This window comes from Methanolobus vulcani (assembly GCF_006546655.1).
GTDB lineage: Archaea > Halobacteriota > Methanosarcinia > Methanosarcinales > Methanosarcinaceae > Methanolobus > Methanolobus vulcani_A.
Map to the genome: position 1 here is coordinate 461,372 of NZ_VIAQ01000015.1, position 57,671 is coordinate 519,042.

At 41.8% G+C, this 57,671-nt stretch carries 53 protein-coding genes and 2 tRNA genes (2 of these 55 running past the window's edge); 17 read left to right on the forward strand and 38 right to left on the reverse strand.

Features of this window, described 5'->3' with window-relative positions:
- Positions 1–1,012 carry the 3' portion of a glycerate kinase type-2 family protein gene (locus FKV42_RS09645; RefSeq protein WP_154810000.1) on the forward strand. Its footprint begins 314 nt before the window's first position, so the window shows 1,012 of its 1,326 coding nt (coding positions 315–1,326); its start codon lies off the left edge, out of view; its stop codon occupies positions 1,010–1,012.
- Between the two features lie 335 nt (positions 1,013–1,347).
- Here the strand turns inward: FKV42_RS09645 and FKV42_RS09650 are convergent, their stop codons facing one another.
- Together FKV42_RS09650 and FKV42_RS09655 are read right to left on the reverse strand one after the other, a co-directional pair.
- On the reverse strand, positions 1,348–1,788 hold the full coding sequence (locus FKV42_RS09650) for an immunoglobulin-like domain-containing protein (RefSeq protein WP_154810001.1): 441 nt from the start codon (positions 1,786–1,788) through the stop codon (positions 1,348–1,350).
- A 365-nt stretch (positions 1,789–2,153) separates the two neighbouring features.
- Positions 2,154–2,996 carry a TatD family hydrolase gene (locus FKV42_RS09655; RefSeq protein WP_154810002.1) on the reverse strand — a complete coding sequence of 281 codons (843 nt, stop codon included), beginning with the start codon at positions 2,994–2,996 and terminating at the stop codon, positions 2,154–2,156.
- A gap of 75 nt (positions 2,997–3,071) precedes the next feature.
- Here FKV42_RS09655 and FKV42_RS09660 point away from each other — a divergent pair, with 75 nt between their 5' ends.
- Positions 3,072–3,296, forward strand: coding sequence for a hypothetical protein (locus FKV42_RS09660; protein WP_154810003.1), 225 nt, complete (start codon positions 3,072–3,074; stop codon positions 3,294–3,296).
- Between the two features lie 212 nt (positions 3,297–3,508).
- On the opposite strand, the gene FKV42_RS09665 is transcribed toward FKV42_RS09660, so the two are convergent.
- On the reverse strand, positions 3,509–4,078 hold the full coding sequence (locus tag FKV42_RS09665; protein ID WP_154810004.1) for a hypothetical protein: 570 nt from the start codon (positions 4,076–4,078) through the stop codon (positions 3,509–3,511).
- Positions 4,079–4,186: 108 nt separating this feature from the next.
- Positions 4,187–4,759: a hypothetical protein gene (locus FKV42_RS09670; protein WP_154810005.1), complete on the reverse strand. Its 573-nt coding sequence runs from the start codon at positions 4,757–4,759 to the stop codon at positions 4,187–4,189.
- Positions 4,760–5,081: 322 nt separating this feature from the next.
- On the opposite strand from FKV42_RS09670, the gene FKV42_RS09675 reads away from it, so the two are divergent.
- Both FKV42_RS09675 and FKV42_RS09680 read left to right on the forward strand, forming a co-directional pair.
- Complete coding sequence (locus tag FKV42_RS09675) at positions 5,082–7,307, forward strand: NADP-dependent isocitrate dehydrogenase (RefSeq protein WP_154810006.1); 2,226 nt, start codon at positions 5,082–5,084, stop codon at positions 7,305–7,307.
- Positions 7,308–7,508: 201 nt separating this feature from the next.
- Positions 7,509–8,297, forward strand: coding sequence for a hypothetical protein (locus tag FKV42_RS09680; protein ID WP_154810007.1), 789 nt, complete (start codon positions 7,509–7,511; stop codon positions 8,295–8,297).
- A 373-nt stretch (positions 8,298–8,670) separates the two neighbouring features.
- On the opposite strand, the gene FKV42_RS09685 is transcribed toward FKV42_RS09680, so the two are convergent.
- The 4 genes from FKV42_RS09685 to FKV42_RS09700 form a co-directional block, all read right to left on the reverse strand.
- Positions 8,671–9,426, reverse strand: a complete 756-nt coding sequence (locus tag FKV42_RS09685; protein WP_154810008.1) for a sulfite exporter TauE/SafE family protein — start codon at positions 9,424–9,426, stop codon at positions 8,671–8,673.
- Positions 9,427–9,511: 85 nt separating this feature from the next.
- Positions 9,512–10,114 carry an FmdE family protein gene (locus tag FKV42_RS09690; RefSeq protein WP_154810009.1) on the reverse strand — a complete coding sequence of 201 codons (603 nt, stop codon included), beginning with the start codon at positions 10,112–10,114 and terminating at the stop codon, positions 9,512–9,514.
- A gap of 303 nt (positions 10,115–10,417) precedes the next feature.
- Complete coding sequence (locus tag FKV42_RS09695; protein ID WP_154810010.1) at positions 10,418–13,867, reverse strand: PKD domain-containing protein; 3,450 nt, start codon at positions 13,865–13,867, stop codon at positions 10,418–10,420.
- A 373-nt stretch (positions 13,868–14,240) separates the two neighbouring features.
- A complete protein-coding gene (locus FKV42_RS09700; RefSeq protein ID WP_154810011.1) occupies positions 14,241–15,587 on the reverse strand; it encodes a homocitrate synthase/isopropylmalate synthase family protein in 1,347 nt (448 codons plus the stop codon).
- A gap of 245 nt (positions 15,588–15,832) precedes the next feature.
- Between FKV42_RS09700 and FKV42_RS09705 the strand changes: the two genes are divergently transcribed.
- Positions 15,833–16,336 carry an ACT domain-containing protein gene (locus FKV42_RS09705; RefSeq protein WP_154810186.1) on the forward strand — a complete coding sequence of 168 codons (504 nt, stop codon included), beginning with the start codon at positions 15,833–15,835 and terminating at the stop codon, positions 16,334–16,336.
- 62 nt (positions 16,337–16,398) lie between these two features.
- On the opposite strand, the gene FKV42_RS09710 is transcribed toward FKV42_RS09705, so the two are convergent.
- Both FKV42_RS09710 and FKV42_RS09715 read right to left on the reverse strand, forming a co-directional pair.
- Positions 16,399–17,616, reverse strand: coding sequence for a geranylgeranyl reductase family protein (locus FKV42_RS09710; RefSeq protein ID WP_394348061.1), 1,218 nt, complete (start codon positions 17,614–17,616; stop codon positions 16,399–16,401).
- On the reverse strand, positions 17,588–18,283 hold the full coding sequence (locus FKV42_RS09715) for an HAD family hydrolase (protein WP_230375585.1): 696 nt from the start codon (positions 18,281–18,283) through the stop codon (positions 17,588–17,590). The genes FKV42_RS09710 and FKV42_RS09715 overlap by 29 nt, the downstream gene beginning before the upstream one ends.
- Positions 18,284–18,442: 159 nt before the next feature.
- Between FKV42_RS09715 and FKV42_RS09720 the strand changes: the two genes are divergently transcribed.
- Entirely contained in the window at positions 18,443–18,598 is a 156-nt protein-coding gene (locus tag FKV42_RS09720) for a hypothetical protein (RefSeq protein WP_154810012.1), read from the forward strand.
- Between the two features lie 56 nt (positions 18,599–18,654).
- Here the strand turns inward: FKV42_RS09720 and FKV42_RS09725 are convergent, their stop codons facing one another.
- The 3 genes from FKV42_RS09725 to FKV42_RS09735 form a co-directional block, all read right to left on the reverse strand.
- Positions 18,655–19,605: an alpha/beta hydrolase gene (locus FKV42_RS09725; protein ID WP_230375586.1), complete on the reverse strand. Its 951-nt coding sequence runs from the start codon at positions 19,603–19,605 to the stop codon at positions 18,655–18,657.
- A 50-nt stretch (positions 19,606–19,655) separates the two neighbouring features.
- Positions 19,656–19,727, reverse strand: a tRNA-Arg gene (locus FKV42_RS09730).
- 141 nt (positions 19,728–19,868) lie between these two features.
- Positions 19,869–20,525: a hypothetical protein gene (locus FKV42_RS09735; RefSeq protein WP_154810013.1), complete on the reverse strand. Its 657-nt coding sequence runs from the start codon at positions 20,523–20,525 to the stop codon at positions 19,869–19,871.
- A gap of 530 nt (positions 20,526–21,055) precedes the next feature.
- On the opposite strand from FKV42_RS09735, the gene thiS reads away from it, so the two are divergent.
- Positions 21,056–21,250, forward strand: a complete 195-nt coding sequence (gene thiS, locus FKV42_RS09740) for a sulfur carrier protein ThiS (protein ID WP_154810014.1) — start codon at positions 21,056–21,058, stop codon at positions 21,248–21,250.
- Positions 21,251–21,285: 35 nt separating this feature from the next.
- Here the strand turns inward: thiS and FKV42_RS09745 are convergent, their stop codons facing one another.
- Positions 21,286–21,600, reverse strand: coding sequence for a transcriptional regulator (locus FKV42_RS09745; RefSeq protein WP_154810015.1), 315 nt, complete (start codon positions 21,598–21,600; stop codon positions 21,286–21,288).
- A gap of 103 nt (positions 21,601–21,703) precedes the next feature.
- On the opposite strand from FKV42_RS09745, the gene FKV42_RS09750 reads away from it, so the two are divergent.
- Positions 21,704–21,844 carry a hypothetical protein gene (locus FKV42_RS09750; RefSeq protein WP_196214105.1) on the forward strand — a complete coding sequence of 47 codons (141 nt, stop codon included), beginning with the start codon at positions 21,704–21,706 and terminating at the stop codon, positions 21,842–21,844.
- 167 nt (positions 21,845–22,011) lie between these two features.
- Positions 22,012–23,475 (forward strand): MASE3 domain-containing protein, encoded by a 1,464-nt coding sequence (locus FKV42_RS09755; protein WP_196214106.1) that lies wholly within the window; start codon positions 22,012–22,014, stop codon positions 23,473–23,475.
- Between the two features lie 40 nt (positions 23,476–23,515).
- Here the strand turns inward: FKV42_RS09755 and FKV42_RS09760 are convergent, their stop codons facing one another.
- The 22 genes from FKV42_RS09760 to coaBC all read right to left on the reverse strand — a co-directional run bounded on the left by FKV42_RS09760 (position 23,516) and on the right by coaBC (position 46,460).
- Positions 23,516–23,881 carry a helical membrane plugin domain-containing protein gene (locus tag FKV42_RS09760; RefSeq protein ID WP_230375587.1) on the reverse strand — a complete coding sequence of 122 codons (366 nt, stop codon included), beginning with the start codon at positions 23,879–23,881 and terminating at the stop codon, positions 23,516–23,518.
- 12 nt (positions 23,882–23,893) lie between these two features.
- Positions 23,894–25,084 (reverse strand): NAD(P)/FAD-dependent oxidoreductase, encoded by a 1,191-nt coding sequence (locus FKV42_RS09765; protein ID WP_154810017.1) that lies wholly within the window; start codon positions 25,082–25,084, stop codon positions 23,894–23,896.
- Positions 25,085–25,327: 243 nt separating this feature from the next.
- Positions 25,328–25,639, reverse strand: a complete 312-nt coding sequence (rpsJ, locus tag FKV42_RS09770) for a 30S ribosomal protein S10 (protein ID WP_015052947.1) — start codon at positions 25,637–25,639, stop codon at positions 25,328–25,330.
- Positions 25,640–25,675: 36 nt separating this feature from the next.
- Complete coding sequence (gene tuf, locus FKV42_RS09775; RefSeq protein WP_154810018.1) at positions 25,676–26,944, reverse strand: translation elongation factor EF-1 subunit alpha; 1,269 nt, start codon at positions 26,942–26,944, stop codon at positions 25,676–25,678.
- A 125-nt stretch (positions 26,945–27,069) separates the two neighbouring features.
- On the reverse strand, positions 27,070–29,268 hold the full coding sequence (locus FKV42_RS09780; RefSeq protein ID WP_154810019.1) for an elongation factor EF-2: 2,199 nt from the start codon (positions 29,266–29,268) through the stop codon (positions 27,070–27,072).
- A gap of 32 nt (positions 29,269–29,300) precedes the next feature.
- The gene (locus tag FKV42_RS09785) at positions 29,301–29,870 is read right to left on the reverse strand and encodes a 30S ribosomal protein S7 (protein ID WP_154810020.1); all 570 of its coding nucleotides are present in this window, start codon (positions 29,868–29,870) and stop codon (positions 29,301–29,303) included.
- Positions 29,867–30,295 carry a 30S ribosomal protein S12 gene (locus tag FKV42_RS09790; RefSeq protein ID WP_154810021.1) on the reverse strand — a complete coding sequence of 143 codons (429 nt, stop codon included), beginning with the start codon at positions 30,293–30,295 and terminating at the stop codon, positions 29,867–29,869. Before FKV42_RS09790 ends, FKV42_RS09785 begins: the two co-directional genes overlap by 4 nt.
- A gap of 51 nt (positions 30,296–30,346) precedes the next feature.
- Positions 30,347–30,772: a NusA-like transcription termination signal-binding factor gene (locus FKV42_RS09795; RefSeq protein ID WP_154810022.1), complete on the reverse strand. Its 426-nt coding sequence runs from the start codon at positions 30,770–30,772 to the stop codon at positions 30,347–30,349.
- Positions 30,773–30,786: 14 nt separating this feature from the next.
- Positions 30,787–31,074 (reverse strand): 50S ribosomal protein L30e, encoded by a 288-nt coding sequence (locus FKV42_RS09800; RefSeq protein WP_154810023.1) that lies wholly within the window; start codon positions 31,072–31,074, stop codon positions 30,787–30,789.
- Positions 31,075–31,178: 104 nt separating this feature from the next.
- Positions 31,179–32,321: a DNA-directed RNA polymerase subunit A'' gene (gene rpoA2, locus FKV42_RS09805; RefSeq protein WP_154810024.1), complete on the reverse strand. Its 1,143-nt coding sequence runs from the start codon at positions 32,319–32,321 to the stop codon at positions 31,179–31,181.
- Between the two features lies 1 nt (position 32,322).
- Positions 32,323–34,968, reverse strand: coding sequence for a DNA-directed RNA polymerase subunit A' (locus tag FKV42_RS09810; protein WP_154810025.1), 2,646 nt, complete (start codon positions 34,966–34,968; stop codon positions 32,323–32,325).
- Positions 34,969–34,981: 13 nt separating this feature from the next.
- On the reverse strand, positions 34,982–36,796 hold the full coding sequence (rpoB, locus tag FKV42_RS09815) for a DNA-directed RNA polymerase subunit B (RefSeq protein WP_154810026.1): 1,815 nt from the start codon (positions 36,794–36,796) through the stop codon (positions 34,982–34,984).
- Positions 36,789–38,411 carry a DNA-directed RNA polymerase subunit B'' gene (locus FKV42_RS09820; protein WP_154810027.1) on the reverse strand — a complete coding sequence of 541 codons (1,623 nt, stop codon included), beginning with the start codon at positions 38,409–38,411 and terminating at the stop codon, positions 36,789–36,791. The genes rpoB and FKV42_RS09820 overlap by 8 nt, the downstream gene beginning before the upstream one ends.
- Positions 38,412–38,504: 93 nt before the next feature.
- Positions 38,505–38,741, reverse strand: a complete 237-nt coding sequence (locus FKV42_RS09825; protein WP_154810028.1) for a DNA-directed RNA polymerase subunit H — start codon at positions 38,739–38,741, stop codon at positions 38,505–38,507.
- A gap of 50 nt (positions 38,742–38,791) precedes the next feature.
- A tRNA-Lys gene (locus tag FKV42_RS09830) sits at positions 38,792–38,868 on the reverse strand.
- Positions 38,869–39,253: 385 nt separating this feature from the next.
- The gene (locus FKV42_RS09835) at positions 39,254–40,489 is read right to left on the reverse strand and encodes an adenosylhomocysteinase (protein ID WP_154810029.1); all 1,236 of its coding nucleotides are present in this window, start codon (positions 40,487–40,489) and stop codon (positions 39,254–39,256) included.
- A gap of 87 nt (positions 40,490–40,576) precedes the next feature.
- On the reverse strand, positions 40,577–41,875 hold the full coding sequence (locus FKV42_RS09840; protein ID WP_154810030.1) for an amidohydrolase family protein: 1,299 nt from the start codon (positions 41,873–41,875) through the stop codon (positions 40,577–40,579).
- On the reverse strand, positions 41,875–42,516 hold the full coding sequence (locus tag FKV42_RS09845; protein WP_154810031.1) for an HD domain-containing protein: 642 nt from the start codon (positions 42,514–42,516) through the stop codon (positions 41,875–41,877). Before FKV42_RS09845 ends, FKV42_RS09840 begins: the two co-directional genes overlap by 1 nt.
- On the reverse strand, positions 42,507–43,277 hold the full coding sequence (locus FKV42_RS09850) for a 4-phosphopantoate--beta-alanine ligase (protein WP_154810032.1): 771 nt from the start codon (positions 43,275–43,277) through the stop codon (positions 42,507–42,509). The genes FKV42_RS09845 and FKV42_RS09850 overlap by 10 nt, the downstream gene beginning before the upstream one ends.
- 32 nt (positions 43,278–43,309) lie before the next feature.
- Positions 43,310–44,254, reverse strand: coding sequence for a prohibitin family protein (locus FKV42_RS09855; protein WP_154810033.1), 945 nt, complete (start codon positions 44,252–44,254; stop codon positions 43,310–43,312).
- Positions 44,255–44,319: 65 nt separating this feature from the next.
- Entirely contained in the window at positions 44,320–45,213 is an 894-nt protein-coding gene (locus tag FKV42_RS09860; RefSeq protein ID WP_154810034.1) for a pantoate kinase, read from the reverse strand.
- Positions 45,213–46,460 carry a bifunctional phosphopantothenoylcysteine decarboxylase/phosphopantothenate--cysteine ligase CoaBC gene (gene coaBC, locus FKV42_RS09865; protein WP_154810035.1) on the reverse strand — a complete coding sequence of 416 codons (1,248 nt, stop codon included), beginning with the start codon at positions 46,458–46,460 and terminating at the stop codon, positions 45,213–45,215. Before coaBC ends, FKV42_RS09860 begins: the two co-directional genes overlap by 1 nt.
- 240 nt (positions 46,461–46,700) lie before the next feature.
- Between coaBC and FKV42_RS09870 the strand changes: the two genes are divergently transcribed.
- From FKV42_RS09870 to FKV42_RS09885, 4 genes are all read left to right on the forward strand, one after another.
- Positions 46,701–47,726 carry a Vms1/Ankzf1 family peptidyl-tRNA hydrolase gene (locus FKV42_RS09870; protein ID WP_154810036.1) on the forward strand — a complete coding sequence of 342 codons (1,026 nt, stop codon included), beginning with the start codon at positions 46,701–46,703 and terminating at the stop codon, positions 47,724–47,726.
- 15 nt (positions 47,727–47,741) lie between these two features.
- Positions 47,742–48,350: a DUF7109 family protein gene (locus FKV42_RS09875; RefSeq protein WP_154810037.1), complete on the forward strand. Its 609-nt coding sequence runs from the start codon at positions 47,742–47,744 to the stop codon at positions 48,348–48,350.
- A gap of 26 nt (positions 48,351–48,376) precedes the next feature.
- Entirely contained in the window at positions 48,377–49,141 is a 765-nt protein-coding gene (locus tag FKV42_RS09880) for a 23S rRNA (uridine(2552)-2'-O)-methyltransferase (protein ID WP_154810038.1), read from the forward strand.
- 228 nt (positions 49,142–49,369) lie between these two features.
- Positions 49,370–50,386, forward strand: coding sequence for a tetratricopeptide repeat protein (locus tag FKV42_RS09885; protein WP_154810039.1), 1,017 nt, complete (start codon positions 49,370–49,372; stop codon positions 50,384–50,386).
- Positions 50,387–50,431: 45 nt separating this feature from the next.
- On the opposite strand, the gene FKV42_RS09890 is transcribed toward FKV42_RS09885, so the two are convergent.
- Positions 50,432–50,722: a DUF211 domain-containing protein gene (locus FKV42_RS09890; RefSeq protein ID WP_023845923.1), complete on the reverse strand. Its 291-nt coding sequence runs from the start codon at positions 50,720–50,722 to the stop codon at positions 50,432–50,434.
- Positions 50,723–50,916: 194 nt separating this feature from the next.
- Between FKV42_RS09890 and FKV42_RS09895 the strand changes: the two genes are divergently transcribed.
- The 3 genes from FKV42_RS09895 to FKV42_RS09905 all read left to right on the forward strand — a co-directional run bounded on the left by FKV42_RS09895 (position 50,917) and on the right by FKV42_RS09905 (position 53,327).
- Complete coding sequence (locus FKV42_RS09895; RefSeq protein ID WP_154810040.1) at positions 50,917–51,552, forward strand: histidinol phosphate phosphatase domain-containing protein; 636 nt, start codon at positions 50,917–50,919, stop codon at positions 51,550–51,552.
- Between the two features lie 22 nt (positions 51,553–51,574).
- On the forward strand, positions 51,575–52,231 hold the full coding sequence (locus tag FKV42_RS09900; protein ID WP_154810041.1) for a cyclase family protein: 657 nt from the start codon (positions 51,575–51,577) through the stop codon (positions 52,229–52,231).
- 220 nt (positions 52,232–52,451) lie between these two features.
- Complete coding sequence (locus FKV42_RS09905) at positions 52,452–53,327, forward strand: archaellin/type IV pilin N-terminal domain-containing protein (RefSeq protein ID WP_154810042.1); 876 nt, start codon at positions 52,452–52,454, stop codon at positions 53,325–53,327.
- A gap of 109 nt (positions 53,328–53,436) precedes the next feature.
- Here the strand turns inward: FKV42_RS09905 and FKV42_RS09910 are convergent, their stop codons facing one another.
- Positions 53,437–55,485 carry a hydantoinase/oxoprolinase family protein gene (locus FKV42_RS09910; protein WP_154810043.1) on the reverse strand — a complete coding sequence of 683 codons (2,049 nt, stop codon included), beginning with the start codon at positions 55,483–55,485 and terminating at the stop codon, positions 53,437–53,439.
- A 218-nt stretch (positions 55,486–55,703) separates the two neighbouring features.
- Here FKV42_RS09910 and FKV42_RS09915 point away from each other — a divergent pair, with 218 nt between their 5' ends.
- Positions 55,704–57,671 carry the 5' portion of a PGF-pre-PGF domain-containing protein gene (locus tag FKV42_RS09915; protein WP_196214107.1) on the forward strand. The gene runs 561 nt beyond the window's last position, so the window shows 1,968 of its 2,529 coding nt (coding positions 1–1,968); the start codon lies at positions 55,704–55,706; its stop codon lies beyond the right edge, outside the window.

Below are 57,671 nucleotides of genomic sequence, written 5' to 3' on the forward strand. Positions count from 1 at the left end.
CAATAACAGTATTGAAGCTGGAAGGATGATCCATGATTTTCTAGATACTACCGACGCCAATGACCTGATATTTTTCCTTATATCAGGTGGAGGATCGGCACTTGTTACATATCCGCGCAAGGGTATTTCACTCACAGATATGGCAAAACTCACTGAGACTCTGATACGTTCAGGTGCCACAATTGACGAGCTTAACGTTGTTAGAAAACACCTGTGCGCCATAAAAGGTGGCGGACTTGCAAAAATGGCCTTCCCTTCAGAATCTGTCAGCCTGATACTTTCTGATGTTGTTGATGATCCACTGGATGTGATCGCTTCAGGACCTACTGTTCCTGATACCTCTTCTTTTGTAGATTTCCATGATATCATCGAACGCTATAATATTATATTATCACCTGCGGTTGCCGGTGTGCTTGATGATGGACTCGAGGGTGTGATCGAGGAAACTCCAAATTCAGGAGCGACGGTTTTTGAAAAAGCCAGTCATTATCTTGTGGGAAACAATTCCCTTGCACTTCTGGAAGCTGAGAAAAAGGCTTCTGAGTTGGGTTATAATACCATGGTGCTTACATCGTCTGTTGTGGGTGAGGCCAGGGAAGTTGCCAAGGTGTTTGCTGCAATTGCCAGGGAAGAACGCCGCAGAGGTGCTCCGCTTCCTCTTCCTGCCTGCATACTTGTCGGTGGCGAAACCACTGTTACAATGAAGGGAAGAGGCCTGGGTGGCAGGTGTCAGGAAATGGCCCTGTCATTTGCAATTGAAGTTGCAGAGCTGAATAATGTTCTTTTGCTGGCAGCAGGAACAGATGGTAATGATGGAACCACAGACTGTGCCGGTGCATTTGCTGATGGCGAAACTGTTCAGAGTGGAAGGAATTTGCAACTTGATGCCAGAATGTATCTTTCCAACAATAATTCCTATGGCTTCTTTAAGGAAACAGGCGACCTGATAAAAACGGGACCTACAGGAACAAATGTAATGGATATCTACATTATTCTGGTGGATATGTTCTGAATAAAACAATATTTTTAGTTCTTAACTCCTTTTCATTCCTTATTTTTACCAATAATTGAGACATTAAGAAATTAACTCTTAACTCGCCAATAAAAGGAAGCATTAGACTGAGATTTAAACTATTTCAAAACACGTTTTTTCCCGGTCATGTTCAGCACTACATAGAACACGGTAAACATGGAATTGGAATAGAGCACCGGGTAAAGAAGGATTTGCCATGCGATGTAAAATATAAATTGAGCTTTGATTTCTGGTGTTGGTAATTCCTAAACTCCAATTTGATGGGTACCATATTCGGTAAACTCTTTGGCGAAATTATTCACAAGAAAGAGCCATTAATTTGTTACTTCAAAATTAGCATAGTAGATATTTTTATCATAATTTCCTGCACTTCTGAAATCCATAATCTCTTTACCTATTCTGTAATTACCATCAGGAAGCTCACCATATAACCATTCCCAATCAACTTCCCATTCTACAGTGTCATTCATTGGAATAATCCAAGCCTCATCTGTCCAAGCTCTTTCATATTCTGATGGTGTCATTTCTACAGGTAACCATTGTCCATTTATTGATTCTTCTAATAGAAAATAGCTACCAGTAAGTAATTCTCCAGTTGGTTCCCCACCGAACTGTTTACATACCAACGTCATTCCAGTAGGAGTAATTTCAGTTGCTTTTAATTGGATACCCCAACTATCATCTATTTCTTCTTCAACGCATCCTGCAACTGCAAGAACGGTTAGTAATATTAGTAAAATTAATAGTTTCTTCATTTACACCATCAACAACACAAACTAGATGCACATATTTTAATAAATTATATTTGAGTTATGTTTTCTTGTGGAGTATATGCCATACAAAGTATATTTAACTTTTCTGATTTTAAATTGAACTAGATATAACTGTGCAAAAAAGGTGCGGTAAAGATGTTTTTGTTGTTCCATTATACCCTCGTAAAGGTAAATAGTTTCACTTAGCAGCCTTTTGATTTATACGTTATTGGAAACTCTTCTCCTCGATGGCCAACAAATCGGAAAAAAGAATGATATTGTATTTCTTCTTCTATCAAACAAATATATCCATTTCTCTTTCTAAATTCAAGAAATTATTCTGAATAGAACAAATAGAACTGGCATATTCAGAGTTCGATATCGACCTCATAGACCTTTTCCGGATTTTCCTTGTGGATCTTCCAGAATGGTTCTTCTCCGAATTCTTCTGCAAGTTTAAGTGTTCTTCTGGGTATTGTTTTAGGACCAAGCACGGCTCCGGGTCTGTCAGGGTCGTCAATGTAGTCGGTTTCCATCATAAAACGGGTTCCCTGTTCTAATGCTTCCTCAATGGCTCCTTTGCCTGCAAGCACACCGGGGAAGATCCCCAGTCTTTCACAGACATTGACCAGCGGTGGTGCGTAGTGTTTTACAACCTTATGCATTTTGATTCCGGTTTTTCTGGCACGCTGTGCAATATCTATTAGTTCAGGCTCTCCAACGTCTTCTGTATGTAGTTGTACGGCACAATCAAGGTCTTTGGCAAGTGTGAAGGCATATTCCATTACCTCGTTGGATGCATCCCATATTTCCGGGCTGACAGGATAGTGCGGTCTTCCGCTTTTTAGTCCAACTGCAAGTCCCCGATTTACATAGTCTGCCGCAATGTCAAGTCCACCTTTCATGGTCTCTACAGCTTTTGACAGCTCCATGTATTCGGCGAGTTTTGTTATTTCTGCGGGGTGAACTCCCAGAACAGGGAACGAAGTTACTCCAGTTTCGTTTATCTGTTTGGAGATGTTCACTGTTTTCTCAAAGACTGCAATCTGGTCTTCTGGTTTTGTTACTTTGATACCAAGTGTCCAGCTTGGTTTCATGACAAGGAAAATGTGTGTTCCACCTGTGTTCTGGAACTCTTTGACAGCTTTCAGTCCTTTTGCCCTGAGGTCAATGTGCATATGCTCGTCTGTGATTGGGAAACTTAGTGTCATAATATTCTATATGAGTTTTTAATCTAAAAATATAGGCGGTCAGGTATATATGCAAATTGTGGATTATATATCCGTATGAACCTGAAATTGTTTTTAAAGCACAGGGATGTACAGTCAAGTTTATTGTCCCTGCTGTGTCAGTTGATAATCATGGTACTTGCATCTCTGGTAATTGTTTCAGGGACAGTTACAGGTTTGAAGGCTGTACTGATTTTCATAATTATATTAGGTTTTGTTTATATTTTTGCAACGACACTTATAAGGCTGAAAAACCTGGCAAAGGCAACGGATTCACCTTAAGTTTGATATATTTTACATTTTTAGGCTCTGTGGAATACCTCTTGAAATTTCCACCTATGGCCAAAATCTTGCAATAATAATCACCATCCAATGTAAATATTGAGTTTTTATTGACGTGCATAGTAGCTAGAATTCAGAGGATTTCTACCAAGGTCGAAAATCTCTATATTAATTATGTAAAAGCATCCTTTGAAAGGATGCTCATATCTCATTTATTGTTTCTTCAGGAAAAGGATCGTGAACAGACCCAATACACATGCGGTAAGCGCAGGTGTGGCTGTTGGTACCGGTTCTGGTTGTTCCAGAGCTCCCCTATCGCTGACCAGATACTCCCAGTAAGTATTTCCTTCTTCAGTTGTACCATTATAGCTGATGGATGCACCTTCCTGCTGGAAGGACATGAAGTCTACAAAACCACCATTCTCAATAGGAGTCGTGTAATTGAAAACAGCTACATTATCGGAATTTATGCTAACCTTAAGGTCAGATGTTGATAATGTGGTGCTTAATGGGCGTCTCCTATTGTATTGTTTTTCACTTATCCAGTCCTTTTCAATAACATCGACCTCATCTCCGAAATACTCTGAGATAACTTTTCCAGTGCATTTTTCCATAAATATCAGGTGTTTGTATGAGTATTCATCATATCCGTCACCAACTATGTCCCTTACACCGTAGAAGACCGTCTGATAATTATCCGTGCTCACTTCGGACCAGCTCCAGCCATGCATCTCCATTGGCCATGTTATCTCTGTGCTTGTCATTGATATCATATGGTCCATGTACCCTTCTCCCTGAGCTACTGTGTATTTCTTACCATCAATGACTATTGACCCACTGAGGTTTCCACAGGCATTTTCATATGTAATGAATTTCAGGGGCTCTTCAGCCTAGTCAACAGTTTTGCTGGCGTTTGTCTGAAACAGCAAATTCATTTCCACATCTTCATGTGTATAGTTCAATTCATATCCCTGAGATTGTGAGCCATTGTAACTCTTCATTCCATCAGGGAACGTATAGTCCACATAAGGTGTGTGTATCCCTACATAATTGCTAAGAAGAGCATTTGGAATATAAGTATCAACTTTGTTGAAAAATGATGTATCGTTGTCATAATAGAGGCCATAGAAAGTAAGCATATAGGAGAGTTGCGTTCCATCTGAAGTTACCATGATGGGCGATTCCTGATGTGCCAGTACGACAAAGAACCCGAAACTTCTTTCTTCTCCGTCATCGGCCACAAGTTTTGTATCACCATTCAAATACCACCATTCTGCCATCATATTCGTAGCAAAGTCAGTATCAAGATATCCTCCTTCTGTATAGTCTTTTTCTATTCCCTGCACTAAGACTGTTTCATCTGATGTGGCCATTGCAGAAGCTGCCACGCTAAGGTGTATAAGTATATAGAGTATCCCTAAAAATATTCCTAAGCCAATTTTCGTATCCTTTCCTATTCTCATTTGCATTTCCCCCACGAATCATTTAAAATAAGAATGTATATATTAAGCAAAGTTATAATTGCCTTTAAAAAATTATAAATGTATGGAATCTATGATTCTAAACATTGTTTCTTAAATAAAGTATCATCCAGTCTTTTTTATTTCTGCTTAAGTTGACGTGTATATTTGCTTCCTGGGGATGAAATATATATGATGTAGTTGTCAATAAAGCAATTTGCACTTCAAATTATCGAATTATCAGAGGCTTAATTCTATCAAATTACAATTTGCTAAAAAACGTATTCATTTTGAGCAATATTAATTCACAGAGAAAGGGATTACCATGTCACAGAAATCTACAATCATTTATACAAAAACCGATGAAGCCCCTGCTTTGGCAACCAGTTCGTTCCTGCCTATTGTAGAGGCTTATGTGAAAAACGCCGGAATCACAATGGAAACAAAGGATATCTCCCTGGCGGGAAGAATCATTGCCCGGTTTCCCGAAAGACTGACAGAGGACCAGAAGATCTCCGATGCCCTTTCCGAATTGGGAGAGATGGTCTTAACTCCGCAGGCTAACATTATCAAACTACCTAATATCAGTGCTTCAATTCCCCAGATCAAAGCGACAATTGCAGAACTCCAGGCTAAAGGTTATGATCTGCCCGATTATCCCGAAGATCCTTCTAATGATGAAGAAAAGGCGATCAAAGCGAAATTCGATATTGTTAAGGGCAGTGCTGTTAACCCGGTACTTAGAGAAGGGAATTCTGACCGCAGAGCTCCTAAAGCTGTAAAAAATTATGCAAAAAAACACCCCCATTCCATGGGAGAATGGAAGTCCGATTCCAAATCCCATGTAGCCAGCATGAACGATGGTGATTTTTACGGCAGTGAGAAATCTTTTGAAATTGAAGAGGCTACTAATTACAGAATTATCTTTACAGATGAAGCTGGTAATAAAACAGTATTAAAAGACAAAGCTCCTCTTCTGACCGGAGAGATCATTGATGCATCTGTTATGAACAAAAAAGCGCTTCAGGCATTTCTGGCTGAACAGATAGAAGATGCCAAGGCTCAAGATGTCTTATTCTCCGTTCATTTGAAAGCGACAATGATGAAAGTTTCCGACCCTATTATCTTTGGTCATGTGGTTAAAGTCTTCTTTAAAGATATATTTGATAAATATGGTGATCTGCTTTCAGAATTAGGTGTCAATCCCAACAATGGACTGGGAGATCTCTATACAAAGATCCAAAATTTGCCTGAAGACAAACAGGACGCAATCAAAGCAGATATAGAAGCTGTGTATGCTAAAAGACCGGAATTGGCTATGGTTAACTCTGATAAGGGAATTACCAATCTCCATGTTCCAAGCGATGTTATCATCGATGCTTCCATGCCTGCAGCAATCCGTTCATCAGGAGGCATGTGGGGACCGGACGGGAAACTGAAAGATATGAAAGCCGTAATTCCAGACCGCGCTTATGCGGGAGTGTATCAGGAAACTATTGAGTTCTGTCAAAAACACGGTGCCTTTGATCCATCAAAAATGGGAAGCGTTTCCAATGTGGGGCTTATGGCGCAAAAAGCTGAAGAATATGGTTCACATGACAAGACCTTTGAGATGACTGGTCCAGGAAAAGTTAAGGTTATCGATGACAACAATAATGTACTCGTTGAACAGCCGGTAGAGGAAGGGGATATCTTCCGTATGTGTCAGGCGAAAGACGCACCAATTCAGGACTGGATTAAGCTGGCCGTTAAAAGAGCCAAAGAGACAGGCGATCCTGCAGTCTTCTGGCTCGATGAGAATAGAGCTCACGACTTACAGCTTATTAAAAAAGTGAACAAATACTTGAAAGATTATGATACCGATGGTCTGGAATTATTGATCAAAGCTCCCGTTGAAGCGACCAGGTTTTCATTGGAGAGAATTAAAGAGGGCAAAGATACGATCTCTGTGACTGGAAATGTTTTGAGAGATTATCTGACAGACCTCTTCCCTATTTTGGAATTGGGAACCAGTGCGAAAATGCTATCGATCGTTCCCCTGATGAATGGCGGTGGACTTTTCGAGACAGGTGCCGGCGGCTCAGCACCCAAACACGTACAGCAATTTGTATCGGAAGGTCACCTGCGTTGGGATTCCCTGGGAGAATTCCTGGCCTTAGGTGCTTCTCTGGAGCATCTTGGTAACAGTTTTGATAATCCTAAAGCTCTGGTTTTAGCAGAAACATTGGATAAAGCGACAGAGCTGGTTCTGGAAAACGGAAAATCACCTTCCAGAAAAGTGAATGAGATCGATAACAGGGGATCTCATTTTTATCTGGCAATGTATTGGGCTCAGGCTCTGGCTGATCAGGAGAAGGATAGCCAGTTAAAAGCTATTTTTGAACCTGTAGCTAAATCCCTGATGGAAAATGAAGAGAAGATTGCCAATGAGTTGTTAGAAGCTCAGGGCAAAGCAGTGGATCTCAAAGGATACTACGCTCCGGATGAGGAGTTGAGATCCCAGGCCATGAGACCCAGTGCGACTTTGAATGGGATTATCGATTCTATTTAATTTTATTGTGAAAACAAAAGGAAAGCCCCGGTTTCGGCCGGGCCCCCGCAACCCCCCAGATTTACATATTAGGACTGTTTTTGACGGGATTGCCGTCTGATGGGTTGCTACTTGATGGACTACGTTCTGATGCAGAAAAAGAGCATTTTGCAAATGCTAAATTAAAAAAGTATTTATATGACACTATCTTTATAAATTTCCATGGAAGATACGATATTATTAAATACAGTATTACCTATCATTTTCAGCTTATCTTTTATTGGAGTCATAGTATATTGGTTTGGATCTTTTTATTACACATACTCCCCTCAAAAAATAACTAAAGAAGATATCTATATCAATGGTGGTATTTATTTTGCATTTGAAATATGTCTCTCATTATTACTAGCCATATTCGCAAATGCAGTATATTCAGAAATCATGATTCCAATTTTATTCGAGAAATTATTATTCATATTTTTAATATTTACATCCCTAATAGTTGTACTTTTAACATTCCACATAATTAGTAAAATAATAGATGAAGAAGAAAACAATAAATCAGCATTCATACTTCAAAATACAATTAAAAAGTATTTAAATAAAATAAATCCATGTGCAGCAATTTTAGTATTTGTGGCATACACCTTTATTAATGAATTATATTTGTTAATACAAGAAGATCCCGATATAAAAATAGCCTATTATGTAATCATTGCTTTACTAATTTTATCAACATCCGTAATTGTAACTATTATTTGCGCTTTAAATGGATATGGAAATAGTCGTTACTTTAAAGTCATAATCACTATGAAGGATATTAATATAGAGCCTGAAGAAGGGATTATATTGAAGCATAAAGATTATTTAACACTGTATAAAACAGAAACAGAAAAAACAATTAAAATAAATAATGGGGATATATTTAAAATTGAATACAAAGAAAGAGCAACTGAAGAATCATTTTCAAACAATTCCTTTTTTTACAGTCCTTATTTCTTAGGAGCATAAACTTTTCTTCTAATCTCACCATTCATAAAATGGAACAGAGTTAACTCATTATCAGGCCTTCTTTTATCTGACGGTTTCTATCTTTTGAATAGAATGTATTCAGTGTTTTTATTGAACTCATGCGCCAATCCTCATCAACCGAGTTCGATGCTTTCAAAATTATCAGGTGGATCTCTTAAATCCTTCAGGAAAAGACACCGCCGTTTTTGTGGTATTGTTTTCTCTTTCAAATTTTCTCTTTCATTGATCTTGTTTTTTTAGAACTTTGTCTGTAGCTTACATGGCATGTATGCTACATGTGATGTATGTTATATTGAAAGTTTTTATTTCACTTGTGAATATTTAGTTTTTAATTTGTGTTATCCACACAAAATCAAATCAATCCGTAAACAATTTTGATAGCCATTATCCATAAAACCACACCAAACATCTGTTTGATCGTTTCTGATTTCATTTTGCTGTGCATCAGATGTGAGCCTACCTGTCCTCCTATGAATGCAGCCAGAGCTGTATAGATCATGAGAGTCATATCCAGATGTCCTGTGCTCAGATGACCAAAGAACCCTGAGAATGAAGAGAACAATACAATGAAAGCTGATGTGGCTGAAGCACGTTTTGTCTCAAACCCAAGTGCGATCAAGATAGGTACAATAAACACACCGCCACCAAGTCCGAGAAGTCCGGCAAAAAAACCTATTCCAAATCCAAGAACGATACCAATGATGGATTTGTTTTTCTTATCCGTGACATTAGTTGATGCATTTTCTGCTCCTTTTTTTCCAAAAAATAACATTCGTGCTCCGGCAAAGACCAACACTATGCTAAGTATCCATAGCAGTATCTCAGTTGAAACAAACTTGGTAAAGTAGGCACCGAGTGGAGCTCCTATGATGGAAGTAACTACAAAAGGAGCTGCCACTTGCAAGTCTATCATTTTTTTCCTGTAATAGGTGATTGCTGCTGAGCTGGCAGTTATACCATTGAGAAGCAATGCTGTAGGTATTGCAATTAGCATATCAATGCCGAGCCAGTAGAATAATGGTACATATACCAGAGAGCCACCCAGGCCAAGCATTGAAAATATAACGGCTAGAAAAAAGATAATAACAGCAATTAGAATAACATCCATATGACCAATTCCAGATTTTGTAGCAGTATATTATGTAAAAATGGTTGGTGCAATTGCACCCATTGCCAATGTTCTAGTCTATCGACTACTTATTGTTAGCACAGGGTTTGCAAAGCATTTTTCCATCTACATCCTGCAATTTATGAGCAAATGTACGTTCACCGCACTTATCACACAATCCTGTATCAAAAACACCCTTTTTCTTTTCAAAGGTATAATCAAAAACCGGACTGATAACGAGGAAGTTTTCTTCAGGTATGCTTAGTATTTTGTTAATAAGGGGTTCTGCAATCTCAGAAGAAATGTCCTGTGGCAGTACTCCTGATTTCCTCTGTTCAACAAACGGAGATTGTAACATGTTTCCAAAAAATTCAGGCTTTATGTATGCTCTGACTGCTTTTTGATTTATTGTATCAATGAGTGTAAAGGCCATTTTGCCATAGTAGGTCTTCTCAATATTGCTTTTTCCATAAGTACATCCTGTAATAGCCATAAGACCATCAACAAAACACCCGGCTGCATGATCATTTCCTGTCTCTGCTATCATATAGAGCTCTTTATCTTTCGATCTGTCAACACCAAGTGCATTCATAGCAGCAGCTCCTATTCTCATTCCAAGTGGCATAGCAGGGCATCTGTGACCGTGAAAAATAAATCCAGTTTCAAGATAATCATTTACATTAATCATTTTAATATCTCCATAAGCTCTTTGTACGATTTTGTGATTTAATCACAAAACCGGTGATCCACAATTAGTTTTTTCTCTATTTAAAGATGATGGTTTCAAAAAGATTTGAAATACAGTGATGTTTTAAACACAATTCTATTATAAGTGAGTCAACTCTTGATCTCAATTAAGGTTCTTGAATGTAAAAACATATAATTATGGAGATTACTGATGTTTCTTTACCGTTTGTACATTGAAGGAACAAACACAGAAAAAAAGATAAAAACCCGAATCAACGATCCGGGATTGTACAAAAAGGTCTGGTTACAATTTCTTCCTATCTTCATCATTTCTCTTTTTCAGTAATAAGATGAAGAATCCTGCTACAATAAGCAATGCAAGAAGTCCTGTAACCTTTAATGTGTTACTCTCTCCCTGCTCTTCTGTGTCATATTTGTTCTCTGATGTATCTGTATCTCCAGAAGAACTTGCTGAAATCACCCCTATCGAATCGCCCAGAGATTCTGTATTCACAATGTCGGCATTTTCAGCTTCTAATACATCATCAGCTATTTCATCTGTCGTTTCCTCGTCACTCCAGAACAGGAGTTTCTTGAGGTAATATGGTAGTCCTCCATCTCTGGAAGTTGAAGGAGAACTGTACTGATAGCTACAGGTGACAGCAAATGGAGAATATCCTGAAACATTCCTCACAATGAAGTATGAGTACGTTCCATCGTTTCCTGTAAGTTCAGGAGTATATGCTTCCCACTCAGGATTTGCCCAGTGTCTCAGGTATACAGTATTTACTATCAAAGTGCCTCCGCCCTTTTCATTAAGCACCCTGAACTCTATGCTGCGGTTGCTGCTTTGATTGTTGACCAGTGTATCGTTATTGAAGCTAATATCGAGGTACTGGTATATTGACGAGGTTGAGAAATCAATACTTGATTCATTTATAGCAGAAACATTCAGCACTTCCACCCTGACCTGTATGCCGTCGGTGTTGTTACCAGTATTGAAAGATGTTGAAACAATACTGCATGCAAGGTCGTTATCATCGGTTTCATTGTCGTTGGTGGTGTTGAAGCGCAGATACTTATCACTGCCATTTATTGTGATTGTCGGAGTGGTATTGATTACCATCGTGATGTTATTTCCGCTTTCTGATGAACCAGTAACTGTCCATTGCCATGAGCGTGTGTCAGTTCTTCCAATGCTTTCATTACTGGTCTGCACAGATACATTGTAAATGTCCATGAAGAAATCACTCTGGTTGATATACTGACTGGTGTTAATCAGGCAGTAGGAAATCATGGATGAATCATTTGTATTGTTGTACATTATTGATCCTGTTTCATTCACAGGATTTCCATCGATAAGCCACACAAAGCTGGAGTAAAGGGTGCTATTGATGCTGAAGTTGAGTTCTTCCCCATACGCTGATATTGCTGATGAGTTCTCCGGTGTGTACGTGTAGACCGGTTCCTCTGCACATCTTACATTCAACAGGCTGGAAGATGTACCGTTGCTGTTCTGTACCGTGAGGTTTACCGTGTAGTTACCGGACACAAAAGTGTGTGTAGTGTTGATGTCAGTTGAATTTGTTTCATCCCCAAAGTCCCAGTTCCAGTTTTCCACAAGTCCAGATGAGTTGTCAGTGAAATTGACTGTAAGGGGACTTATTCCTCTGGTCACGTTTGCACTAAAATCTGCAATTGGCAGGATAGATACGTTCATCAGGATATCACCCGTTGTGTTCATATTTCCTGCAGTATCTATGAATGTACAGTTGTAGGTCATCTGGCTTACAAGTGTTCCTGAATTGCTGGCAGGAATATCGATGGTCCATGAGTAGTTTCCTGAACTTGCATTCATCTGGTATTCGTTGTCATCAACGGTTACATTGTAAGTTACGATTGTTGAATAGTCAGTGACGTTCAGTTCAAGTAGGACACTATCTCCGGTGTTTGCACTGACAGGCATATTTGTCCATGAATACATAGGATTTGATCTGTCAACTAAAAACACGTTAGATGTGGAGTATTTAATATTGCTGGCATTGTCAACTGCTTTTATGTGAAGATACCAGTCACCATCATTCTGATCTGCTGTAAATGTGTCGCCACTGTTAAAAGGAGTCCACGTTGACACATTAGATACATTAGAGTCCAGTAACCAGGAATAAGACAGTTCATTGATACCCGAAACCGTATCAGCTACAGTTACGATCGTACTGTGGCTCTGGTTGAATGTGTTGTTACCATTTTCACTGAAAGATATTACAGGCAGACTGTTGTCTAACCTGAAGACATCTGACACAGAGTAATTGATATTTCCAGCATTGTCGGTTCCACGTATATGGAGGTACCAGTCGCCATCAACTGAGTCTTTGGTCAGTGTTCCGGCGTTTGAAAAAGAAGTCCATAATGATACGGACTCGACATTCTGATCCTGTGTCCATGCACAGGCCATCTGAGATATGCCGGCAGGCGTATCTGTTCCTGTAACCGTAGAGCTGTGACTGTTAGCATACGTGCTGTTGCCATTTGTTCCATAAGCAATTACCGGTGCAAGTGAGTCTATGGTGAATGTAACGTCACGAGCTGAGGAATTGTCCTGCGTGTCGGTAGCATATACACGGAACATTGCACTACCGGTATTGTCTTCCGGAAGAGCGAATGCCATACTGTTGGTGCTAAGCAGGTTCCCTATAAGGGACCATGTTCCATTAAAAAGCCAGAGGTTATATCGCACACTGTCGCCTTCCACATCCGAGGATGATCCCCATGACACAGTCATTGCGCTTCCTCCCTTCTTAATCTGTCCGCTTGTTGGCGATGTAAATGTTCCTGGGGTTGTTGGTGCATCATTTACAGACGTCACGCTTACGGTAACTGTGGTTGATAGTTGTGGTGAAGCATCGCCCATGCCTCCGTATTCTACAAAATAACCTGTTATTGGATCGGTATAGTATGAATAGTAGTCATTCCATTCTCCATTTTCAAGTAAGTGAGCACAGTCTTCTCCATATGTGGAATATGCATCATTTGGTTCGTTATTAGCCCAGTTTTCATATGCTAATGCAGAACCAGCATAGTTTCCACTCCAAAATTGAGTTCCGGCTTCAGGTCCTGTTACCCATTTCCACACACCTTCCGTATTGGCATCACTTGCTCCTATCCATGCCTGGCCTTGTATTTTTGTGCTGATGAAGGTGTTTTCTGGTTCGGATGTAATTGTGGCAAGATATCCCTGCATGCCTTCAAGCCATCGGCCTTCAGCAGCAGTTTTTGCGGCATCCCATGAAATATGAGAACTTGTCACGTATTCATAATAATGTCCTGTAACTTCAGAATACAATGTGTTTCCCCCCAGAACAAATGTAATCTTTCGGTCTGCAGTGTTTGGTTCTTGATTGATGTTCTCATACCTTACGTTTCTGAAAGCTGCCTGGTATGCGGCTGCATCCCCGCTTCCTGTAAGAGTTAGGATTCCGGTAGAATCATCAAAGCTTCCGTAAATACTGCCTGTAGTTGAATACCTAAGATAGTCCTGATAGCGGACATAACCATCTCCTATGTAGACCTTAGCTGATGTGTAAGTAGACTCACTACCGGTGATTGTCAGCCCGGGGTCTATATACATGTCATCATTTTCAGTATAAGTTACAGTACTGTCCGAAGTGGCTACTGTCGTTGCTGCCTGTGCAACAGATGTTAAAACAACACAGGATATTAATAAAAAACATATAGTAACAACCAATCTGCGCATGATAATTTCTCCAACCTAAGTTATGTATTTGTTATGTTAATGCAAAATGAATGAGTTCTTCAATTTAACATATATCCAAATATATAATATTTAATTAATCAATAATCTTTAATATATTCTAATGTATTTTAATGTTTTTGAGAGGTGTATAATGTGTCTTCTCTCATTATTTTTGCAAGTAACGATTCGCAAATTCTAGTAATGTATTGAGTTGTCTATTAGAAAGTGAAATTAAGACAACAATTAAAATCACCAAAAAAAGTCTCATAGGCAAATAAAAAAATAACAACTAATAAATACACTAAATTTCATATGTATTTTTATAAAAAAGAATAATCGCTGCCACCCTCAGACGGCAGCTTCAAAAAAAGAATTAGTCAATGGTGTCGTGCATGCGAGGCTTGATCTCGTCGCTCTTCTTTCCTTCGTCGAGATTACCGTTCTCTTCCTCTTCCTTACGGTTCATATCCTTGCTGAGCATTGGGTTAAACATGAAGTACTTCTTCACATAGCCCATGACCTCTTCATCGGATATGCAGGAAACCCTCTTCTCATCGTTATATAGTTTCTGGATCTCCGCCTGGATAGCCCGCAGACGCTTATCATTCTTATCGATCTCAATGTTTACGTCCATAAGTTCGTTCAGTGTTTCCTGGACCTTATATCTCAGTACTTCGATGCCTGAAGAGTCACCGATGAGGAATATCCTCTTTCCACCAACAATCTCTGGTGGGTATGGCTCGTAGGTGAATGGGTTCTTGATTACACCGGCAGAGTGGATACCTGATTCGTGGGCGAACACATTGTTACCAACAACAGACTTGTTCCGTGGGATACGGATACCTATCTCTCTTTCCATGAACCTTGAGAACTCAACAAGGCAGTCAAGGTTGTACTTATCAAAGCCTTCGATACGTCTTGCAAGGAACAGCAGGAGTTTTTCCATTTCAGCATTACCTGCCCTTTCACCGATACCCAGGAAAGTCACGTTGGACCAGTTTGCACCGTGCCAGTATCCTGCAATGGAGTTAGCAACTGCAAGACCGAAGTCATCGTGGCAGTGTGTCTCGATGTTCTTGACATTGAGTTCATCCTTCAGGTATTTTGTGATCATCGGCATGCCAAATGGCTCGTCAACATCCGTAAAAGGAATACCAAACCCGATTGTATCACAGATGCGAATCGTACAATCCGGGTCAATATCCATTATCTTCTTAATAAGCGGGAAAGTAAAATCATAGTTGTCTGCACGGGTCATATCCTCAATGTGAGCCCTGGTGCGAAGTCCGTGGTCAACTGCATACTGTAGTGCGTTGAGATATTTCTCCTCGGCTGCTTCACGGGTAAGTCCCATCTTGTCAACTATGTGTGGGTCTGATACTGACATCAGTATACCTGTTTCCTCAATGCCGTCAATATTGAGGACCATATCAATATCAGCAGGGTTTGCACGTGCCCATCCGGTGACCTCAGGGAACTCGTAACCGTGGTCCATCATGAGTTTGATAGCTTTTCTGTCTCTTTCATTGTAAACAAAAGATTCAAGCTTCTCAATTCCTATTCTGTGAAGATATTCGTATATCTGAAGCTTCTGCTGACTTTTCATGACAATACCAGGCATCTGTGCCCCGTCCCTGATAGTGCTGTCACTTATAGATACTTCCTGCCCCAGTGGTAATTTGATTTTTGGAAGATCGTCATAATCTTTGTATATTTTCATTTGATACCTCCTTCTTAAAATTTTAAAACTCCAGAGCTCGAATTAGTGGTCTGTCTAGAAACGAATTAGTATACATCTAATTTAGCGTATCACTCTGGATTATTATCTTCATGAGTTGAATTGCAACATATTATGGATGAACTCCTACTTAAAATATCGTTTCTATATATATGAGTAGGATGTCTTTTTCTCCATACTGAACTAAACCTTTAAATCTTTATATTTTAAAAGATTAAATGGTTCTTATGTGGAGTATATTACTTAGAAAATTTGAGAAATACCCGGCCCAACAAAAGGTCCTGAAGCTTCTTTTCGAACGCGGCTTCCAGGTAAACAATGAAGGGAAGGTTACATCAGGTGCCATCGAAATCGCACACACACAACTTGCCAGAGAAGCCGGAGTTGACAGGCGCGTTGTAGATTCCACTACAGAGGTCATACTTTCAGATGATCAGCTAAAGAAGATTTTCCAGAACGTAAAATCACTCCCTTTCCTTCGTGATGTAGCTCCTCTTATGGGGCAGGGTGTTATTATTATAACTCCTGATGATGCCTCCAGCAAGGGAATAATTTCCGATGTCTCCACAGTTATCGCAAAGCACAATATAAGCATCAGGCAGGCTGTATCAGATGATCCCGTATTTACGGATGAACCTAAACTTACTATAATCACAGATACAAAAGTTCCAGGTAGCATTATCGAGGAATTGCTCAAACTGGATTCTGTAAAAAGCGTAAATATAGCCTGAGCCCGAAGAATTGGGTTTAAAGGCTTACAGGCAAATGATTGTGATTATTACATAATTTACTATCAGAGTACAGCTTTTGCAAAAGCCCTGAATATCCTTAACATATGCACCGATTTAGATGGGTGCAGTAACTTTTTTATCAGTATTGAAGGATGGTCCATATCTCCGTAACGTGTTATGGTGTCAAGGATCGCAGGATTATTCATAGAACCTATCAGTTCGTCCATTTCTTTATCTCTAAGTCCTGATGCAAACTTATGGATTCGCATTCCCATTGCAAGCTCTTTCCCAAGTTTCGCTCTCCACTGCAGGTCGTATTCAGAAAGGAATGATGCAGAACTGTTTTCCTGTTCTGCCGCCTTTGCAGCAATTTCGCCCGCTATTTTTGCACACACTGCTCCGGTATATATGCCTCCACCTGACGTGGGTTTAACCTGTCCTGCCGCATCACCTACTATCATTACACCGTCAGCATAGGTCTTTTCAAGAGGTCCGAGGGGAATTCCACCCATTACAAGGTCAAGCTTCCCACCGCCATATCTTGAAGCTACATGCTGATTTTTGGTAAGAAGATTTTCAAGGATTTGATGTGCTGACATCCCATACTTTGGATCAACTGCCATACCAACACGGGATATGCTTTCGTTTACAGGAACAGTCCATCCGAAAAACCCGGGAACCTGTGAGCCGACAAACAACTCTACAAAATCGGTGTCCTCACTTTGATATGGCACTTCAGCCTGAATTCCCGGGAGCACTTCGCTTACATTTCCAAGTCCTGACCATTTTGCAACCTGGCTGCGAATACCGTCAGCACCGATTATGACTTTTGATTTAAGATCATGTTTTTCACCGCTCTTTACAACGGAAACCTTCTGCTCTTTCTGTGATCTCTCAATACCCGTAACCCTTGAGTTCAGCCATAGGTCAACATCCTCTTCAAGTGCCATTGCAGCAAGTTTCCTGTCGAATATCTTTCGGGAAACAACGTAAGCTTTGGTTTTCTTCCCGTCAATAGGCAGGCAATCTCCATGCATCGGATGAACAAATGCACCTCTTACAGAGTTTAGGATTGAACTATCTGATGGGTCAATCTCACACTCACTGATAGCTCTTGTACTTAGCAGTCCGGTGCATCCTACCGGACTACCAATAAATGCATGATCTTCCAGAATCAGTGTTTTTGCGCCATTCATCGCAGCATATCTTGCTGCCACAGAACCGACAGGTCCTCCGCCTACGACAATAACATCATATTCTGTCATGTTCGCTGAATTCAAGTACTATTTCCAGAACCTCATGGAAATTGTTGAGTGTTCTGTCAGGTTCGTATTCGCCTGATGTCCTGTCCTTTGCACTGTTGCGGTCTCCATAAGCTGCATAGGCAGCCATCATACCCAGTTCTTTTGAAGGAGCGATATCCCTTCTCAGACTGTCACCGACAAAAAGTGTTTCTGAAGCAATAAGCCCCATAGTGTCAAGAGCATATTTGAAAGGCGCAAGGTCCGGCTTTTTCGCACCGGTCATGTCATGGGCGGTAAGTGAATGCACCAAATCTTCCAGACCTATTTTTACAAGTCGTTTCCTTGCATTATCGCTGTTGGCATCGGTCACAATGCCAAGTAATAATCCGATTTCGTTAAGTTCCTCCAGAGTTTCTCTTACATCCGGGTAGAGTTTTATATGGCTGATTTTCTGGGTTTCATATATTCTAACGCATGTCTGGTAATTTTCAAGCAGGTCAATTCCGTTATCTAGCAAGTAATCCCTGATATTCTCCGGATTTTCAAAACCATGAATTTCCCTGCGGAAATACTCGAACAGCTCTTCAGGGTCACCTGCGCCAAGGAAACTGACAACTTCTGTGCAGGCAATCATCTTTGCTTCTACAAAGTCAAAGAGCGTGTTATCCATGTCAAAAATAATGCCCCTTAAAATCTTTCCCATATTTTCATTATTCCTTTTTATGCTCCTGCTATGGTTTTAATGTTGGTTTTCTATTTATATATTCGGGGCACGAATGCGCATATGTAATGTTTATATATCTAACGATTTTATATTATTATATAACAAGCTTTGCTGAGTCTGGATAAGGAGGTACTGAGTTTGGCTGAGTTGAAGAAAAAAGGTGTCATTGAAAACGCATCAACACAAAAAACGGATAGTAGCACAGGATCAGAATACGAACATATTGCCCGACCCGAAGAAGAAGGATTTTATTCTTCATGTGGGCAGGCATTCATACGTATACAAAGAAACTAATGTTGCATCTTTTTATTTTATTGGGATTGCACTTTTTGATTTTCTCTTTACTTTTATTACTGAAATATCATCGCAAGCTCTTTTTCAATATCTTCAGCCATCAATTGTGTATATCCATGCGTGCTTCCGTTGATCGGATAAATTGCCTTAGGCTCTTCAGCCTTATCAAAAGTGCGAAGCGCAAGCTCATAAGGAATAATGCTGTCATTTACGGAATGCAGCATAACAAACCTTCGTGAGCTTATTAGTTCCAGATAGTTATCAGGATCAATTGACCTGTAAAATTGATATGCAGTCATATTAATTGTTTCATCAACTTCAATTGAATCAGTATCATATCCGCTTGTGCTGATTCCAATTACTCCTTTTATTTCAGGTTTGATTGCAGTTGCTATTATGGCAAACCTTCCACCATTACTAAGACCAAGCATTGCAATGTTATCACCATCTACTGCTGATTGTTCAGCAAGAACATTTGCAGCAGCAAGTGCATCATACACCATCATGTATTCCACCGGCTCTGTCCCATTCATGTAAAGTGCCAGGTCACCTTGCGGATTGATTCCTCCAAGATTTCTCTGGTCGATGGTTATGGATGCGTATCCCAGAGATGAAAGTAATTGAGGTACTGCTGTCTGTTGTTCTTTTGAAACGCCTGCACCAGGAAGAATTACAACACCGGGTATGGGTGTATCCATATCAGGGAATTGTATCAGGGCTTCAATGTCAGAATCCCTGCTCTTGAAAGTCACTGTTTTTAATCTTGTATTGTCGTCAGCAACTGTGACGCTGGTGACACTATATTCAGTTTCATCCATTTGTGAATAGGAAAGTATCCCATCATCCGAAACAGACCACTGTTCACTATCATCCGAGCTATGCATGATTCCAAAAGCACCGGCTGCCATGAGCAATATCCCCAGTGCAAGCGGGAGAAGTTTTACATTCATCTTCTGCTGTTCAGTTTCTGTTTTTCTTTTTCCTTTAGCAGTGTTTTTCTGACTCATGGGATCGCCAAAATGATTTTGATAGAATAGAAATTATGGAACTAATAGGACGAACCTGCCGGGAGTCGAACCCGGGTTCTAAGCTCCGGAGGCTTAAGTGATATCCGCTACACTACAGGTCCGCATTTGCTTTTAGTTTTGAACTTAAACTCATTTTGCATGTTTCTCATTGGAGATAAATATGGTGTTATAGTGTTGTTTAAGTGCTTACTAAAAATATTGCATCTGGCATTTTGTAATGCATTTGTTTTTCAGGTCAGCCATTATGTTCTTTTCATTCCCGGTATCAGCATCAGTAATATTCCTATAATTGAAGCGGCAATAAATCCTTCTAAGGTTCTGGGAATATTCCCGTCGGTTTGGTTTGCGGTTTCAGACAGGTAATAATAAAACTCCCCGTTTTCCGTATCTATAAAATATGTTGTTGCAGTCGGACCATCCATATATGCTACTGCCCAGAAAGGTTCAGATCCACTGAATACTATTCTCACATCCTGTGGGGGAATTGAGGAATTTAGTCGACTTCCGGCAATTTCTATTGCTTCTGTCATGTTTACTGAGAAATTTGAATCATCAAATGTTGTAATATTCCCGTCTGATTCAAAATTAGCTTCTAAGCTGAAACTTCCTTTAGGTATGCTATTTAGTTTCTCTTTCTCAGATTCGTTCAAAGCAATTATGAAGGGATCTGTTTTTTCAAGTTCTTCGGCGGATAGCGCTTCCTTTTTAACCTGGGTTTTATTTCCGTTATATTCTGAAAGGTCCATGGGTTTGACCCAATTATCTATTTCTGGCATGTCAGAAATATTATTTTCTATTTTGCTTTCGTTATCTGCGGCTGATACAGATATCAGCATCACGTTTGCCAGTAACAGTGTAATGCATATTATTGGTATTCCATTTCTTAGATATATTTTCATTTATTCCCTTCTTGTAGTGTTCAGGAGACAAATCAGTCAAGTTCAGATTATGTTGAAAGCAATTCCATTTGCCTTTTGGTATAATGTGATTCAACTTGACTTTATATGGTTATTTTGAATATTATTGAATATTCTTATGTTCAATGCATTTGTTCATTTTTTATAAATCACTTATGGCCATATGTCACACTATAAACAACTCTATATATTTGTGTTATTGAATCGTTCATCTTACTTTTTCCTGAATATGGGTACGGGTTTTATTAGCCATGATACGAACGTTATTTTTAAATATCACAATTGTGTATTAGGGTCTATCACAATTGTGACTTGGTATTATTACCAATAACCAGGTATTGGCCCGGCTAACATTCTCATGTAAAGTTATGTCGTCCCGGTTCGAATCCGGGTCCTGGCTTGAGGGTTAACCTCAATTCCCCGCAGGAGTCTTCAGGCTCCTGCAGAAAAACGTCTACTCCAAACTACCTCCACAAAAACCACCATTTTTTATTTTTTCAAAAGGTAAAATCATGAAAGTAATACTTCCAAACGGTGATACTCAGGAACTGGTTATGGGCTCGTTGACAGTAGAGGAATTACTGCAACATTTTGATATAAGTCCGGGTGAGGTTCTGGTATCTAAGAACAAGCGCATTATCCCGGAAGATACAATTCTTGAAAACGATGATGATGTGCGAATAATGCAGGTTGTTTTCGGAGGCTGAAAGCCTCGCAAAATGAATTTTATTCTTAACTGGTGTTAGTGGTCATTAACACACTGCTGATCTTCTTCTCTAAGTTGTCTGCATATTCCGCATATCCTTGAAGCAAGGTCATCTACTTTGTTTTCTTTCATATCTGCTGCAAGCTTCCGGATGGATTCTTTGACATCATCCTCAAGCACAATCCTGTAGCCTCTTTTTTTAGACAGGTATTGTGAAACTGCTGAGGGTGCCATATCAAGTTCTTTCGCTATTTCCTGCTGTGACAGTCCGCAATTGATAAGTTCTTCTGCAATGGCTGCTCTTATGGCAGGTAATACGTCCCAGACTATCATTTGACATGGTAATTTCATGATTATTCCTTTTCATTGTTAGTTTTTAAAGTAAAAATCTCACAATTGTGAATGTATCTTTTATACTTAATACCTTTTATTGGTAGTTCCTGGTAACCTGTCTGTGGATGTGAATATCCCTCTTATAGTTGTAGGTGCAGGACATCACAAACATGCATTCGATGCATGTAAATACATCCCTGAATGCATGAAGGAAAGTGTTTCCATCTGGAAATATGTAGTTGGGGAATCAGAAGAATGGTAGATGGTCCTGTTGTGAGTCACCCCGATGAATTGGGTGTGGTTTTTAATATCACTCTTACAAATGTATGCAGCCAAATGTAAAATTATAAAACAAACTATATATACTTTTAATAATTATAACTGTTCCCCATAATAGGGTTGGCTATATCTATAGGATAGGGATTGAATTTGAACTCACGATATTCATTAACAGGGTATTTTGAAGTTTTATTTATAACTCTTATTCTAATCGGCCTCTACCTTGTAGGTCATGAAACTTTTCTCTTTCTTCACAGTATCGTTGAAATTACAGGCATTATAATCATTGGTGCTGTTTTTTTAATCACCTGGAATTCCAGGAACTATCTGAAAAATTCCTATCTTCTATTCCTTGGGACAGGTTTTCTTTTCGTTGCGCTCCTAGACTTTGTTCATGTGATTGGTTACAAAGGGATGGATGTATTCCTGGCTGATGAGGTAAACGTACCTGCACAGTTATGGATAGCTGCGAGATATTTACAGGCAGTATCCTTCTTTATAGCTCCTTTCATGTTGAGAAGAGAAGTGGATATGCGTAAAGTGTTCTCAGCCTACTCTGTAGTAACTGCATTGATATTCGCTTCTATATACATGGGTTATTTCCCGGATGCCATTATCGAAGGGAGTGTGTTCACATCGTTTAAGACCTCAAGTGAATATGTGATATCACTGGTCCTTTTGTCTTCGTTTTTACTACTTCGCAGACACAAGGAAGAGTTTGATGATGCGGTATATAAATCGCTTTCGGGTGCTATCATCCTGGCCATATTTGCAGAACTGGCATCAACTTTCAATACAGGTGTTTATGGTTTTACCAATCTTGCCGGACATTACTTCAAATTGCTTTCATCTTATCTGATATACAGGGCGATTGTCGTGATAAGTCTTTCAAGACCATATGACCTTCTTTACAGGGAGCTCAAGATAAGGGAATATGACCTTGTAAAGAACAAAGAGGCACAAGAGCACCTTCTGGAAACACTGGGTCTGGTCAACCAGATACTCCGTCATGATATTCTTAATGACCTGAACGTAATTTCTCTTTCAATAGGAAATCTCAGGGAGGATATGGATGACAGAATGCTTGATCATTCCTATAAGGCAGTTCAGCATAGTCTCAAACTGATAAATGATATGAAGGATTTTGAATCGCTTATGCATGTCAGGGGACTTAAGACAATTGATCTTCGTAGTCTTGCTGAGGAAGTGGCACAGGAATTCCCCATAACTGTAAATGCTCATGGTGAGTGTTCTGTAAAAGCAGACAGTGGTCTTCATTCGGTTGTCGGGAATATTATCCAGAATGCGATGGTACATGGTAAAGCGAACAAAGTGGATATTTCAATAAGCTCAAAAAAGGACTTTTGTGAGATGCGGATATCAGATAATGGTACCGGTATTCCTGACAGTATAAAAGAACATGTTTTTGAGGAAGGTTTTAAGCATGGTCCTTCCGGACATACTGGTATTGGTCTGTATATAGCAAAACGTATAATTGACAGGTACGGGGAGATATCAGTGGATGATAATATCCCTACAGGTACTACTTTTATCCTGAAGTTATATCATAGGTATGTTACCTGTGACGAAAAAGGAAATGAAAGTGAGATTTAAAGAAAAGTAAAGACCCACATGAGTGGGAATTTATCGGATTCTATTCTTCAGCAGCTCTTCCAATTGCTTTTACAAGTGTCAGCATAACTCCCATACCTTTCTGGAAGTCTTCATCACCCATTTGTTTGATAACTCCTGCAAGACCTATTTTTGGAGGGTTGAGGATTGCTTTGTCAAGCTCAGGGTCCTGAACTGCTCTTTCCATCACTTCTATTAAATCAGTGCACATGATGGCATTTGTGAGCTTTAATACAGTTGAAGTTAGATCTGCAATCCCGTGGGCAGTCTGGTCATTGATGTAATCCTGCAGTATTCTTGCTGTTCGGATAAGGTCTAAGACAGCCTCAACATCACCGGGTCTTATTTCGATGCCTGATATCTGGTTCATAAGATTTTCATCGCTCATTTTCTCATCTCCTCAGAACAGTCCTTTCACACTGATGTCCCAGTGTATGTGGTAATACATACGGTAAAGGAACCAGCCCATTTTTGTTGTTGAGAAAGCTTCAGGTGGCTTGGCATATTTCCATGTTGCAATGTATCCTTTTCCAGGAGTAGCCGGAGTTTCCAGTTCTGTTACCAGTGGGCATCCAGTTTCTCCTTCATAAGGTGTCTGGATGCCGTTTCCATAGATGTCATTCTTAAGACTCTGGCTGACTGCAATAGCTTGGTAGTGCGCTCCAATTCCTGTTTTGAGAATATCTGCCGGTCCGAGGTCACCAAGGACATAAACATTATCGTAGTTGCCTGCAGGACCTCTATATTGCAATGTTGATTTGTCTGCACCAATCCATCCCTTCTCGTCCGTAAGACCGGAATCGATCAAAATTTGTGGTGCTTTGTGAGGTGGGACTGTGATCAATGTATCATAGTTGATCTTATCTCCATTCTTTGATGTCAGCTCTTTGTTGGCCGCGTCAACGTTAGCCAGTGGGAAGTTCCTAATAACTTCAACACCTTTTTCTTCGAACTGGGATGTCACAAATTTATTGAATTCAGGTGGTCCAATCGGTTCCATTGGCCACACAAGGGTAAGCTGCACGTCATCTCTGATTTTCTTAACATTGCGTAGGTAGCTGTCCAGCATAAAAGTGAATTTTACCGGTGCACCGGGACATGGGACAGGCATTGAAGCAACAGATACCACAACTTTTCCATTATTAAGGTTCTTTACCAGGTCTCTTACCTTGAATGCATCTTCCATGGATGTATAGAAGGTGTTCAGGTCATCTGTAAGTCCGGGAACCGCATTGACATCAGCTCTACATCCCATTGCAATAACTAGGTAGTCATAGCTGTATTTCTTATTGCTTTTGACAGCTACTTCTTTGTTCTGAAGGTTAACTGCTGTTACTTCCCCGTCTGCTCCGAAAAATGCCTTTACTCTGGGGCTAATAAGTTTCTTACGAGGTCTTGTGATGTCTTCCGGGGTATAGAGTTCAAAAGGAATAAAAGTGAACCCGCCCTGATTTATATTTATGTCATTTTTGTCAAGAATTGTTACTTCTAGTTCGTCTTTGGCAATCTTGTTTCTGAATTCTCTGGCCAGTATATTGGCTACCACCGATCCGGCATAGCCTGCTCCTAATATCAGTACCTTTTCTTTCATAATCAAACCCCATATTTTTAATCAGTTGGTAGTTTAGATATATTTTACGGTACTGATACTTTTCTTCAGTAGTATATAAGTAAATGGAAGAACCTATCAAAAAAGATATTTTTCAGCAGTTCTGTCTGTGAATCTTTCATAGCCAGCACTGGCTGGCTATATGAAAGTTAAGAAGTAGAGTAGGTTACAGATGTAACCTGTAACTTAAAGGTTATAGTTATTGATAAGCAATAACTATAGTTTTTAGTTCTGGAGTACTATCTCAATGTTGATGTCCTTTGGTACCTGGATACGCATGAGCTGCCTGAGTGCGCGCTCATCTGCTGCAATGTCGATGAGTCTCTTGTGTACACGCATTTCCCAGTGATCCCATGTTGCGGTTCCGTCACCACTTGGACTTTTACGGACAGGTACTACCATTTTTTTAGTTGGTAGTGGAACTGGTCCTGAGATACTTACACCTGTTCTGTCTGCAATAGCTTTTACCTGATCGCAAACACCATCAAGGTTTACAGGACTGATTCCTGATAATCTTATTCTTGCTTTCTGTGACATGTTACTCTTCTCCTAAAAAAGGAAAATTGGAGTGTCTTACTTCTGTTTGACACTCATGCACATGCCAGCAGCAATGGTCATACCCATATCACGGATAGCGAATCTACCGAGCTGTGGGATTTCCTTTACAGGTTCAATTACCATTGGTCTGGTTGGCTTGATGGTTACGATTGCTGCGTCACCGGCCTTGATGAATGCTGCATTCTCTTCCTTGACCTGGCCTGTCTTTGGATCAAGCTTCTTGTCAATGGACATGAGAGTACATGCGGTCTGGGTGGTGTGGCAGTGGAATACTGGGGTGTATCCTGCTGTGATTGCGGATGGGTGCTGAAGGACTACAATCTGTCCTGTGAACTCGTCTGCTACGGATGGTGGGTTTGATGTTGGACCACAGACATCTCCTCTGCGTACGTCGTTCTTACCTACACCTCTTACGTTCCATCCGATGTTGTCTCCAGGGACAGCCTGTGGAACTTCTTCGTGGTGCATCTCGATTGACTTTACTTCACCAGCTACACCACTTGGGTTGAATATTACATTGTCACCCTTCTTCATGATTCCGGTCTCTACCCTACCTACTGGTACGGTTCCGATACCGGAGATCGTGTATGCATCCTGTACAGGGATACGGAGTGGAAGTGTGTCTGGTTTCTCTGGCAACTTAAGCTCGTTGAGGCAGTCAAGAAGTGATGGGCCAGTGTACCATGGTGTGTTCTCACTTGACTTTGTGATGTTGTCACCCTCGAATGCGGATGTTGGCACGAATGGAATATCGTCTGCCTTGAATCCTACCATACCGAGAAGCTGGCTTACATCTTTCTTTACCTGGTTGTATCTGTCTTCGCTGTAGTCAGCTGCATCCATCTTGTTTACAGCGACGATAAGCTGGTTGATACCAAGTGTTCTTGAAAGGAAAACGTGTTCCTTTGTCTGTGCCATTACACCATCAGGTGCTGCTACGACAAGAACTGCTGCATCTGCCTGGGATGCACCGGTGATCATGTTCTTTACGAAGTCACGGTGACCTGGACAGTCTACTACTGTGAAGTAGTACTTGTCTGTATCGAATCTCTTGTGGGAGATGTCGATGGTTACTCCTCTCTCACGCTCTTCCTTGAGTGAGTCCATAACCCATGCGAAAGCAAATGATTCTTTACCTTTCTCTTTTGCTTCAGCTCTGTATTTTTCGATAAGGTGAGCAGGTACTGCTCCTGTCTCGAACATCAATCTTCCGACAAATGTTGATTTGCCGTGGTCAACGTGACCGATAACTGCTAAGTTCATGTGTGGTTTCTCAGCTGCCATTTTCATATCTCCTTTAGTTTAATATCAATATATCAGTTTGATTTGCCATAATAGGTCTTTTTACGTTTAAACCTTTCTGACGAAATAGGATTTTGCAGTACAAATCCTGCAAATTCCTGTGATGATTACATGCTAAGGTAGTCAGATGCCTGTGGAAGTTCCTTCTTAAGTCCTTTCCTTTCTCTGATGCCGCATACAATCTCTGCTGTCATGTTTGCTGGAAGTGTGTCAAATCCTGCAAATTCTGTGCTCCACATTGCACGTCCTTCTGTTGCGGATCTGATGTCTCCTGCAAATCCGAAGAGTTCGGATACTGGTGCCCTGGACTCGATGATGGTCATGTCACCTTCAGAGGTCATATTGATAATGATTCCACGGCGACCCTGGATTTCCTTGGTTGCACCGCCCATCTGATCCTGTGGTACCTGAATGAATACCTTCTGGTATGGTTCAAGAAGTGTGTCATCTGCCATGAGCATTGCTGCCTGGATACCCTGTCTTGATGCAGGTATTACCTGTGCTGGTCCTCTGTGTACAGCATCTTCGTGCAGCTTTGCGTCAACGAGTCTGACCTTTACACCCATACATGGTTCCTTTGAAAGAGGTCCGCCCTTCATTACTTCGTGGAATCCCTCAAGGATAAGTTCCATGGTTTCATTGAGGTGCTGGATACCCTTTGTCATGTCAAGGTAAATATTGCTCTCGAAGATATCTACGATACCCTTTGCTTCATCTTTGTCCATACCTGCTTCCATGAGCTTTTCTCTGCGCTCGACTTCAGGCATACGCATGGAAATCTCACCAGCTTTGATAAGGTCTCTGACTCCTTCCTCGAGTGGCTCGATCTCAACATAGAACCTGTTGTGTCTGTTTGGTGACTTACCTTCTACAGGTCCTGCACCGCCACGGATGGTTTCACGGTATACTACGATAGGTGGTGTGGTTGTGATCTCTACACCCTTATCACGCTCTATTCTGTGTGCAATGACTTCAAGGTGGAGTTCACCCATACCGGCCATCAAGTGCTCACCGGTTTCTTCGTCAAGTGTGATCTTGAGTGTTGGGTCTTCCTTTGCAACCTGTCTCAATACTTCAACAAGCTTTGGAAGGTCCTTCATGTGCTTTGCTTCTACTGCAACAGTAACTACAGGCTCACTTGCATGGGTAATACTCTCGAAAGGTTCCATGCCTTCAAGGGTTGTTACAGTTGAACCTACAATAGCATCTCTAAGTCCGGTTACAGCTGCAATGTTTCCAGCAGGGATGTTCTCCACTTCGAGTCTCTTTGGACCCATGAAAACACCAACTTGCTGAATTCTGTTCTTTCTGGATGTACCGGATACGAAAACTTCCATTCCACGCTCAAGTGATCCACTGAATAACCTTCCGGTTGCAACTTCACCTGCATGTGGGTCCATGGTAATGTCAGTTACCATGAAAGCAAGGTCTGCTTTAGGATCTGCATTGATCATTGATTTGTAGATTGGAGAAGTCTTGTCTCCGTGCCAGATAGCGCCAATCCTTCCTTCCTGTGCTTGAAGTGGTGATGGAAGGAACCTGATTACCATGTCGTTCAAAACTTCATGAAGTGGGCACTTGTCTGCAAGTTCCCTTATGCTATTTGGATCATCTGATTTATTGTAATCATAAATCTGCTGGAAACTGACTCCGGTCTTCTGCATCATTGGTACACTGATAGCCCAGTTGTACAGAGCTGAACCGAAAGCAACAGTACCCTCTGCTGCATCAACTCTCCATCCTGCCTTGTAACGCTCTTCGTTCATACCTTTGATGAGCTTGTTTACGTGGTCGATGAGTTTTCCGAGTCTGATCTGCATTTCCTGTCCGTCGACCTGAAGCTCGTTGATGAGACGGTCAACTTTGTTAATGAAAAGAACTGGCTTGACATGTTCCTTGAGTGCCTGCCTGAGAACGGTCTCTGTCTGTGGCATTGTACCTTCTACAGCATCAATTACCACTACTGCACCGTCTACTGCACGCATTGCACGTGTAACGTCACCACCAAAGTCTACGTGACCTGGTGTGTCGATAAGGTTGATGAGATATTCCTTGCCATCGTATTCGTGGACCATTGAAACGTTTGCAGAATCAATTGTAATACCTCTTTCCTGTTCTTCTTCATCAGAGTCTGTCCAGCATGCGTTACCTGCAAGCTCTTTAGAGAGCATGCCGGCACCTGCAAGAAGGTTGTCTGATAATGTTGTTTTACCGTGGTCGATGTGCGCAACAATACCAATGTTACGGATCATCTCTGGTGTTCCCATGATGCCTGCCACACGGTCGACCATTTTATCTTTTGCCATATTAATTACCCTTACTTAATAATTGTACAGCGTTAACGTGCTGCCTTTGCGACTCTTTCCTTTGCATCTTTCCTGTTGATTGAGAAGCATTTTGCATCGCGGTTTGATGCTGCAATAAGTTCTGCTGCAAGACAATCTGCTGCACTTCTCTTGGACTTGAAAGCTGCCTGGTTTGCACCCTTTGTGATATATCTGAGTGCGGTGTCAACACGTCTCTGTGGAGCTGTGTCGACTGCCTTTGGTACGGATATTCCGCCGTACTTAAGTCTGACAACTTCTTCCCTTGGGCCTGCATTTGCAATAGCTTCTACAAGTACCTGTACAGGGTTCTTCTGTGTTCTCTTGTTAATGACATCGAAAGCTTCAGAGACAATCATCATTGCTCTCTGCTTCTTTCCTGTGTTCTGCTCGTTGCGCATGACGTTGTTGACAAGCCTTTCAACAATGCAGATGTCTGATTTGTTGAACTGCTGTCTTGCATGCTTACCATTTGTATGTGGGATAATTACTGGGTCGAGATTAACGTACCTTCTGATTCCCTGGTCAGCAACCTCTACCTCACTGAGATCCCATTTTCCGAATAATTTATACATATGGATTATCTCCTTGGTTTCTCTTTACGGCCAATGACCATCTCGTTTAATGATACGTTGTTCACAGCGGTAACCTTAAAGCGTACTCCGGGAATATCTCCCATTGCACCACCCATGCGGCCACCAATTCTTTCTACTGTAACTTCGTCGTGCTCGTCAATAAAGTTGATAGCTCCGTCTCCAGGGCAGAAAGCTGACACCTGGCGACCATTCTTGATCAACTGAATTCTTACACATTTCCTTATTGCTGAGTTTGGCTGCTTAGCCTCTACACCTACTTTCTCCAGTACGATACCTCTGCCTTGAGGTGCACCACTGAGTGGGTCTGCTTTTATGTCAAGACCAAGTGCACGCCTGTTATAGCGAGAGTCCTTCCATCTTGCGTCTTTTCGCATACGCTTGATAGTGTGAGCTGCAAATTTTCCATTTGGCATATATTATGTCCTCCAATTATGTCTTTGATGAGTATGATATTATTCGAACGATCACTGCAGTATTACGTCGTCTATGTCGTGATGTCTCTTTGCGACAAGTTTGACCTTTTCAATGTTTTTCCCATTACGTCCTATGGCAAGACCCTTGTCTTTATTAGACACTTCTACATAAGCTAATCGTTTATTGTTTCTGCTAGTGATGTTCACTGATTTGACAGTTACCGGACTAAATGCATTTTTGATGAATACATCGGGTTCGTCCGAATATTCGACAAGATCAATCTGTTTATCCACTGTATTTTTCATACGGTTGATGTGCTCTCCCTTTCTTCCGATAGCAGCACCCATGTCGCCTGCTTTTATCACATATATTATCCTACAGTCATCGATTATACAATCTTTGACCGTCGCGCCGGTTAATTTTTCAAATAATGCGATGTATCGGATACCTTCAGTGGATAACTTGATCTCGCCCAAATATCGCAACTCCTTTAAGCGGCAGCCAGAATATCAGACTCTCCGCTGTCAATGATTGCCATTGCAGCGATGATATATGGTTTTCCGCAAGCAGGACCAAGTTCTGTTCCTGTGCCTGGGTAGTTGAGTATCGGTACGTTTGTGCTTTCAATCTTGGCTCTTACATCGGCAGGACAGTTTGCAGCGATTACTACCATTTTAGCGTCATTGCTAACAGCAGCATCAATGGTCCTGTTTGACCCAATGATCACCTTTCCGGTTCTGATCACTTTGATAAGTGCTTTGTCAATGTTAATATCCATTTTATATCAACTCATTTATAACGTCAGTTTGAGATTTGTATTAATAAGTGATTCCGTATATTTACTTTCTGGTTGTTCTTTATATACTTCTATATAATGAAGCATTATTTTGTAATGAGATGTACATCTCCTGTTCCAAGTTTTATAGGCTGTCCTACAATGATGTTCTCAGTAACACCGTTTAGCTCGTCACGATCTCCGCGCATTCCTGCATCAAGCAAGTGGTTAACGGTAACTTCAAAAGCTGCACGAGCGAATACACTGGCTTTCTCTCCAGAAATACCATGTCTTCCGATCTGCTTTACTTCTCCATCACAGCACATGATGTCAGATACAAGCATTATGTGTCTGATATCAACAGTAAGACCCTGTTCTGACAGGGTATTGGTAGCTTCAGTGATGATTGAGTTCCTTGCAGCTTCGATTCCAAATACATCATAGATTTCACCAATGTTGTTGGTGGATGTTCTTGTAACATCGACACCTTCGATCTGGAGAACATTCTTAAGCTGTGACCCTTCAGTATAAAGGGTGTATTCTTCACCATCTTTTCTGATAACTACTCTCTTGATACCTTCAATTCCTTTCAGGGTAATTGAGTGTATGTTCTTTGCAAGCTGGAGCAGTTCACGGTATGATGGTGCGTTAGGTGTAACAATAATCTGGTTTGCAACACTATCTGAAATATTCACCATTACGTCCAGTTCCTCGCGAAGTTTGTCAGCAATCTCATCAGGAGTCAGTACTCTGTAGTTAAGTGTTTTCTCATGCAAATCGATAATTAGCTGCATGTTCGCAAGGTCAGTTGTGATATCTGCAAGGTGTTCGATATGAGTAGCCTCAATCTCCCATGCAAGTCTGCGTGCTTTATCTCTGTCATGTGCGTACTCTTCTTCCAGTGCGATTGTCATCATTGGTGTACTTGGTGTTTTCCTTGCATCCACAATCTCAATAAGACGTGGCAGACCAAGGGTAACGTTAATTTCAGCGACACCCGCATAGTGGAAAGTACGCATGGTCATCTGGGTACCCGGTTCACCAATGGATTGTGCTGAAACAACACCCACTGCTTCACAGGGCTCCACGCATGCATAATCATAGCTTTTCATAACCTGTTCAATAATATCTTCGAGCTCTTTCTTTGTGACTCCGACTTTCATCACGTCACTCTTTAAGGTCTTCATGATGTTCTTTGGCAGATCGAGCCCTGAGATCATTGCATCAATAGTAGCTTCACTTATCGTCATTTTAGTTCACCTCCTTACCGGTGACTCTCCTGACGATACGATGGATCGCTTCAGGTTTACTATAGTCACTCTTTGTGGAATCAATTCCATCTTCGCCGTACTTGAACTGGACAATAACTCCACGTGTTTCCCTTACGGAGCCATCGTACTGGACCTCAAGATCCTGCAATGCGTTAACAAGTCTCCTCTGCAGGTAACCTGACTGGGATGTACGAACTGCAGTATCTACAAGACCTTCACGACCACCAATTGCGTGGAAGAAGTATTCGGTTGGGTTCAGTCCGCTCTTATAACTTGCCTTCACGAACCCGTGAGCATCTGCACCAAGGTCACCCTTGTCAAAGTGTGGGAGTGTCCTTCCTGCATAACCTCTTCTGATCCTTTCACCACGAACTGCCTGTTGTCCGACACAAGCAGCCATCTGAGTAAGGTTAAGCATTGAACCTCTTGCTCCAGACTTTGCCATGAGCACCGCAGAGTTCTCAAGACCAAGCTGTTTACCAGCAATGTTACCGGTCTGGTCCCTGGCCTTACCGAGTTCCTGCATGATCTTCATTTCAATGGTTTCATCAAGTGTACGTCCTGGCAATGGTTCAAGTTCCTTTGCCTCGTAAGCTTCAATGAGCTTCTGTACTCTGGCTTCAGCTTCATTCAGGAGATTACCGATCTGCACCTTTGCGGTGACTGGTATATCTTCATCACTAATACCGAAACTAAGGCCGGTCTTCATCACACCACGAATTGCAAGTCTTGTAAAGTCATCTACGAACTTGGCACCAGCCTCTGATCCGTATTCCTTCATTACCTTATCGAGAACCTTACCTTTGAAAGCACCAATTGCCTGTTCGTCAATGGTACCCTGGAGCATTTCTCCATCTTCTATGACTACATAAGCATCATATTCACAGTCTTTCTTCTTACATGTATCACACTTGAAACAAGCCTGTGCAGGGAATTCTAGGTATAGTCCTTTTGGAAGGATCTGACTGAAGATCTGCTTTCCATTCCACAGTGGCTCTCCCTCTTCGGAGTAGCTTGCAGGCTCTGGCAGATCCCTTATATCTGATTTCCTGAGAAGTTCAAGAGCTGCGTTCTTTGTGATCCTGTTCTCATTTCTTGTAAGAAGGAAAAGACCTGAAATGTGGTCGTGTATACCACCAATAATTGGTCCTCCGAAACGTGGAGACAGGATGTTTTCCTGTACCTGCATGAGGATACTGGCTTCTGCCCTTGACTCTTCGGTCTGAAGAACGTGCATGTTCATTTCGTCACCGTCAAAGTCAGCGTTGTATGGTGGGCATACTGCCGGGTTGAGTCTGAATGTCTTGAATGGGAGTACCTTTACCCTGTGGGCCATAATACTCATTTTGTGAAGTGAAGGCTGCCTGTTAAAGAGAACAATGTCTCCGTCCATGAGTTGCCTTTCAACGGTCCATCCGACTTCTATCTTCTCTGCAAGTTCTTCCTTGTTAGTTTCGGAAATCCTGATACGTCTTCCATCATCACGAATTGCGTAATTTGCACCGGGGTGAACTCCATTTCCACGCTGTACGTACATACGGAGAAGTTCCAGATTCCTTGTGGTGACCTTTTCAGGAATTGTCATATGCATGGCAATTGCGAAAGGTACGCCCACCTCGTTAATACTAAGGTTTGGATCCGGGGAAACGACGGTACGTGCTGAGAAATTGACACGCTTACCGGAAAGACTTCCTCTGAAACGTCCTTCTTTACCCTTAAGACGTTGTGTGAGGGTTTTGAGTGGTCTTCCTGATCTGTGTCTTGCAGGAGGTACGCCTGATACTTCGTTGTCGAAGAATGTTGTGACATGGTATTGGAGCAATTCCCACAGGTCCTCAATAATGAGCTGTGGTGCACCTGCGTCCCTGTTCTCCTGGAATCTCTGGTTAATTCTAATAATATCTACAAGCTTGTGGGTCAGGTCATCTTCACTGCGCTGACCGGATTCAAGTGTAATTGAAGGTCTGACAGTTACCGGTGGAACCGGAAGTACTGTAAGGATCATCCATTCCGGCCTTGCACTTGCAGGATCCATGCCAAGAACCTTTACATCCTCATCAGGGATGTTCTCGAAACGGTCACGGATCTCGGTTGGAGTGAGCTTGTGGCCGTCCTCGATGTAGTCACTTGGTTTTTCGAACTTGATCTCAAGTTGTTCGGTTGAGCAGTATGGGCATGTCTTTGACTTACGCGCTTCCTTGAATACTTCGTTGATGATATTGTCAGGAAGGTGTCCCATTTCCTTGCAGGTGTTCAACTGGTCAAGGAACTCTTGTTTCTTACTTGCGTCAAGGAGAAGTCTGCTACAGTTGCGGCAGACTGAACGCAGTGTCTTGCGTATCGTCTTGTTAAAACCAACGTGAATTACGGGTGCTACAAGATCAATGTGTCCAAAGTGTCCCGGACATTCTCCTGCACGGCTGCCACAGGTCTTACACTTAAGACCAGGGTCGATAACTCCGAGACGAAGGTCCATTAGACCCATGTCAATAGGATAACCGTCATCGTCATAGGTGTCTGCGGTAATGATGGCGGTGACACTCATTTTCCTTACTTCACGTGGCGAGATAAGGCCGAATTTGATTGCACCTACTCTTTTTGGAATTGATGGAATATCATTGTTCATTTTAAGTCACCCCTTATACGGCATCCTCTAGTTGCAGTCTTGGAGCTACACCAAGGGATTTGATTTCATCAAGCAGAAGTTTGAATGCGTAACTCATCTCAACAGGGTGGATATCGGTTTCAGCTCCACAGTTGGAGCAGTATCTGACGTTCCTCTTCCTGTCGAAAGTGGCTACCATTCCGCAGTGTCCGCACACAAGTTCTACTACTTTGTCAGACTCATCGAGCAGTCTTTCCTTCAGTGTCATTGCAGCACCGTGGCCGATAAGCACATCACGCTCCATTTCTCCGAAACGCAGACCTCCTTCACGGGCACGACCTTCTGTTGGCTGCCTTGTAAGCACCTGTACAGGTCCACGAGACCTTGCATGCATCTTTGATGCTACCATGTGGTGCAGTTTCTGGTAAAGGATAACTCCTACAAACACATCAGCCTGGATCTTCTTTCCGGTAACACCATCAAAGAAGACTTCCTTTCCTGTATGTGCAAATCCATGGGTCTTGAGAGCTGCACGGAGATCATCTTCATTTTCTCCGGAGAATGCAGTTGCGTTAACTCTCCTTCCTTCCATTGATCCAACTTTTCCACCAATCATCTCAAGCACGTGACCGACAGTCATACGTGAAGGAATTGCGTGTGGGTTGATTACAAGGTCAGGTACCATTCCTTTCTCTGTAAATGGCATGTCAGCAAATGGTACGATAAGTCCGATAACTCCTTTCTGTCCGTGTCTGGAAGCGAACTTGTCACCAATTTCAGGAATCCTCTGGTCTCTTATCTTGACCTTTGCAAGACGTGTTCCGTTAATGGATTCTGTAAGAATGACTGTGTCAACGACTCCCTTCTCGTTGGAACGCATTGTTATTGCACTTTCTCTGCGCTGCTCAACGGTGATACCGAAGTCGGACTGTTCTTCAAGGAAACGTGGTGGACTGGTCTTTCCTATAAGTACGTCGTTTGGACCTACTCTTGTTTCAGGGTTTACAAGACCGTCAATGTCAAGGTTTGCATATGCCTCAGGGCTACGTGCACCTCTGAATTCGGAGTCAGGAATCTCGAATTTGTCTTCCTGTCCACCAGGGTAGCGTCTTTCTTCACCCTCGAATGTCCTGAGGAAGTGGCTTCTTCCAAGTCCTCTCTCGATTGAACCCTTGTTGAAAACCAGTGCATCTTCAATATTGTGTCCTTCGTAGGACATGACCGCTACAACGAAGTTTTGGCCTGCTGGTCTGTCATCGAAATGAATTGATTCACAGGTTTGTGTCCTCACCATTGCACGCTGTGGATAATGCAAAAGGTGTGCACGTGTGTCTGGTCTGAGTTTGGTATTTGATGTTGAAACACCGATACACTGCTTGACCATTGCCGCACCCATTGTGTTACGTGGGGATGCATTGTGTTCAGGATATGGTACCATTCCGGTACATATTCCGAGCATAAGTCCCGGGTTGATCTCAAGGTGAGTGTGGTTCTCTGTGATATCGTCCTTGTAAAGAGCAATGAATGCATTCTCTTCTTCTTCAGAGTCAAGGTACTCTATTTTTCCTGCCTTCGTAAGTTCGGAATATCCCATTTTGCCTTCTGCAAGGAGTTCAATCTCCTCATCACTGACAAGTGATTCTCCGTTCTTTACAATAATCAGTGGTCTCCTTGCACGACCCATGTCGGTGTTGATCAGAACTTCACGTATGTCTTCATAATAAGTAACGTTGATCTGTCCTGACATCATTCCTGACCTGCGTTGCTCTCTGATATTCTCTACCAGTTCAGCAGGGTCTGAGTGGGTTCCTACAAGTTCTCCGTTGAGGAAAACTTTAGTTTCATTCATCGAGAAGTCCTCCCATGTCATCTAATGATTCTGAATAGTTCGTGTACCCAATAGGTTCAGGTTTTTCTTCTTCTACTACGTTTTTGACTTCCAGATCTTCCAGATAGTCGTCAAGTTCCTCATCATATTCCGGAAGTGCTTTCAGGGATGAATTAAGAACCGTCTTCACTACGCCAAGGTCGTAAAGGATGTTCTTTATCTTCTTCTCTTCATCTGTACCTGTGGAAAGCTCTACCATCTGTGCAAAGTTCTTCACAAGACCACAGTTAGGACCTTCTGGTGTCTCCGATGGACAAAGTCTGCCCCATTGTGTAGGGTGCAGATCACGAGCCTCGAAGTGCGGCTGAGCTCTTGAGAGTGGGGAAATAACACGTCTTAGGTGAGATAGTGTTGAGATATAATCAGTCCTGTCAAGCAGTTGTGATACACCAGTCCTTCCGCCTACCCAGTTACCTGTTGCAAGTGGGTGCTGGAGCCTGTCCGTAAGCACGTCTGCCCTCACAAGTGTGATAACGTTAAGCTCACGGTTTCTCATGTTTGCTCTTTCAAGCTGGTATTTTATGTCTCTTGAGAGCCTGTTGAATGCAACCCTGAACAGGTCTTCCATAAGGTCACCAGTGAGCTTGAGTCTCTTGTTGGAGTAGTGGTCCTTATCATCCGGATTACGCCTTCCAAGTGCCAGCTCAAAACATGACTCCGCCATTCTTCCAAGGAAGTTTGCCTTTGCTGCCCTGTCATGTGGCTCATTTCCAAGGTGTGGTAAAAGATATCTGTCAATGACGTAGTTTGCACGTTTGATCTGGTAGTCCCTTGCCTGTCCGGAAGCGACCCTTGAACCGATCTTCTCCATTGCATCTTCAATGTTGTCGACTTCTGCTTCTTCAAGGTTCTCGAACATGAATTTCATGATCTCAGGATCAGTGGATACTGCCTTTACGAGTTCCTCGTCAGTCTCCACGCCAAGTGCTCTCATAAGTGTAATAAAGCTAAGACGGCCTGAAATAGATGGGAATGATACTTCCAGAAGTGATTTTCTTCCTCTCTCTACGACTACGAGTGCCCTGTAACCTCTTCTCTGTGAGAATACCTTTGAGACTTCGATGATGTCTCCGTACCTTTCTCCAAATTCAGTGAGGATCTTGTTAGGGGCAAGGTCTTCCAGTGTCATGACCACACGCTCGGTACCGTTGATGATGAAATATCCTCCCGGGTCAAGTGGATCTTCACCGTATTTGACCATCTCTTCCTCGCCAAGTTCAGTGAGGTTGCAGATGTCTGATTTAATCATGACTGGAAGCTGCCCGATCTTTGCTTCCTGTGGTTCTTTTTCCTCATCGTTTTCCACAACACTCATCTGGAGGTAGAGTGGTGCGGAATAGGAAAGGTTTCTGAGCCTTGCTTCGTTAGGATAGAGGTTTTCGATAGCTCCGTCCGCTTCCTTTACAACGGGATTCTCAACGCGGATATTGCCCAGTTTGATGTATGTGTCTTCAAGGTCGGTCTCGATAATCTTCTGTTCATCAATGATTTTTTGAAGACCTGTCTCCAGAAACTTATTGTATGAATCTATGTGATGCTGTACGATCTTATCTTTCGTGAAAAACGAACGTGGGATCTGTCCTTTGGTTAACGCTATGATAGCACCTTCTTTATGTGATTATTATGTTTATTGCAAAAAAGCCCTGTCTGAATAATGTGAATATCGCATTCAAGCGATGACAAGTCGATAGTAGAATGCTTCGTCGGCGGTCTGGCTGATACGTGTAATCTTTACGACGTCCCCAACCTGTGCTCCAATTTCCTGAATTACAGGATCAACAACCTTTATCTTTGGTAGCTGTTCCTTCTCTATGGCATATTGCTTTAAAACAGATTTAAGTTCATCTTCCAACATAATCTCATGTTTAGGGATCAACTGATGGTCGAGCAGGCTAAATTTTCTCAATATATTACTCCTCCCTCAAAAATGTGAACGTGAACACTCTTGCAAAGTGATGGCGGGCTCGTAGGGATTTGAACCCTAGGCCGTCTGGTTAAAAGCCAGACGCTCTGCCTGACTGAGCTACGAGCCCAATATGTTGGGTGGATTTGCTGAGGCTGCTTCACGTTCATCGACTTCGGTGTAGCGGTGGATAAAAGCACTTATAGGATATAAATGTTTCGTGCTTCCTCGTTGCGTTCGAACTTCTATGGCATCCTATTACTTACTATTACTTATATCTTATTTATTAATGTATTCTTAATTAAATCTTAGACCGAATGTTTATATGCTATTATTCTTTCTTTTTACAAAGTAGCTAACTAATGCGGTTAATTTCTCCCTTGCCACAGGCAACTCCGGATACATTTATTGATATTACCAGTACTCAATGTAGCAACAAAATCTCGACACCTTCGGTTAGCATCTCTCTTCTTATGTGTTTTAGGGTTTAATAAAGAAAAAAGTAAATGACAGGTTTATGTTCCGGTTTCCCAGCCTGCCATATATGCTTCCTGTTCATCAGAAAGCTTGTCAATGCTTATGCCCATTGACATGAGTTTCATTTCAGCAACGCCAACATCAAGTTCCTGTGGTACAGCATGTACTCCATTAGAAAGCTTGTTCTCTGCAATGTATCTGACACAGAGTGCCTGGTTTGCAAAGCTCATATCCATGACTTCTGCAGGGTGTCCGTCACCTGCTGCAAGGTTTACAAGTCTTCCGTCAGCAAGCACGTAAACACGTTTTTCACCAATCTTGTATTCCTTGATGTTATTTCTTACAGTTCTGACAGAACCTGCCATTGCCTTGAGGTCTTCAAGGTTAATCTCAACATTGAAGTGACCTGCATTTGCAAGGATTGCACCATCTTTTATAACCTCAAAGTCTTCTCTTTTCAGGATATCTCTGTTACCCGTGGTTGTAAGGACCATGTCAGCGATCTTTGCAGCTTCTTTCATAGGCATTACACTGTTACCATCCATGCGGGCTTCCAGTGCTCTTATAGGGTCTACCTCAGTTACAATTACGTTTGCTCCAAGACCCTTTGCGCGCATTGCCGCACCTTTTCCACACCAGCCGTATCCGCCGATAACAACATTCTTACCTGCTACAAGAAGGTTTGTTGTTCTCATGATACCGTCCCATGAGGATTGTCCGGTTCCATATCGGTTGTCAAAGAGGAACTTTGTCATTGCATCATTTACTGCAATAACCGGCATCTTAAGTGCGCCATCACGTTCCATTGCCTTGAGTCTGTGAATACCTGTTGTAGTTTCCTCACAGCCGCCAAGAATCTCTGGCAGAAGGTCTGTACGTTCTGTGTGAAGCTTGAAAATAAGATCAGCACCGTCATCAATTGTGATGTCAGGTTTAAAGTCAAGAACCTTGTCAATAGCCTCGTAATATTCCTCGTTGCAGCAGTCATATTTTGCAAAACACTGGATGTTGTCCTTGTTGTGTAAAGCCATGGACACATCATCCTGTGTACTCAGAGGATTGCATCCTGTAATTGCTACTTCAGCTCCTCCGATTGCAAGAGTTTCCACAAGAGCTGCTGTCTTTGCTTCGACGTGAAGTGCCATTGCAACTTTGTGACCTGCAAGAGGTTTTTCCTTTGCAAACTGTTCTCTGATGATGTTGAGAACAGGCATGTGGTTAAGAACCCAGTCGATCTTCATATTTCCGGATTCTAACATTTCAGTATCAGTCATCTTTTATCTCCAATTTGAAAATATAATTTGATAATAGGATATCTTCCTGATTATTATACATCTAATATAAGTATGAGCCTTTGTTTCTTAGTTTCCAATTCTTCCAAGGAGGTCTTTTGAACTCTTTATGGCTGTGTCAATGACTTCCTGTTCATTCATAGAAAGGACTTTTCCATCTTCCATGAGCACCTTTCCATCAGCAATGGTAGCGCTGACATCCTTGCCACTTGCAGCATAGACCAGATGTGAAGCAACATCATAGACTGGTGCAAGATGAGCTTTGTTCATGTCAACAATAATCATGTCGGCATTGTAACCTTCTTTCAACATTCCACTGTTAATTCCAAGGGCCTTTGCACCGTTGATGGTTGCCATCTCAAGTACCTTACGTGCAGGAAGTGCGGTCGGGTCCATGGTGCTGACTTTCTGCAAAAGAGCTGCTGATCTCATTTCCTCAAACATGTCAAGGTTGTTGTTAGAAGCACAGCCATCGGTTCCAAGACATACATTTGCTCCTGCATCAATGAGTTTAGCCACAGGACATATGCCGGAAGCGAGTTTCATGTTACTGTTAGGGTTATGGGAAATGTTCACGCCATATTCTGCAAGTATCTTTATGTCCCCATCAGAGAGCCATACACAGTGTGCTGCAAGAACATCAGTTCCCCAGAAATCAATTCCCTTGAGGAAATGAATTGAGCACATGCCAAAGTTCTCTTTCATATAGTTGAGTTCGGCTTCGGTCTCAAGTACATGGATATGTAATTTCACATTGTCCTTTACAGCCTGCTCTTTAACTCTGATAAGGAAATCCCTTGAACAGGTGTTGGGTGCGTGCGGACCATACATGGTGCTTATCCTGCCACTGGCTTTCCCGTTCCACTCTTTGACAAAAGCACTGCCAACTTCAAGTTCCCTGTCAGCCTTTTCCTTGTCTCCGAAATCTATCATCCCGTAGGAAAGTGCTGCACGGATTCCTGCTTCATCTACGGCCTGAGCAACCTTGTTCTCATGGATGTACATGTCAGCAAAAGCAATGGTTCCGGAACGTATCATTTCAAGACATGCCAGTTTTGTACCTGCATAGATATCTTCGTCAGTAAGTTTAGCTTCGGCAGGCCAGATGTGATTCTCAAGCCAGTCCTGAAGCTGCATGTCATCAGCGTAGCCTCTGAATATTGTCATTCCTGCATGACAGTGAGTGTTAACAAGTCCCGGCATAAGGACTGAGCCCTTTGCATCGATGACTTTCTCAGCAGTGCATTCTGTGGAAGTCCCGACTTCCTTTATTTTACCGTCCTCTACAACAACGACTCCGTTCTCAATATCACCTGCTTCCGGGTCCATTGTGAGGATATAAGCATTCTTTATGATAAGATCCGCCATTATCTCTCTCCTGATGTCTCTTCTTTAAGCTCTTCCAGATATTTGCGCATAATTGCCAGTCTCTGTTCTGCAATATCTTTAGCTGTTTGTGTATTAAGTCTTTCAGGTATTTTAAAAGGTTTTCTTTCCATGTAATCGTAGAACCCGTCAAAAGGATCTTCTGTGTAAGCATTCATGGAAGTTTCCTTTACTGTCCCGATTGTCTCTTTCAAAGCCCTTAAGGCTCCCATTGAAACTAATGACCTGAAAATTCCAACAGCACCCAGTGCATCAATCCTGTCTGCGTCCTGAAGGATTTGAGCCTCGACGGTCTCTGCCTTCATCCCACGGCTGAAGCGATGGGTCAGGATACATGATGTCACATGGCTGATGAGTTCTGCTTCAGCATCATTCTCTGCAAGAAAATCACGTGCAATCTCAGCACTATATTCAGCGTGGTTGCCGCCTTCTTTGTGTTCTCTCACAATGCCTACATCATGAAGAAGTGCTGCAAGGCGGATGACCTGTAAGTCTCCACCTTCCTTCTGCTGAATTCTCATGCAGGTATTTTCAACCCTTTCGATATGTGACATATCATGTGTACTTGGTTCATTTTCCAGTACCTGAGATACGAATTTCCTTGTGTTCTCAATTAGACACATGTAAGCCCTTTCTCCTCTGCTTTATTCTTCAGGTTTTCCTGCATGGTGTAAAGAGCATCGGAAATGGTAACATCGTTGTTGTATGAATCAACAACTTCCTGAAGCGCATCCTTGCTATGAGTTTTCATTTCTTTTGTGAACTGGATCATATTCCTGAGAGCTCTGGTAACATTATCCACTATGGTGATGTTTGCTGTTAGTGCAGTTCTGGAGAGTGGGTTCAGGTCAATGGTAATGACAGTCTTACCCATTTCCACGAGTTTCTGGCACCTGTCTCCATCTTCGAGAGGAACCAAAACAACATCCGCACTGAATATGCCTTCCTCATCAACAATAGCCCTGTCGTGTGAAAGGTCAAGTCTCTTATCTCCTTTTCCTCCAAGGACAACACCAGCACCGTGTGCTTTCAGGTGGTCTATGATCTTATGCACTCTGGCATCACTTCTATGGAAAAGGTTCACTTCCAGTCTTGCTCCTGTTACGTCTGCAAGAGCTGCCATAAGATCCGGCACAAGCGCAGCGGTATTACCGTTCACAGATATGATTGCATTCTCTGCAAGAAGGAGATTGGCAACCGCTGCCCTTTCGGCAATGGCTGCTGACTTTGTGGTCTTTTCCCCTATAATGTAATCGAAGGCTTCACCGCGTCCCTGCGCCACAAGTCCCTGTTTGCTTGTGATTCCGATGTTTACGCCTTCAACTATTCTTTCCCTGGTGATGAGGGATTCATACCTGGGGTGATCTTTAGGGATGTCTGTCATTCAGTCCGTTTTCTCCTTTATATTTAATTATTTTAGTTGCTTGCATCCAGTATTATTCCCTGGTCAGTTGGCACAAGCATTGTCTGTATATCCTGTCCCTGCAACATCTGTATGTACTTATAGTTGATGAGGTCAGGGTTCTTTGCCAGTTGCTCGTTGATGATCCTTAGTGCTTCAGCTTCACCGTATGCCTGAGCGATAGTCGCATTGGCAATACCGTTTGCTTCAATAATCTTTCTTTCAGCTTCAAGCTGTTCTTTCTGCTTAACAAATACCATTCTCTGAGCGTCCTGGTCTGCCTGAAGTTTTGCTTCAATTGCTTCAGCAACTCTTGTAGGAAGTACTACATTTCTGACAAGTACTTCTTCCACGATTATGCCGTCACTTTCAAGGGCAGTTGCAATATTAGTGAGCATTTCACCTGCAACTACTTCTCTTTCCTCTCCATATACCTGCAGTGCTGTCTTTGTGGAAACTACTTCCCTGATGGACGATCTTATAGTAGGGCGTATAATCTTCTCAGCATAATTTGTACCAAGGTTCTGGTGGATTTCACTTACTTCATCTGCCAGAAGTCTGTACCTGACTGTTATATCAAGTCCTACGGTAAGGCCCTCAACTGTGAGGGCTTTGATTTGGTCATCTCCTTCTATCTGACCTTCATCTTCAACTCCACTCATGGTGTATGTTTCACTTCTTACAGAGTATTTCGTAACGCTGACCCATGGAGGTACAATATGCAATCCTTCACCGAGTTCATCTTCTTCCACGCCACCGAACTGGTTGAACTTCACGCCAACCTCTCCCGCTCCGATAGATACAAAGATTGAACCGAACAAAATTGAAAATACGATCAATATAACGAATATAATTACTACTCCGCGTCCTATCTTGCCAAGAATAGGGGCTATTTCACTTATTGGGAATTCCGGTACCTTTTTAGGAGACTCGGGTTCCCATTCACCTTCAACGACCATAAAAACATCTCCAATAACTAATTCCAAGTGTACAATATCAGGTGGAATTGATAATATATTTTCGCTCAGATTATTTTGACGCTTCCAGTTCTTATCCTGAAGCGCAGCACTTCCCCGAATTCAGAGAAAACATCAACAAGTTCAGAAACACATGTTGTTGAAGGTATTGAAAATACTGCATTGCCAAGCATTGCCTGTGAAGCTACAACTCCTGCTTCATCAGCGGCTTCTATAACCTCTCTTACCTTTCCTCTGGCAAGTCCGCAATTAATGGCGAATTCCCTGGAGCAATGCATGAAATTGTCAATTGTAGGCTTTTCAATAAGCTTTTTCATAGCTTTTTCGCCTGCCATGTTGATATTCTTTGCCATTTCCGAATTTCCAAGCACAGAGCTGGTGGATAGTTCTCCAAGAACTACACAGCATACCTCATTTTCTACTGTCGGGATATGCTCAATTTGAGCTATTGAAGGTGCTCCCGGTGTTTTTCGGATTGGAATTCCGCCATGTACCTGCCCAATGACATCTCCCAGTCCACTTCCATTTTTGATTTCTGCAATGTGTGCAATATCATTGAGCTGGATGGGTGTATATTCCAGCGATAAAGCATGGTTCAGTGCATACGCCGTTCCAAGTGCTCCTGCTCCTGATGCTCCAAATCCGCATCCGATTGGTATATCTGAAATACTTTCCACTTTTACAGGAACCTCTGTCATGAACTCAATAACTGTTCTGTTGGTGTCTCCGGCTACCTTTTCATCATTGAGGAATATCTCGGTTTTATCAATCTCTTTCCCTGCAGTAACAGTGGTATAAACTCCGCCATCAAGTACAACTCCACAACCTGTTGACCCTTTCTTCATAGGGTCTTTATGGTCGTGTATCTGAAAAAAACCTGTAATATGGGCCGGTGCAAAAGCTCTGGCTGTTAGAGTATCATCGACAGATTCGAATCGCATTATTTTTCGCCTTTTGATGTCAGCATATCTGCAATCTCATCCATCAGGACATTTGCAATAAGACTTTTGGACCCTTCTATACTGATATTATCCTTGTTGCCGGAGTATAATATAGTAATACTATTGTTGTCCGTCCCCATACCCTCTTTGCTGACTTCGTTGGCAACAATCATATCAATCCCGGAGGTTTCAAGAGTTTGTCTTGCTCTTTTGAGCAGCTTTTCTGTATCCACGCCAGCTTCAGCCTTGAACCCGACTATCTTCACCTGCGGGTATGCCTGCCTTGCTTCTTTGATGAGCTTGCGTGTGTTCCTCAAAGAAAGTTTAAGTCCTTCTTCTCCGGATTTTATCTTCTGCTTACTTGCATCCAGTGTATAATCTGCAATAGCTGCAGAACTTATTAGCATATCATAACCCTTTGCAAGTTCGCCAAGTACTGCATCCGTCATCTGGTCTGCAGTTTCAGCATAGATCTCATTGATACCTGAAACTCCAAGTTTGTTCCTGTGAACTATGGTAACTTCGGCTCCTCTTCTATAAGCTTCAAGGGCCAGCTTGTCCCCGGTTTTCCCGGAAGCTCTGTTAGTAAGAATTCTTATCGGATCAATAGGTTCTGCCGTAGACCCGCTTGTGATGAGTATCTTTTTCCGGCAGAGTGTTCTTTTCCCGATTTCTCTTTCAACCTCAAGCACAATATCATCATTTCCGGCTATCTTTGCAATTCCTTCCTCAATCTTTGGTCCAATGAAGCTGATTCCCCAGCCTTTCATCTTCTCAATGTTCTCCATGACAGCTGGATGGTTGTACATATCCTCGTGCATTGCAGGCACTATCATTACAGGTTTACCTGCACCGATGGCAGTGGTTGCAAAGGTTGTCACAGGAGTATCATCTATCCCTGCTGCTATCTTTCCAAGTGTATTGGCTGTTGCAGGGGCGATAAGCAAAAGGTCTGCCCTGCCAAGATTTCCAAAGAACTCCACATGTTCCACCTTTCCGGTTATAGCTGTGATGACCTCGTTTCCGGTTGCATAATGCAGGGCCATTGGGTTTATTATCCACCCGGCAGCCTCGCTCATTACTGCATAGACTTCTGCTCCCCTGCGGATGAATTCACGTGCAAATTCCACTGTCCTTACAGCAGCAATACTACCAGTGACCGCAAGAACGATGGTCTTGCCTTTAAGCGATTCGGATTTTGTGGATTTTATCCAGAGTGTCGGGTGTTCGTTTGGAATTTGAGGCATATTCTGTCCTTATTTGATGAATAAGTGGATTTTAGTATTTAAAAGGGGTGGCAGTTATTCATACGTGGAAAATGCACTTTACACTACACGCAGAATAATAAACAAAAGAACTAAAGCTTTTGTGGCTTTAGTTCGTTTTTGTAATTTGCGAAGTAATTTTCCTTAAATCAATGATTTTCGTATCAATCTCCTGAACAAATCGACAGGTTATTTATTCGGTAAGTTTCTATTCCTCATGGAATGATAGAAAAGGACAAAGTTGTTGGCAATATCAGCTCCATTTTCAACAGGTATTCCGGAAAAGAGGACCTTGAAAATGAAATAAACCGGCTTCAATCACATATTGTTGAGCTTGAGCTGGATGTGAGGACTGCCAACCTTAGATATGAGAAAAGTATCGAGTCTGAGAAAAAGGCAGTTGCAGCAAAACAGGAAGCTGAAGAAAAACTCAATGCTCTGGAAGTTAAAGTTAAAACCCTGGAGCATGAGGTGGATAAAGAAAGGGCTGATGTTCCTGCATCTATCTCATTCACATGTAATGACCAGTTCAGCAAACAGCGTACTGAAGAATTTCTCAGGTCTTTGTCAACAATCAGGTATACTGATTCTTCACTTGTATCTTTATATGTAGCCGCAGGTGAAAGTCCTGAAAGCATAAAGGATTATGAACTTTTAACGGAGCGAGTTGATAACGAAACCCTTGCACTAACGGAAAAAGTGGTGTCAACCACCGGTTTTGTTCTGTTCTATTCTCCTGATCACATGATAAATGAGCTTATCGTGCCGCCATTGCCTCTGGATAAATCCTCATGGGGTACAGGTAACGTATTTGATATTTCCGCACTCTCTGAGTTACTGAACAAAGATGCCGGTGTTTGTGTTCTGGTGGCTCATGCGGGTGAATCATTCACTGGTTTTTCTCTAGATTCACAGGACTTTGATTCTTTCCAGATGATAAAAACAAGTGTCAAAGCCAAACATGCTAAAGGTGGTTTCAGTCAGAGACGATTTGAAAGATTGCGGGATGAGGATATAGATCACCATATCAACAAAGTAAAACTTGCCCTGAAAGACATTATTGATGAATTCGGAAACAGTATTGACTATATGATTTTGGCCGGTGATCTTCCGCTTGCAAAGGAAATAACATCAGATATGCTTCTTGATATCACTCAGGTGTATTCATCATCAGATGTCCGTATCGAAAAGCATAATATCTCAGGTATAATGAAACAATTAATGACCTGTCGCAGGTACAGGCTATGATATGAGGTCGCTTCAATGCTAAGTAAAGAAGAACTTTGTGGGATAATTGATGCTTTAGGTGCTCTTTCCCTTGATGAGATATATCATATAACAAAGGAGTTATCTCTGCTCAAAGGAGCTATTCCTCCTGCCATGCCTTCTATAAAGGAATTATGTGTGGAAGCCGAAAAGGAACATCTCATTGTTGCTGTTTCAGCTGAAGAAATTACAGGTGCAGAAGAAAATAAGACAAATTCTGCTTCACAGGGTTCAGAAAGTGAGGATGGCATTCTTTTGTATTACATATCCGGGCCAAATGCTTTTCCAGAAGTTCCTTTTGAGTTAAGTGAGGTTATTGATATTCTGGAATTGCAAAAAAGAGAAGTGGACCTTAGCAGTGTGGCTGCGAGGCTTAGCAAGAATCTTCATCGCAGAATTAAGAACCTTGAGAACAAGATAGACTCTGTCAGTTCCACAAAGGTTCATGAAGAGGACCTTAAAAATCTGGAATTAAGGTACAGTGATATACTGAACCAGTATTATGATTATACTTTCTGGATATCTGAGGATATGCCGGGTATTGAAGATGAGATACAGGAACTTAGCTCACGGATAGAAAGCCTGAAGTCGGCACAAGGTATTTGAATTTTAGGTATTATCAGGTACATATTATGGCAAGAGACAGGCGTGATAAATATTACTGGAAAGCTAAAGAAGATGGTTTTCGCTCCAGGGCAGCCTATAAGCTTTTTCAGATTAACAACAAGCACCACGTTATAAAAGAAGGCGACATCGTTGTAGATCTGGGTGCTGCTCCCGGTGGCTGGTGCGAGGTTGCAAAAGAACTTTCAGGTGCCCGTGTTGTGGGCGTAGATCTCAGGAAGATAGCACCAATAGAGGGTGTAGAGACAATAGTTGGAGACATAACTTCTGACAGGACAATTGCAAAAATATTTGATATGGTGGGCAAAGCCGGAGCAGATGTTGTTATATGTGATGCAGCGCCAAACCTGAGTGGAAACTGGAGTTATGATCACGCACGTTCTATTGATCTTACAAGATCAGCCCTTGGCTGTGCAAAAAAGATTCTCAAACCAGGGGGTCATTTTGTAGTAAAGGTCTTCCAGGGTGATATGTTCAAGGATTTCATGGATGAAGTACAGGATAATTTTACCTACACACGTTCTTATTCTCCTAAAGCTTCCAGGTCTCAGAGTGCTGAAATTTATGTTATTGGCAAGAAGTTCCTTACAGCTCCTATCAGACGCGGGGACGAATTTGAAGTTGACATAACTGAACTTGGTTCCAGTGGCGATGGTGCAGTTTTAATTGATGATTTTGTTGTCTTTGTCAAGGGTGTGCAGCTTGGAGATCATGTAAAAATCAGAATAAATGATGTGAAGCCAAACTTTGCATTTGCAGAAGTTATTGAGTAATTGGATATTTTAATATTTATATTCCTATTTAAGTGGCGACAAATTGCCACTACGCCACTCTTTCATCAATTATATATTTATGTTCTAAAGTAATGTAGTTTATATAGTGCATATGCAGTTATACTACTGTAGTTTATATAGTGCATATGCAGTTATACTACTATACTTGCAGTACTTTCTTGAACAGAAAAACTTGCATGGCATTGATGTAAATTCTGGAATATATCTATGAACTGTGAACTCCCTGAACCGGAATCTCGCCCGCAAAAAAAACCATTTATTTATGCCGGCGTTGGTATTCTTATTATTCTTATCGCAGGATATGTTGTTTTTGGAGATTATATTCAGGAACAGAGGACACTAAGCAAGATTAATTCCTTATGGGAAGAAGCATCCGAATTACGCGATGAAGGTAATTATGACGGTGCACTTGAGGTGTATAATTCCGTTTTTAGCTTGATCTCTTCAAAGGATTTTCCACTGGAATATGGAATGAATCACTATTATAGAGGAAAAACGTATGAGGAAATGTCATCTTCTGACACAGTAAATGCTTCAAGTCATCTTCAAAACAGTATTTATGCCTATGATTATTCCCTGAAGTTCATTACCGAGGAAGAATATCCGGCAGAATATTTTAGGGTACATTACGGTCTGGGGGACGCTTATCTTAAACTATATGCATCCAGAGGAGATGTAAGTGACCTGGATACTGCAATAGATTATTACAACAATGCACTGGGATACTATTCCATTGCAGTTGATCCGATTTATTTTGCTTCCATTAACAACAAGCTTGGTAATGCGTGGAGAAAAAAGGGCAATATTGAAAATAATGTGACCTGTCTTCAGACATCTTTATCATCGTACGAAGAATCACTCAGGGTATTCAGGGAAGATGTATATTCCCTTGAATATGCAGGTGTTCAGAATAATCTGGGAAACCTCTACCTTGAGATGTTCTCATACGAAAACGAAAAAAGCAATATTGAAAACGCTATCACTTCGTTTAATAATGCTCTCAGTGTATATACTATAGATAGCCGTCCAATAGAATATGCTACTGTGCAGAATAACATTGGAAATGCCTGGTTTAAACTATCCGAACTGGAAAATAAAGAAAGCAATGTGGAAAAGGCGGTTGCTGCTTACAATGAAGCTCTAAAGGTTTTTACTATCAGCCTTTTCCCGGTTGAGCACGATGGTGTTATTCACAACATTGCACGTGCATATAAAAGTCTTTAATAGCTGTATCTTGTGAAGATACAGATAATTTTACGAAGATTGGTCTTATCTTTCCTGCAAGGTCTGCACTTCTTCAACCAGACGCTTTCCTGCAGCTATTTCGTCAATACTGTGAACCACTGCACCCAGATTCTCTATTGCCTGTTTTATTTCCTCGTAATCCAGGTTCTCTCCCTCAACTGTGATCTTTACAGTTTCTGTCTGCTGGTCTACTTCATATAAACTCAAATTCACACCATGTACTCCTGGAAGCACACTAAGTGTCTTGGACAATTCTACAATTGATGGATGATGGGGTTTAAGCACATCCAGAACCAATCTTCTAATTCCTGTCAAATTTTATCCTTCCTGATTAGAAAGTCGTAATTCTGCAAATCTTGATAATTGATAGTCAAATATCTAAATCAGACTTATGAACATTGCCTATAAAGCATTATATTATTTTTGTTTTCCTATGAATGGCTTTATCTAACTTCAGTGCATAATAGGTTTCATTCTAAGATTGATTCCCGATCTTATGAGGTATTTTTATGATTGACATGCATACTCATTCTATTTTCAGTGATGGTGAATTGATTCCCAGTGAACTCGTACGAAGAGCCGTGGTTCACGGATACAGGGCAATCGGTATCACTGACCATGCAGACTTTACAAACGTAGAACACATTATCAAGAACGTGAGCAAGGCAAAGTATCTTGAAGATGAACTTGATATCAAGGTCAAGGTAGGTGTGGAAATAACCCATGCTCCACCACGTAAGATTGCTCCTCTTGCAAAGCTGGCAAAGGATCTGGGTGCAGAGATTGTGGTTGTTCACGGTGAGACAATAAACGAGCCTGTAATGCCAGGAACAAATGCAGCATCAGTTGAACTTGCAGATGTTGATATACTTGCACATCCTGGTTTTATCACAATTGAAGAAGCTGAAACTGCCCGTGAGAATGATGTCTGTCTGGAGATTACCGCAAGGAACGGTCACAACAGAACAAATGGTCATGTTGCAAGGATTGGAATGGAGGCCGGTGCAACTCTTGTTGTTGATACGGATGCACACAGCCCGGACAATCTGATCACCAGGGAATTTGCTCTGAAAGTTGCAATGGGTGCCGGATTAACTGAGAAACAGGCACAGGATGTGCTTAATAACTCCATGCGCTTCCTGTAATTATTTTTCCTTTTTTTAGTCGATGCATTTTAAAGTTATAGACATCACTACCGGAATATCCAAAAAGACTCCGGTTTATGAAGGCGATCCGATTCCAGTATTTGAAAAAGTATCTTCAATTGAGAAAGATGGCTTTATGGTCACCCGACTAAATATTGGAACCCATACGGGCACTCATGTTGATGCACCTTTACATTTGTATGAAGGTGGTCAGTCAGTTGCTGATATTGATTCAGGGTCATTAATGGGGAAAGCTGTTCTCCTTGACCTATCACTGGGTGAAGGTCCTGTTACTGATGTTGAACTTGAAACAGCTTACAGGCTGCATTCAGTGAAAGGTTCAGATGTTCTTCTGATAAAAACGAGGGACTATTCTAAGTGTCCTGCTGAAAGTCTGGAATCAGGCAGACTGCTTGCGGCAACTGCGGGAAAATGGATATTTGATAACGGTTTCAGGGTAGTTGGTGTTGACACACTTTCTGTTGATGAAGATGTATCCTTACCAAACCATCATCTTTTTTTGAGTAATAATGTCAATATTGTGGAATATTTGAACCTGAAGGATGTGAATGAGGGTGCTTATATTTTTATTTGCCTTCCTTTAAAGCTTGAAGGTTGTGACGGGGCTCCATCACGTGCAATTTTGATGGATGTTAATTCATTCGATATTCATGTGTAACAATTGATTCTGTTCATTTTACAGGATGATTTAAATATAAGTATTATTATATTTGATAATGCAATTATGTTAGCAGAAATTACTAGCATTATATCTATATTAACTCATCAAAAATATTAAATAACAGGATTAATATAGTATGAATCGCAATATAATCCTGTAACACGATTGCTAAAACGTTTCATGAGGGAATCGCACGAAAGCAAATCAGAGACATTTAATGCACAGGGATGACCGTGCACAGGTAGGTATAGGTACCCTTATCATCTTTATCTCCATGGTACTTGTGGCAGCTGTAGCATCTGCCCTTTTGATCAAGACCTCAGGAGTGCTTCAGCAGAAAGCATCTCAAACCGGTCAGGAGACTACAAGAGAGGTTGCTTCCAACATGCGTATTGACCGTGTAGAGGGTGAACGTGCGACATATACGACGGTCACTTATACTGATGGAACGTTATCATCTACGGATTTAAACTGTTCTAAAGGTGGAATGATCGAATGGATTTCCTCTTCAGGAGCCTTTAATATTTCTGTGGATGGCGGCGATGAAACTGAAGTAGAAGATGGTTCTTATTTTGAATATCGTTTTTCTCGCGCAGGATCACATAATTATACTGTAACCGGTTCAAGTACGACAACAGGTACTGTAACTGTTAGCGATGCTGTGGATTATGGTGAGATCTCAAAACTGCATATTTCCGTATCACTCGGACCTGGTAGTGAAGATGTTGATCTGTCACAGCTTATTATTTACCTTTCAGATGGAAGCCATGTAGCTAATGTCAGGTATGATACTGCTGATGAAGACGATGATATCCATCTGCCCACAGCTGATTATTTCTCAGTCAGCTCAATACGTACTCGTGATCAGACTGTGTTCAAAGCTACACAGCCGGTATTGAGAACAGGTGACATCATGGAAGTAGTGGTTGATATCAGAAGAGTTTTCCAGGGCGATGACGAGGAATACGAGGGACTGGCCCCAAGGACCGAAGTCTCATTCCAGGTAAGACCTGAAGCTGGTTCTCTGGTAGTTTTCGACTTCACAACTCCGGGTGCATACTTCGATGAAAAGTACATCCTGCTAAGGTACTAAATATTCTATATTTAACGGACTACTAGGAAAACAGAATGTTCAGGAGATTTAACATGGGCTTAATAGAAGCGTTATGCTAATCTTCCTGATATGATTTTTTAATTTTGCTTCACTTTCCTGAATATGAATCTTCAGCAGAGCGGGAGCTGATTGCCTTTTTACGCATGTAGTCCGGAATTACATCTTTTTCAACTACCAGTTTGGATGTACCGATGCCAACTACAATTACTTTTGTTTCTACGGGTTCCTCTCCTTCCCTCACCATGAGTTCCTTTTTGGTAACCTCAATATCTACTTCGTCCTTACCATAACCGGCAGCTTTCATATAATCCATTATTATTCCCTTGCCGGTGTTTCTGGCGTAATCGAAGGCCTGTATATAATCCGGGAAAATCTCCCTTCCTTCCGGTGTGAATACAAAGTAACTGATGATTTCTTTTGCGTTCTTCAGTTCTTCATCTGTTACATCTTCACCAGTGATCGGAGCAAAGTCTTTCTTGATTAGAATCTCAACACGCTTGATACCCTTTCCAACGAGTGCACCTACAGCGTTTCCTACACTTGCGTGTTCAGGAACCACTATGTTTGCATCAATGAGTTTTTCCATTTCTTCCTTGTAAGCAACAACAGGACCACCCAGCAGGATAACTGGTGTTTCCACCTTAAAACGTGTGTAGTTATCACCTGAAAGCATCTGGTCAATAACAGGCTGGGGAATTCCATCCACAAGATAAGATACAAGGTCTGATGCCATATTCCTGGCTACCTTTTTCTTAACCATAATGGCAACTTCTTTCTTAGTTATTCTTAGTTGCTTGGCAATCCTTTCAGCCCCTATAATAGAAGCTTCTGTTTCCCATTTATTAAACTCTCCAAGTACATGAAGTGCATCCGTGGGTGTGAAACCAATTGACTGCACAAGACGTTTCTGTATAAGTCCATCAAGTGCACGCACACTTGGTTGTTTCTTCAGGCGCTGGAAAATGTCTACATAGGATACCGGAGTTCCCTGAATTACATCGAATATTTCTTCCTCGGTCCTGGTAAGTTCCAGGGGCTTGAGGCCGGTACGCACAAAGAATTTTGTTGGCTGTACATTTTCACAGAGCAGTTTTCTTGACGGTGATTTTGATTCCTTGAATTTTTCAAGAAAACCCTGGTAAAGGATTGCTGCACGGCAAAGCGGGATAACTCTCCTGGGGCCTATGTAGAATTTTTGGTCCTGAATCCATACATGACTGTCTCCTCCGGTTGCGGAAGTTTCCATTCTGATGGCTTTGACCATTGTTTTCCAGCCGCCAACAACGGCTCCCTGGTCACTGAGTTCAGGGACACCATTTCTGATAAGAGCTACATCGGTACTTGTACCTCCTACATCAACCATTGCACATGTATCGTATTTTGTAAGGAAGGATGCACCTACAAGACTTGCAGCCGGTCCTGAGAATATTGATTCTATGGGGCGTTCAAGGGCTTCTTCCATTCCAACAACGGAACCATCACATTTGAGCATGAGCAGGTTTGCATCCATGCCTCTTGATTTTATGTCCTGCATGATTGACTGGATGAACTTGTGTGTGATTGGCAGGAGCTGTGCGTTCAGATAAGCAGTTATAGCCCTGTCGTAGGCACCGACTTCCTGGGAAAGCTCGTGTCCGCAGACTACAGGAAGTCCGGTTAGCTCACGGATTATTTCCTTAACCCGAAGCTCATGTTCAGAGTTACGGTTGCTGAAAAAGGATGAAACTGAAAATGCTGCAACATGGTCTTTTACTTCAAGGGCAAAGAGCTTGACTCCATCTTCATCAAGAGGGGCGGCTTCCACACCATTACTTGTGTGACCACCGGCAAGCTGGACATAGTATTTTGCCGGGAATCCTTCTTTTGGAATTACATAATCGCCTACAAGGATAACTCCTACAGGGAAACCGGTGTCTTCAAGGATTGTGTTTGTAGAGAGAGTGGTTGAGACTGAAACCAGCTTTACGTCCTGGACATATTCAGGATTCAGCGAATCTATTACTTTTTTAATTCCGCCTATTGGATCCGGATAAGTTGTAAGCACTTTTGTGGCATCCATTATCACACCATCTGAATCACGGATAATTACACCGTCTGTAAAAGTTCCTCCGGCATCAATGCCCAGACTGTATTGCATTTTGGTTCACTCCTTTCAAACAAAAATTAATTTCATAATTGATAATGTAAAAAACAATGGTTTTGCAATATTTAAGCATTACCGTTTATTCTCAAAGGTCATCTTATTGGATTTGATAGCGAAAAGTGCGTAACACTTTCTCATAAATGTTATATAATATACATGAGCATAGTTGCACATCTATTTTCATCAATTTATATTATTATGGGGCGATTACCTTGGACCTGTCAAAAATGACAAAACGATCTATATTGCTTGCAATTCTTCTTCTTGCGATACTCGCATCTCCTGTAAGTGCAATGAACTGGCAGACAGAAACGGTGGATAACGGTTCCAGTTATATTAATCTCACTTGGGATCACCTTACTGGAAAGTATACTTCCCTTGCCTTCGATTCTTCAGGAAATCCGGCAATCAGTTACCAATATTATAATGCCCAGAACCTCAAATTCGCACACTACAATAACTCAAGCTGGGAAATAGAAACAGTGGACGATGTAGGACAGGTTGGATACTACACTTCCCTTGCCTTTGATCCTTCGGGCAATCCCACGATCAGTTATTTAGATTACAGAAATCGTACTGTCAAATTCGCAGACTACAATGGTGTAAACTGGGAATCAGAAACGGTAGAGAGCAGCTGGGGTGCTGGGCTCTATACTTCCCTTGCCTTTGATTCTTCAGGCAATCCTTCGATAAGTTATTACGACGAGTACTGGCGCAACACCAGCCTCAAATTCGCATATTACAATGGTGTAAGCTGGGAAACAGAAACAGTGGACAATATAGGAGATGTTGGAAAGTATACTTCCCTTGCCTTCGACTCTTCAGACAATCCAGCTATCAGTTATTATGATTTCAATACCAGCTACGATCTCAAGTTCGCCCATTACAATGGGGCAAACTGGGAAATAGAAACAGTGGACAGTAGACTCAATGTTGGAATGGGAACTTCTCTTTGCTATGATCCTTCCGGATATCCGGCGATAAGTTATCTCGATGTGACAAACAAAGACCTCAAATTTGCACATTACAATGGCGTATACTGGGAAATAGAAAAAGTGGACAGTGCGGCAGGTTTGAACACAGCCGGAGGAGAGTACACTTCCCTTTGCTTCGATGCTTCAGGCAATCCGGCAATCAGTTATAATGATGGTAATAACGACTACCTTAAATTTGCATATTACAATGGCGCAAACTGGGAAATAGAAACAGTCGACAGCGCAGGTGCTGCTGGAGAGTATGCATCCCTTTGCTTCGACTCTTCAGGAAATGCAGGGATCAGTTATTACGATTACACTGACTACCGTAACACATACCTCAAATTTGCCTTTTGTATGACAGGTACGTTGCCTGTGAATTCCTCTGTACCGGATACCTGGGTATATGTTGATGGGATTAACCGATCAGTACAGGCCAATACAACCCTGTATCTCTGGCCGGGTACATACAATATCACTGTAGTAAAGCAGGATTATGAAACACCTTCAATTCAGACCGTAAACGTTACTGAAGGGGCAAACCCGGAAATTGATTTCATTCCGGAACCGGCAATACCTGTTGCCGGCTTTGTGGCCAACACAACATTAGAAACAGCAACACAGGATGTATCCTTCACCGACCAATCCACTGGTGTAATCAGCTCGTGGTTATGGGACTTCGGTGACGGAACAATTTCCACCGACCAGAATCCTATGCATAATTATACCACAACAGGAATCTATAACGTTAGTTTGATACTCACAAACCCATCCGGCAGCAGTACACGTGTACAAACTTCATATATCACAGTCGTTGATTCCCCGGTTGCCGGCTTCAGTTCCAATGTGACCTCCGGTGTGGTTCCGCTTTCCGTAGGCTTTACTGATTCATCGATAAACAGCCCAGACTCATGGTTATGGGATTTCGGCGATGGGGATACTTCATCCTACCAGAACCCGAACCACACTTATTCAACTGTGGGAACTTACAATGTGAGCCTCAATGCCAGCAATTCATTGGGAAGTAATATCAGCACAAGGACTGCTTATATTACTGTATCTTCAGTCAGCTCCGGAAGCCCAAGCAGTTCCAGTTCCGGTACCCGCGTATCTGTAAGTTCAAGCCAGGATCCTGATATTGTAATAAGCACCGACACATCCATAATGCGTGTGACAGGAGGTACATCTATTGAGTTCGATCTTTCC

Coding starts and splice junctions, on each gene's coding strand:
- FKV42_RS09780 (WP_154810019.1), bottom strand. CDS start 29,268: ATGGCAAAAGATAAAATGGTCGACCGTGTGGCAGGCATCATGGGAACA.
- thiS (WP_154810014.1), top strand. CDS start 21,056: ATGAAAGTAATACTTCCAAACGGTGATACTCAGGAACTGGTTATGGGC.
- FKV42_RS09860 (WP_154810034.1), bottom strand. CDS start 45,213: ATGCGATTCGAATCTGTCGATGATACTCTAACAGCCAGAGCTTTTGCA.
- FKV42_RS09905 (WP_154810042.1), top strand. CDS start 52,452: ATGCACAGGGATGACCGTGCACAGGTAGGTATAGGTACCCTTATCATC.
- FKV42_RS09650 (WP_154810001.1), bottom strand. CDS start 1,788: ATGAAGAAACTATTAATTTTACTAATATTACTAACCGTTCTTGCAGTT.
- FKV42_RS09745 (WP_154810015.1), bottom strand. CDS start 21,600: ATGAAATTACCATGTCAAATGATAGTCTGGGACGTATTACCTGCCATA.
- FKV42_RS09680 (WP_154810007.1), top strand. CDS start 7,509: ATGGAAGATACGATATTATTAAATACAGTATTACCTATCATTTTCAGC.
- rpsJ (WP_015052947.1), bottom strand. CDS start 25,639: ATGTCACAGAAAGCAAGAATAAGATTATCAGGAATCAGTCCTGTAAAC.
- FKV42_RS09675 (WP_154810006.1), top strand. CDS start 5,082: ATGTCACAGAAATCTACAATCATTTATACAAAAACCGATGAAGCCCCT.
- FKV42_RS09725 (WP_230375586.1), bottom strand. CDS start 19,605: ATGAGTCAGAAAAACACTGCTAAAGGAAAAAGAAAAACAGAAACTGAA.
- FKV42_RS09655 (WP_154810002.1), bottom strand. CDS start 2,996: ATGACACTAAGTTTCCCAATCACAGACGAGCATATGCACATTGACCTC.
- FKV42_RS09665 (WP_154810004.1), bottom strand. CDS start 4,078: ATGGACCATATGATATCAATGACAAGCACAGAGATAACATGGCCAATG.
- FKV42_RS09670 (WP_154810005.1), bottom strand. CDS start 4,759: ATGAGAATAGGAAAGGATACGAAAATTGGCTTAGGAATATTTTTAGGG.
- FKV42_RS09705 (WP_154810186.1), top strand. CDS start 15,833: ATGTGGAGTATATTACTTAGAAAATTTGAGAAATACCCGGCCCAACAA.
- FKV42_RS09870 (WP_154810036.1), top strand. CDS start 46,701: ATGATAGAAAAGGACAAAGTTGTTGGCAATATCAGCTCCATTTTCAAC.
- FKV42_RS09760 (WP_230375587.1), bottom strand. CDS start 23,881: ATGAGCGATGAAAATCTTATGAACCAGATATCAGGCATCGAAATAAGA.
- FKV42_RS09850 (WP_154810032.1), bottom strand. CDS start 43,277: ATGACAGACATCCCTAAAGATCACCCCAGGTATGAATCCCTCATCACC.
- FKV42_RS09735 (WP_154810013.1), bottom strand. CDS start 20,525: ATGAAAATATATCTAAGAAATGGAATACCAATAATATGCATTACACTG.
- FKV42_RS09855 (WP_154810033.1), bottom strand. CDS start 44,254: ATGGTCGTTGAAGGTGAATGGGAACCCGAGTCTCCTAAAAAGGTACCG.
- FKV42_RS09875 (WP_154810037.1), top strand. CDS start 47,742: ATGCTAAGTAAAGAAGAACTTTGTGGGATAATTGATGCTTTAGGTGCT.
- tuf (WP_154810018.1), bottom strand. CDS start 26,944: ATGGCAGCTGAGAAACCACACATGAACTTAGCAGTTATCGGTCACGTT.
- FKV42_RS09800 (WP_154810023.1), bottom strand. CDS start 31,074: ATGGATATTAACATTGACAAAGCACTTATCAAAGTGATCAGAACCGGA.
- coaBC (WP_154810035.1), bottom strand. CDS start 46,460: ATGCCTCAAATTCCAAACGAACACCCGACACTCTGGATAAAATCCACA.
- FKV42_RS09695 (WP_154810010.1), bottom strand. CDS start 13,867: ATGCGCAGATTGGTTGTTACTATATGTTTTTTATTAATATCCTGTGTT.
- FKV42_RS09895 (WP_154810040.1), top strand. CDS start 50,917: ATGATTGACATGCATACTCATTCTATTTTCAGTGATGGTGAATTGATT.
- rpoA2 (WP_154810024.1), bottom strand. CDS start 32,321: ATGACGATAAGTGAAGCTACTATTGATGCAATGATCTCAGGGCTCGAT.
- FKV42_RS09840 (WP_154810030.1), bottom strand. CDS start 41,875: ATGGCGGATCTTATCATAAAGAATGCTTATATCCTCACAATGGACCCG.
- FKV42_RS09900 (WP_154810041.1), top strand. CDS start 51,575: ATGCATTTTAAAGTTATAGACATCACTACCGGAATATCCAAAAAGACT.
- FKV42_RS09790 (WP_154810021.1), bottom strand. CDS start 30,295: ATGCCAAATGGAAAATTTGCAGCTCACACTATCAAGCGTATGCGAAAA.
- FKV42_RS09810 (WP_154810025.1), bottom strand. CDS start 34,968: ATGAACAATGATATTCCATCAATTCCAAAAAGAGTAGGTGCAATCAAA.
- FKV42_RS09685 (WP_154810008.1), bottom strand. CDS start 9,426: ATGGATGTTATTCTAATTGCTGTTATTATCTTTTTTCTAGCCGTTATA.
- FKV42_RS09845 (WP_154810031.1), bottom strand. CDS start 42,516: ATGTGTCTAATTGAGAACACAAGGAAATTCGTATCTCAGGTACTGGAA.
- FKV42_RS09700 (WP_154810011.1), bottom strand. CDS start 15,587: ATGAAAATATACAAAGATTATGACGATCTTCCAAAAATCAAATTACCA.
- FKV42_RS09885 (WP_154810039.1), top strand. CDS start 49,370: ATGAACTGTGAACTCCCTGAACCGGAATCTCGCCCGCAAAAAAAACCA.
- FKV42_RS09690 (WP_154810009.1), bottom strand. CDS start 10,114: ATGATTAATGTAAATGATTATCTTGAAACTGGATTTATTTTTCACGGT.
- FKV42_RS09765 (WP_154810017.1), bottom strand. CDS start 25,084: ATGAAAGAAAAGGTACTGATATTAGGAGCAGGCTATGCCGGATCGGTG.
- FKV42_RS09835 (WP_154810029.1), bottom strand. CDS start 40,489: ATGACTGATACTGAAATGTTAGAATCCGGAAATATGAAGATCGACTGG.
- rpoB (WP_154810026.1), bottom strand. CDS start 36,796: ATGAATGAAACTAAAGTTTTCCTCAACGGAGAACTTGTAGGAACCCAC.
- FKV42_RS09910 (WP_154810043.1), bottom strand. CDS start 55,485: ATGCAATACAGTCTGGGCATTGATGCCGGAGGAACTTTTACAGACGGT.
- FKV42_RS09660 (WP_154810003.1), top strand. CDS start 3,072: ATGAACCTGAAATTGTTTTTAAAGCACAGGGATGTACAGTCAAGTTTA.
- FKV42_RS09880 (WP_154810038.1), top strand. CDS start 48,377: ATGGCAAGAGACAGGCGTGATAAATATTACTGGAAAGCTAAAGAAGAT.
- FKV42_RS09715 (WP_230375585.1), bottom strand. CDS start 18,283: ATGGGAAAGATTTTAAGGGGCATTATTTTTGACATGGATAACACGCTC.